Origin of the sequence: Streptomyces sp. NPDC007157 (assembly GCF_040634235.1) — a bacterium.
In the GTDB taxonomy this organism is placed as follows: Bacteria; Actinomycetota; Actinomycetes; order Streptomycetales; family Streptomycetaceae; genus Streptomyces.
In genome coordinates, this window is record NZ_JBEYFE010000022.1 from 1 (window position 1) to 56,661 (window position 56,661).

General features: G+C 71.1%; 52 protein-coding genes and 3 tRNA genes (1 of these 55 only partly in view). 33 read left to right on the forward strand and 22 right to left on the reverse strand.

Features of this window, described 5'->3' with window-relative positions; all coding sequences use genetic code 11:
- From ABZ642_RS32625 to ABZ642_RS32645, 5 genes are all read left to right on the forward strand, one after another.
- Positions 1–3,503, forward strand: a 3,503-nt coding sequence (locus tag ABZ642_RS32625; protein WP_360490411.1) for a polymorphic toxin type 28 domain-containing protein, incomplete at its 5' end; no start/stop codon positions are given.
- 23 nt (positions 3,504–3,526) lie between these two features.
- Positions 3,527–3,997, forward strand: coding sequence for a contact-dependent growth inhibition system immunity protein (locus tag ABZ642_RS32630; RefSeq protein WP_360490413.1), 471 nt, complete (start codon positions 3,527–3,529; stop codon positions 3,995–3,997).
- 14 nt (positions 3,998–4,011) lie between these two features.
- A complete protein-coding gene (locus tag ABZ642_RS32635; RefSeq protein ID WP_360490415.1) occupies positions 4,012–4,395 on the forward strand; it encodes a hypothetical protein in 384 nt (127 codons plus the stop codon).
- A gap of 100 nt (positions 4,396–4,495) precedes the next feature.
- On the forward strand, positions 4,496–4,999 hold the full coding sequence (locus tag ABZ642_RS32640; RefSeq protein ID WP_360490417.1) for an Imm50 family immunity protein: 504 nt from the start codon (positions 4,496–4,498) through the stop codon (positions 4,997–4,999).
- Positions 4,989–5,360 (forward strand): hypothetical protein, encoded by a 372-nt coding sequence (locus ABZ642_RS32645; protein WP_360490419.1) that lies wholly within the window; start codon positions 4,989–4,991, stop codon positions 5,358–5,360. Before ABZ642_RS32640 ends, ABZ642_RS32645 begins: the two co-directional genes overlap by 11 nt.
- Here ABZ642_RS32645 and ABZ642_RS32650 read toward each other — a convergent pair.
- Positions 5,357–6,775 carry an MFS transporter gene (locus ABZ642_RS32650; protein ID WP_360490421.1) on the reverse strand — a complete coding sequence of 473 codons (1,419 nt, stop codon included), beginning with the start codon at positions 6,773–6,775 and terminating at the stop codon, positions 5,357–5,359. The two genes, ABZ642_RS32645 and ABZ642_RS32650, sit on opposite strands and share 4 nt — an antisense overlap.
- Before the next feature lie 67 nt (positions 6,776–6,842).
- Between ABZ642_RS32650 and ABZ642_RS32655 the strand changes: the two genes are divergently transcribed.
- From ABZ642_RS32655 to ABZ642_RS32670, 4 genes are all read left to right on the forward strand, one after another.
- Entirely contained in the window at positions 6,843–7,370 is a 528-nt protein-coding gene (locus ABZ642_RS32655; RefSeq protein ID WP_360490423.1) for a helix-turn-helix domain-containing protein, read from the forward strand.
- Between the two features lie 32 nt (positions 7,371–7,402).
- The gene (locus tag ABZ642_RS32660; protein WP_360490425.1) at positions 7,403–7,723 is read left to right on the forward strand and encodes a DUF6412 domain-containing protein; all 321 of its coding nucleotides are present in this window, start codon (positions 7,403–7,405) and stop codon (positions 7,721–7,723) included.
- A gap of 101 nt (positions 7,724–7,824) precedes the next feature.
- Positions 7,825–8,529: a membrane protein insertase YidC gene (gene yidC, locus ABZ642_RS32665; protein WP_360490427.1), complete on the forward strand. Its 705-nt coding sequence runs from the start codon at positions 7,825–7,827 to the stop codon at positions 8,527–8,529.
- Between the two features lie 129 nt (positions 8,530–8,658).
- Entirely contained in the window at positions 8,659–9,516 is an 858-nt protein-coding gene (locus ABZ642_RS32670; RefSeq protein ID WP_360490429.1) for a fumarylacetoacetate hydrolase family protein, read from the forward strand.
- A gap of 94 nt (positions 9,517–9,610) precedes the next feature.
- On the opposite strand, the gene ABZ642_RS32675 is transcribed toward ABZ642_RS32670, so the two are convergent.
- Both ABZ642_RS32675 and ABZ642_RS32680 read right to left on the reverse strand, forming a co-directional pair.
- Positions 9,611–10,111: a heme-degrading domain-containing protein gene (locus ABZ642_RS32675; RefSeq protein WP_360490431.1), complete on the reverse strand. Its 501-nt coding sequence runs from the start codon at positions 10,109–10,111 to the stop codon at positions 9,611–9,613.
- Positions 10,111–11,181, reverse strand: a complete 1,071-nt coding sequence (locus ABZ642_RS32680) for a Gfo/Idh/MocA family oxidoreductase (protein ID WP_360490433.1) — start codon at positions 11,179–11,181, stop codon at positions 10,111–10,113. Before ABZ642_RS32680 ends, ABZ642_RS32675 begins: the two co-directional genes overlap by 1 nt.
- 48 nt (positions 11,182–11,229) lie before the next feature.
- On the opposite strand from ABZ642_RS32680, the gene ABZ642_RS32685 reads away from it, so the two are divergent.
- The 13 genes from ABZ642_RS32685 (at position 11,230) to ABZ642_RS32745 (ending at position 23,851) form a co-directional block, all read left to right on the forward strand.
- Complete coding sequence (locus ABZ642_RS32685) at positions 11,230–12,348, forward strand: ROK family transcriptional regulator (protein WP_360490435.1); 1,119 nt, start codon at positions 11,230–11,232, stop codon at positions 12,346–12,348.
- A gap of 310 nt (positions 12,349–12,658) precedes the next feature.
- Complete coding sequence (locus tag ABZ642_RS32690; RefSeq protein ID WP_360490437.1) at positions 12,659–13,615, forward strand: hypothetical protein; 957 nt, start codon at positions 12,659–12,661, stop codon at positions 13,613–13,615.
- A gap of 103 nt (positions 13,616–13,718) precedes the next feature.
- Positions 13,719–14,474 carry a GntR family transcriptional regulator gene (locus ABZ642_RS32695; protein WP_360490439.1) on the forward strand — a complete coding sequence of 252 codons (756 nt, stop codon included), beginning with the start codon at positions 13,719–13,721 and terminating at the stop codon, positions 14,472–14,474.
- A 141-nt stretch (positions 14,475–14,615) separates the two neighbouring features.
- Positions 14,616–15,740 (forward strand): TIGR03364 family FAD-dependent oxidoreductase, encoded by a 1,125-nt coding sequence (locus tag ABZ642_RS32700; protein WP_360490441.1) that lies wholly within the window; start codon positions 14,616–14,618, stop codon positions 15,738–15,740.
- 41 nt (positions 15,741–15,781) lie between these two features.
- Positions 15,782–16,456 (forward strand): phosphonatase-like hydrolase, encoded by a 675-nt coding sequence (locus ABZ642_RS32705; RefSeq protein ID WP_360490443.1) that lies wholly within the window; start codon positions 15,782–15,784, stop codon positions 16,454–16,456.
- Positions 16,453–17,505, forward strand: coding sequence for an ABC transporter ATP-binding protein (locus ABZ642_RS32710; protein WP_360490445.1), 1,053 nt, complete (start codon positions 16,453–16,455; stop codon positions 17,503–17,505). The genes ABZ642_RS32705 and ABZ642_RS32710 overlap by 4 nt, the downstream gene beginning before the upstream one ends.
- Positions 17,498–18,364: a 2-aminoethylphosphonate ABC transporter permease subunit gene (locus tag ABZ642_RS32715; RefSeq protein ID WP_360490447.1), complete on the forward strand. Its 867-nt coding sequence runs from the start codon at positions 17,498–17,500 to the stop codon at positions 18,362–18,364. Before ABZ642_RS32710 ends, ABZ642_RS32715 begins: the two co-directional genes overlap by 8 nt.
- Complete coding sequence (locus ABZ642_RS32720) at positions 18,351–19,148, forward strand: ABC transporter permease subunit (protein WP_360490449.1); 798 nt, start codon at positions 18,351–18,353, stop codon at positions 19,146–19,148. The genes ABZ642_RS32715 and ABZ642_RS32720 overlap by 14 nt, the downstream gene beginning before the upstream one ends.
- Positions 19,149–19,241: 93 nt before the next feature.
- Positions 19,242–20,297, forward strand: coding sequence for a 2-aminoethylphosphonate ABC transporter substrate-binding protein (locus ABZ642_RS32725; RefSeq protein WP_360490451.1), 1,056 nt, complete (start codon positions 19,242–19,244; stop codon positions 20,295–20,297).
- A 156-nt stretch (positions 20,298–20,453) separates the two neighbouring features.
- Positions 20,454–21,233, forward strand: a complete 780-nt coding sequence (locus tag ABZ642_RS32730) for an HAD-IIA family hydrolase (RefSeq protein ID WP_360490453.1) — start codon at positions 20,454–20,456, stop codon at positions 21,231–21,233.
- Positions 21,234–21,363: 130 nt separating this feature from the next.
- Positions 21,364–21,930, forward strand: a complete 567-nt coding sequence (locus ABZ642_RS32735) for a hypothetical protein (protein ID WP_360490455.1) — start codon at positions 21,364–21,366, stop codon at positions 21,928–21,930.
- Positions 21,931–21,945: 15 nt separating this feature from the next.
- Positions 21,946–22,617 (forward strand): class F sortase, encoded by a 672-nt coding sequence (locus ABZ642_RS32740; protein ID WP_360490457.1) that lies wholly within the window; start codon positions 21,946–21,948, stop codon positions 22,615–22,617.
- Between the two features lie 205 nt (positions 22,618–22,822).
- The gene (locus tag ABZ642_RS32745; protein WP_360490459.1) at positions 22,823–23,851 is read left to right on the forward strand and encodes a glycoside hydrolase family 6 protein; all 1,029 of its coding nucleotides are present in this window, start codon (positions 22,823–22,825) and stop codon (positions 23,849–23,851) included.
- Positions 23,852–23,931: 80 nt separating this feature from the next.
- On the opposite strand, the gene ABZ642_RS32750 is transcribed toward ABZ642_RS32745, so the two are convergent.
- The 3 genes from ABZ642_RS32750 to ABZ642_RS32760 all read right to left on the reverse strand — a co-directional run bounded on the left by ABZ642_RS32750 (position 23,932) and on the right by ABZ642_RS32760 (position 28,381).
- Entirely contained in the window at positions 23,932–25,869 is a 1,938-nt protein-coding gene (locus tag ABZ642_RS32750) for a kelch motif-containing protein (protein WP_360490461.1), read from the reverse strand.
- Complete coding sequence (locus tag ABZ642_RS32755) at positions 25,866–27,845, reverse strand: glycosyltransferase family 2 protein (RefSeq protein WP_360490463.1); 1,980 nt, start codon at positions 27,843–27,845, stop codon at positions 25,866–25,868. Before ABZ642_RS32755 ends, ABZ642_RS32750 begins: the two co-directional genes overlap by 4 nt.
- Before the next feature lie 462 nt (positions 27,846–28,307).
- Positions 28,308–28,381: transfer RNA gene (locus ABZ642_RS32760), tRNA-Lys, on the reverse strand.
- Positions 28,382–28,567: 186 nt separating this feature from the next.
- On the opposite strand from ABZ642_RS32760, the gene ABZ642_RS32765 reads away from it, so the two are divergent.
- From ABZ642_RS32765 to ABZ642_RS32785, 5 genes are all read left to right on the forward strand, one after another.
- Positions 28,568–29,869, forward strand: a complete 1,302-nt coding sequence (locus tag ABZ642_RS32765; protein ID WP_360490465.1) for a peptidoglycan-binding protein — start codon at positions 28,568–28,570, stop codon at positions 29,867–29,869.
- Between the two features lie 48 nt (positions 29,870–29,917).
- Positions 29,918–31,048 (forward strand): SPFH domain-containing protein, encoded by a 1,131-nt coding sequence (locus tag ABZ642_RS32770; protein WP_360490467.1) that lies wholly within the window; start codon positions 29,918–29,920, stop codon positions 31,046–31,048.
- 114 nt (positions 31,049–31,162) lie between these two features.
- On the forward strand, positions 31,163–31,768 hold the full coding sequence (locus ABZ642_RS32775) for a lytic polysaccharide monooxygenase (protein WP_360490469.1): 606 nt from the start codon (positions 31,163–31,165) through the stop codon (positions 31,766–31,768).
- Between the two features lie 129 nt (positions 31,769–31,897).
- Complete coding sequence (locus tag ABZ642_RS32780; RefSeq protein WP_360490472.1) at positions 31,898–32,395, forward strand: DUF3592 domain-containing protein; 498 nt, start codon at positions 31,898–31,900, stop codon at positions 32,393–32,395.
- Between the two features lie 131 nt (positions 32,396–32,526).
- Entirely contained in the window at positions 32,527–34,197 is a 1,671-nt protein-coding gene (locus tag ABZ642_RS32785) for a long-chain-fatty-acid--CoA ligase (protein ID WP_360490475.1), read from the forward strand.
- A 56-nt stretch (positions 34,198–34,253) separates the two neighbouring features.
- Here the strand turns inward: ABZ642_RS32785 and ABZ642_RS32790 are convergent.
- The 6 genes from ABZ642_RS32790 to ehuB all read right to left on the reverse strand — a co-directional run bounded on the left by ABZ642_RS32790 (position 34,254) and on the right by ehuB (position 38,524).
- Positions 34,254–34,327: transfer RNA gene (locus ABZ642_RS32790), tRNA-Lys, on the reverse strand.
- Between the two features lie 107 nt (positions 34,328–34,434).
- Positions 34,435–35,193: an IclR family transcriptional regulator C-terminal domain-containing protein gene (locus ABZ642_RS32795; RefSeq protein ID WP_360490478.1), complete on the reverse strand. Its 759-nt coding sequence runs from the start codon at positions 35,191–35,193 to the stop codon at positions 34,435–34,437.
- Between the two features lie 269 nt (positions 35,194–35,462).
- Entirely contained in the window at positions 35,463–36,245 is a 783-nt protein-coding gene (ehuA, locus tag ABZ642_RS32800) for an ectoine/hydroxyectoine ABC transporter ATP-binding protein EhuA (protein WP_360490481.1), read from the reverse strand.
- Positions 36,235–36,885 carry an ectoine/hydroxyectoine ABC transporter permease subunit EhuD gene (ehuD, locus tag ABZ642_RS32805; RefSeq protein WP_360490484.1) on the reverse strand — a complete coding sequence of 217 codons (651 nt, stop codon included), beginning with the start codon at positions 36,883–36,885 and terminating at the stop codon, positions 36,235–36,237. Before ehuD ends, ehuA begins: the two co-directional genes overlap by 11 nt.
- Positions 36,882–37,598: an ectoine/hydroxyectoine ABC transporter permease subunit EhuC gene (gene ehuC / locus ABZ642_RS32810; RefSeq protein WP_360490487.1), complete on the reverse strand. Its 717-nt coding sequence runs from the start codon at positions 37,596–37,598 to the stop codon at positions 36,882–36,884. Before ehuC ends, ehuD begins: the two co-directional genes overlap by 4 nt.
- Positions 37,595–38,524: an ectoine/hydroxyectoine ABC transporter substrate-binding protein EhuB gene (ehuB, locus tag ABZ642_RS32815; protein ID WP_360490490.1), complete on the reverse strand. Its 930-nt coding sequence runs from the start codon at positions 38,522–38,524 to the stop codon at positions 37,595–37,597. The genes ehuC and ehuB overlap by 4 nt, the downstream gene beginning before the upstream one ends.
- 47 nt (positions 38,525–38,571) lie before the next feature.
- Between ehuB and ABZ642_RS32820 the strand changes: the two genes are divergently transcribed.
- Positions 38,572–39,066 (forward strand): DUF3830 family protein, encoded by a 495-nt coding sequence (locus ABZ642_RS32820; RefSeq protein ID WP_360490493.1) that lies wholly within the window; start codon positions 38,572–38,574, stop codon positions 39,064–39,066.
- Positions 39,067–39,092: 26 nt separating this feature from the next.
- Here ABZ642_RS32820 and ABZ642_RS32825 read toward each other — a convergent pair whose 3' ends face one another.
- Together ABZ642_RS32825 and ABZ642_RS32830 are read right to left on the reverse strand one after the other, a co-directional pair.
- Positions 39,093–40,946: a glycosyl hydrolase family 28-related protein gene (locus tag ABZ642_RS32825; RefSeq protein WP_360490496.1), complete on the reverse strand. Its 1,854-nt coding sequence runs from the start codon at positions 40,944–40,946 to the stop codon at positions 39,093–39,095.
- 116 nt (positions 40,947–41,062) lie between these two features.
- Positions 41,063–42,073, reverse strand: a complete 1,011-nt coding sequence (locus ABZ642_RS32830) for a LacI family DNA-binding transcriptional regulator (RefSeq protein WP_360490499.1) — start codon at positions 42,071–42,073, stop codon at positions 41,063–41,065.
- A 199-nt stretch (positions 42,074–42,272) separates the two neighbouring features.
- Between ABZ642_RS32830 and ABZ642_RS32835 the strand changes: the two genes are divergently transcribed.
- On the forward strand, positions 42,273–44,231 hold the full coding sequence (locus tag ABZ642_RS32835; RefSeq protein ID WP_360490502.1) for a hypothetical protein: 1,959 nt from the start codon (positions 42,273–42,275) through the stop codon (positions 44,229–44,231).
- Between the two features lie 28 nt (positions 44,232–44,259).
- Here ABZ642_RS32835 and ABZ642_RS32840 read toward each other — a convergent pair whose 3' ends face one another.
- Together ABZ642_RS32840 and ABZ642_RS32845 are read right to left on the reverse strand one after the other, a co-directional pair.
- Positions 44,260–45,675, reverse strand: coding sequence for an amidase (locus tag ABZ642_RS32840; RefSeq protein WP_360490505.1), 1,416 nt, complete (start codon positions 45,673–45,675; stop codon positions 44,260–44,262).
- Positions 45,676–45,695: 20 nt separating this feature from the next.
- A complete protein-coding gene (locus ABZ642_RS32845; RefSeq protein WP_360490508.1) occupies positions 45,696–46,649 on the reverse strand; it encodes a D-2-hydroxyacid dehydrogenase in 954 nt (317 codons plus the stop codon).
- A gap of 135 nt (positions 46,650–46,784) precedes the next feature.
- Between ABZ642_RS32845 and ABZ642_RS32850 the strand changes: the two genes are divergently transcribed.
- From ABZ642_RS32850 to ABZ642_RS32860, 3 genes are all read left to right on the forward strand, one after another.
- Positions 46,785–47,582, forward strand: coding sequence for an aspartate/glutamate racemase family protein (locus ABZ642_RS32850; RefSeq protein ID WP_360490511.1), 798 nt, complete (start codon positions 46,785–46,787; stop codon positions 47,580–47,582).
- Entirely contained in the window at positions 47,579–48,310 is a 732-nt protein-coding gene (locus ABZ642_RS32855) for an aspartate/glutamate racemase family protein (protein WP_360490514.1), read from the forward strand. Before ABZ642_RS32850 ends, ABZ642_RS32855 begins: the two co-directional genes overlap by 4 nt.
- A gap of 397 nt (positions 48,311–48,707) precedes the next feature.
- Positions 48,708–49,805 carry an LLM class flavin-dependent oxidoreductase gene (locus ABZ642_RS32860; protein ID WP_360490517.1) on the forward strand — a complete coding sequence of 366 codons (1,098 nt, stop codon included), beginning with the start codon at positions 48,708–48,710 and terminating at the stop codon, positions 49,803–49,805.
- Here the strand turns inward: ABZ642_RS32860 and ABZ642_RS32865 are convergent.
- Positions 49,775–51,718: an EAL domain-containing protein gene (locus ABZ642_RS32865; protein ID WP_360490520.1), complete on the reverse strand. Its 1,944-nt coding sequence runs from the start codon at positions 51,716–51,718 to the stop codon at positions 49,775–49,777. The two genes, ABZ642_RS32860 and ABZ642_RS32865, sit on opposite strands and share 31 nt — an antisense overlap.
- A gap of 350 nt (positions 51,719–52,068) precedes the next feature.
- On the opposite strand from ABZ642_RS32865, the gene ABZ642_RS32870 reads away from it, so the two are divergent.
- Positions 52,069–53,283 carry a M6 family metalloprotease domain-containing protein gene (locus tag ABZ642_RS32870; RefSeq protein ID WP_360490839.1) on the forward strand — a complete coding sequence of 405 codons (1,215 nt, stop codon included), beginning with the start codon at positions 52,069–52,071 and terminating at the stop codon, positions 53,281–53,283.
- Between the two features lie 87 nt (positions 53,284–53,370).
- On the opposite strand, the gene ABZ642_RS32875 is transcribed toward ABZ642_RS32870, so the two are convergent.
- The 5 genes from ABZ642_RS32875 to ABZ642_RS32895 form a co-directional block, all read right to left on the reverse strand.
- Positions 53,371–53,444 (reverse strand) — tRNA-Lys (locus ABZ642_RS32875).
- The gene (locus tag ABZ642_RS32880; RefSeq protein ID WP_360490523.1) at positions 53,435–54,043 is read right to left on the reverse strand and encodes a bifunctional DNA primase/polymerase; all 609 of its coding nucleotides are present in this window, start codon (positions 54,041–54,043) and stop codon (positions 53,435–53,437) included. The genes ABZ642_RS32875 and ABZ642_RS32880 overlap by 10 nt, the downstream gene beginning before the upstream one ends.
- Before the next feature lie 139 nt (positions 54,044–54,182).
- Entirely contained in the window at positions 54,183–54,548 is a 366-nt protein-coding gene (locus ABZ642_RS32885; protein ID WP_360490526.1) for a hypothetical protein, read from the reverse strand.
- Between the two features lie 183 nt (positions 54,549–54,731).
- Positions 54,732–56,072, reverse strand: coding sequence for an AAA domain-containing protein (locus tag ABZ642_RS32890; protein WP_360490529.1), 1,341 nt, complete (start codon positions 56,070–56,072; stop codon positions 54,732–54,734).
- A protein-coding gene (locus ABZ642_RS32895) for a hypothetical protein (RefSeq protein ID WP_360490532.1) crosses the window boundary here: on the reverse strand, positions 56,069–56,661 show its end. 997 nt of this gene lie beyond the right edge of the window; 593 of the gene's 1,590 nt are visible here — the last part of the coding sequence; the start codon falls outside the window, past its right edge; its stop codon occupies positions 56,069–56,071. Before ABZ642_RS32895 ends, ABZ642_RS32890 begins: the two co-directional genes overlap by 4 nt.

Consider the following 56,661-nt stretch of genomic DNA (forward strand, 5'->3'; position numbering starts at 1 on the left):
ACATGGTCAAGACGTTCGTGCGGGACCCGATCGACGTGGCCACCGGGGACATGGCGCTGTCCCGCACCGACGTGTCCCTGCCGGGCGTGCTGCCGCTGCTCCTGGAGCGTACGCACGTCTCGTCGTACCGCTTCGGCGGCTGGTTCGGGCCCACCTGGGCCTCCACGCTCGACCAGCGCGTCCAGGCGGACGAGGAAGGCTTCGTGTACGCGGCGGCGGACGGCGCCCGCCTGTGCTTCCCGCCGCTGGACTCGGAGAACGCGGGCCCGGTGCACCCGCTGACGTCGGGCTCCCGGCTGACCCTGTCCTGGGACGAGGAGATCGACGGCGCGGTCCGTGTCACCGACCCGGACACCGGCCTGGTCCACGTCTTCCACTCACCGGTCGCCGCGGCCGACGACACCGCCGTCGACCTGCCCCTCCAGCACATCCTCGACCGCAACGGCAACCGCATCACCGTCGAGTACAAGGAAGCGGACATCCCCGGCGCCGTCGTGCACTCCGGCGGCTACCGCATCGCCCTCGACCACGACCCGGCCCGCTCCCGCATCACCGGATTGCGCCTTGTCGACCCCGTGCGACCGGACCGGCGCGGTACGACCCTGCTCGGCTTCGGATACGACGAGCACGGCCACCTGACCGAGGAGACCAACTCCTCGGGCCTGCCCATGCGGTACACCTACGACACCGAGGGCCGCGTCACCTCCTGGACCGACCGGAACGACACCACGTACTGGTACCGGTACGACGACCGGGGCCGGGTCATCGCCACCGGCGGCACCGGAGGCGCCCTCGCCTCCACCCTCGGCTACGACGAGGCCGCCCGTACCACCAGGGTCACCGACTCGCTCGGCCACACCCGCGTCTACGAACACAACGAGAACCTGCGGCTGGTGCGGGAGACCGACCCCCTCGGAGACAGCGTCCGTCAGGAGTGGGACGACCGGCTGCAGCTCAGGTTCTTCACCGACCAGACGGGGAGCAGCACGGAGCTGCGCTACGACAGCGCCGGCAATGTGATCAGGGTCGTCCGCGCCGACGGTACGGAGACGGCGGCCACGTACAACGCCCTGAGACTGGTCGAGACGGTGACAGACTCGGACGGTGTGATGTGGCGCAACGCCTACGACGAACGTGGGAACCGTGTGGCCGTCACGGAGCCGAACGGAGCGACGACTCGGTTCACTTACAACCGCTCGGGTCACCTGGCGTCGATCACCAATGCGCTGGGCCACACCACATCGGTTCGGAGCAACCCGGCGGGACTGCCGCTTCAGATCCGGGATCCCCTCGGCAACGTCACCTCCTACCAGCGTGACGCGTTCGGTCGCGCCGTCGCGATCACCGACCCCGCGAATGCGACGACCCACCTGGATTGGAGTGTCGAAGGACAGCCGGTGCGTCGGACCATGCCCGACGGCAGCGCGGAGTCCTGGGAGTACGACGGCGAGGACAACCTCACTGTCCACATCGGCCCCACCGGAGCGACCACCCGCTTCGAATACGGCGAGTTCGACCTGATGGCGGCGCGTGTCGATCCCGACGGGACGCGCTACGAGTACGCCTACGACACCGAGTTGCGCCTGACGCAGGTCACGAATCCCGCAGGTCGTACATGGCGCTACGTTTTCGATGCCGCAGGTCGCGTGATCTCCGAGACCGACTTCGACGGCCGTACGCTCAGTTATGCCCTCGATGCGGCCGGCCGGCTCGCCGCCCGGGGCGACGCGCTCGGTCAGGCGATCCGGTTGGATCGCGATGCGCTCGGCCAGGTCGTCCGCAAGGACATACGTGGTTTGATCACCACGTATTCCTACGATGCCGCCGGGCGACTCGTACAAGCCGTCGGCCCGGACTCCTCGGTCAGCCGGCACTTCGACGTCGGCGGCAACCTGACCGCCGAGACCGTCAACGGGCGTACCACGAAGTACACGTACGACGCGCTCGGTCGCCGAACGAGCCGGGTCACCCCCGCCGGCGCGGTGAGTGCCTTCGCGCACGATGCCGCGGACAACCTCGTCACCCTGGTCACCGCAGGCGGCACGGTCGGTTTCGAACACGATGCCGCCGGCCGGGAACGCGCCCGACGGGTCGGTGCGTCCATCACGGTGTCCACCAGCTACGACGAGATGGGCCGGCTCAGCCGGCAGGCCGTCACGGGCGCCGCCGGTCGGGTCGTCCAGGAACGAGGCTACAGCTACCGGGCGGACGGCTACCTCGAACAACTGGACGACCACCTCAATGGCAGCCGCCGAATGACGTTGGACGTCATGGGACGTGTCAACGCAGTCCGGGCGGAAGGATGGACCGAGCGGTACGCGTACGACGAGACCGGCAACCTGACCGTGGCGGAATGGCCGGACACGCATCCGGGCCACGAGGCCGCCGGACCACGGGCCTATGAGGGCGGGCGCATCACCCGCGCCGGCCGCGTCCGTTACGAACACGACGCTCAAGGCCGGATCGTCCTGCGCCAGAAGACGAGGCTGTCGCGGAAGCCGGACACGTGGCGCTACGCCTGGGACGCCGAGGACCGGCTCGTCGGCGTCGTCACACCGGACGGCACGCTCTGGCGCTACCTCTACGACGCTCTGGGCCGCCGTACTTCCAAGCAGAAGCTCGGGAGCGACGGCACGACGGTCGTGGAGCGGGTCGACTTCGCCTGGGACGGAAGCACGCTGTGCGAGCAGACCACCACTGTCGCCGGTTCGCCCCACCAGGTAACCCTCACCTGGGACCACGACGGCCTGCTCCCCCTCACCCAAAGCGAACGAACACGTCTCGCCGAAGCCCCTCAGCAAGAGATCGACGCACGCTTCTTCGCCATCGTCACCGACCTCGTCGGCTCGCCCACGGAACTGCTTGACGAGGACGGCGCCGTCGCCTGGCGCACACGATCCACTCTGTGGGGCAAGGCCGCGTGGACGGCGAACAGCACGGCTTACGTGCCGCTCAGGTTCCCGGGTCAGTACCACGACCCTGAAACCGACCTGCACTACAACTACCTCCGCTACTACGACCCCGAGAGCGCCCGCTACCTCACCCCCGACCCTCTCGGGTTGCTTCCGGCGCCGAACCCCAACACCTACGTCCACAATCCCCAGACATGGACCGACCCGTTGGGCCTTGCGCCCCAGTGTCGGGAACTGGGGTTGCGGGCGGAGACGATGGAAGCGCTGCGGAAACTGGAGAACATCAAGAAGGACCCACTCGGTGAGATCAATTCTCAGCCGAATCACAATCATTACAACGCCGCTCGCCTCGAAGCGCAGGGGCAGGTCGTGGCTCGGAAGGCGAACGGCACGCCCTTCAATCACATTCAGGAATTGAAGGAGGCGCGCAGCGGCCTTGACAATGTCAGGCTGGCTCTCGAAAGGGAGATCCGAAACCCGCCGGATTCCATCACCGATCGTGGTATGGAGGTTCTGCTGAAGAAGCGGAAGGAAACCATTGAGGAACTCGACCGACTGAACGGCTTCCTGCACTCCATAGGCCATCGGTGACGTCAGGACGAGCAGGACGTAGCGTGATCACCGTACGACGTAACAGCCCGGCCGCTCCGGTGGGCGTGCCACGAGAGGATCCGACCGTGCCCCAGCCCTTCGATCGCACCAAGTCTCTTGAGCAACTGGACGGCGAACGCTGGGGCGACCCGCCGACGGACACGACGTCACTGGTCAAGAACGTCTACGAGTGGCGACGGCGGCCTGTCGGAACTCTGGAGCCGCATGAGCTCGGCCGCTTGATCGGACAGGATGTGGGCCTGCCGTGGCTTCTTCCGCCGGCCGTGGAGATCCTCCGGGAGAGGGCGGCCGCGGGTGGCTTCATCGACGGTGACCTGCTGTACGCGGTGGTCACGAGGAACCCGGTCGTGTGGGCGGAACATCCTGAACTCGCCCGCGAACTCAAAGCGGCCGTGGCCATGATGACCGAGCTGTCGAGCTATGTGAAACCGGATGTGGAGAATTTCCTTGCCGCGCTCCCGGAAGGGATTTAGGCGAGCGGACGTTCATGCCCCGCACCACGCCTCCCCGCCCCCTGGACATCGAGGCCGAGTTCCCCGAGCTGGCCGGTCACCGGAAGACCGGCTACGACGCCGACTTCGCCGTGGCTCCCGGCTGGAAGGTGGGCGGCTTCGCCCGATGGGGTGTGACGGGTCCCCAGGAGCTGGTCTGTTCCTGCGGCAGTCCTATGGAGCTTCTCCTCGCCATCGGCTCGGCGGAGTGGGAAGGGGTGCGGGGCAGCTGGACGCCGCTCGGAGAGGCCACCTCGGCCGGTGCCGAAGGAGCCGCTGCCAGGACTCCCACGCGGGTGGTGGTCGGGCGAGGCGGCTCGCTCCTCGTCTTCGTCTGCTTGGGGGATCCCGCACACGGACACCGCGTCAGCCTTCAGTGAGGTGCGCCGGCAGGAGCGTCCAGGTGGGCGGACCGGGTGCCGGATCCTCGTATGCACGGCACAGATCGCTGTCCGGGATCTCCGAGAAGGGAGTGGCCTCGTGGCCCTCGATGACCACCTCGTGAACCCGCAGGCACTGCGGTCCCTCTACGGGGAGGGGCTCCCCGATGCGCTGGCCGGTGTACGGATCCGTTCCGTCAACCTCAACTGGCGTGGGCCGACCGTGCGGTTGCGGGTCGATCTGCCGGGGTTCCCGCGGACGCCGCCCGCGGAGTGGGGCGATGTGGACACCGTGCAGTGCCAGTTGGAGTTCCTCGCCGTGGAGCCGATCGCGGTGGCTGAGTGGGCGCCGCCGGTGCTCGGGGACGTGCGGATGGTTCCGGTCGGGGACGACGGTCTGCGGCGGATGCGGGTCGAGGTGCTGGGGCGAGGCGTGGATCTGCGGTTCGAGTGCTACGAGAGGGCGACCGTGCGGCACGTGAGTGCGTTCCGACGCGGGAGCGGCGGGGACGACGGCGGGCCTCATCGGTTCGTCGGCAAGGTCGACTCGCGGCTGCACACCTTCCTTCCCGCCACCGATGAGAGGACCTTCTATGAGCACTGACTGGAGGGAGGTCCTCGATGCCCACGACTGGTCCCTGTCCTACGTCCATCTCGACGAGCGCGAGGACTCGGTGACCCTCGGGTTCGAGCGGAGGGCGGGCGGCGAGGGGTTCGCGTTCCACGTGGTGTTCACGGGAGTCGAGGGTCCACGGGTCACCGGGTGGGGGGCCACGGAGGCCCAGGAGGTGCGGGTCTCCGCGGTGGCGGAGGGCGGGTACGACGTGCTGCTCGGGCGGGAGGAGTCCGGGATCCGGTTCCGTGCCGCCGGTGCCCGGCTCGGTGCCCGCCGTTCCGGTCCGGTGGGGTCCGACCGGGCGGGTGTCGACGCGGACGCCCGGGCCGTGTCGTACCGCCCTCTCTAGTGCTCCCGCTCCCGCAGCCCCAGCACCGCCCCCGCCGCGAGCAGCGCCAGCCCCGCCGACACCGCGAGGGCGGTGTTCGCGCCGTGGCCCGGGCCGCCGTCCGACGAGGTCACGATGGCGATCGTGAGGGCGACGCCGGCGCAGGAGCCGATGTAGCGGAAGGTCTGCTGGGCGCCGGAGCCCATGGCGGCACGGGCGATCGGGACCGATTCGACCGAGAGCAGGGGCAGGGCGGCGTTCAGGAGGCCGCTGCCGATGCCGCCCAGGGCCAGGCCCGGCAGCAGGCGTTGCCAGGAGCCCGAGTCGATGGCGCCGAGCATGGTCAGGACGCCGGCCGCGTGCAGGGTGAAGCCGACCGCCAGCTGCCGGCGGGGCGGGACGCGGCCGGCCAGACGCTTGGCCTGGAGCGCCACCGCGAAGGACAGGCCCGACCAGAGCAGGAACAGCCATGCCGTGTCCAGCGGGGTCAGGCCGAGCACCTGCTGGAAGAGGACCGGCAGGAAGCTGAAGAGGCCGATCACCGCGAAGCCCGTGAACAGGCCGCCGGCGGAGGAGGCCAGGAAGCTCGGGCGGCGCAGCAGGCTCAGGTCGATCATGGGGGTCGTGGTGCGGCGCTCCACCAGGACGAAGACGGCTATGAGGACCACCGCGGCCAGGAACAGCAGGCCCACCTCGGGCCGCAGCCAGCCGTCCCGGCCCAGGGTGAGCGCGGCCACCAGGGAGACCAGCGCCAGGCCGAAGGTGAGGGCGCCCAGGATGTCGGGGCGGCCGCCTCTCGGGGAGCGGGATTCGGTGAGCGCCCGTGGTGACAGGGCCGCCACCAGCAGCGTCGCCGCGGCCAGGACGGCGTAGGCCACCCGCCAGTTGGGCAGCACGGCTGCCAGCAGCGGGCCCGTCGCGATACCGCCGCTGACGAACGCGCCCCACACGCCCGTCGCGTGCAGTCGGCCGCGTGGGCTCGGGAAGGCGTGCACCAGCAGGCCGAGGCTGCTCGCCAGGATCGCCGCACTGGCCGCGCCCTGGGCGACACGGGCCAGCGTGAACAGCCAGGTGGAGTCGGTCAACGCGCCGAGGGCGGTGGTGACGCCGAGCGTCAGCGTGCCGAGCAGGAAGATCCGGCGGCGGCCGAAGTCGTCGGCGAGGCTGCCGGCCACCAGGAGGAGGGCGGCCAGGCCGAGCGGGGTGCCGTTGATCAGCCAGGCCTGGGCGGAGAGCGGGGTGTGCAGGTCGGCCGCGGTGTCGCGGAGGGTGACCACGGGCGCGGTGTACGTCATCAGGCTCACGGCGGTGGCCGCGCTGGTCAGGGCGAGGGTGGCACGGGCCCGGGGCGTCGTGTCGGGGTGGGGTGCCGCGGGCCTGTGCCGGGCACTCGGCGCTTCGACCCCAGTGAGGGTTCGTTCATTGAACTCAGCCATGGTGGTACCGTAGCACGGTAGGTTCGATGAATGAACCTATGCTCGAGGAGCTGACTAAGGTGGTCCCATGGCACTGGGCAAGGACTATGTGACGCAGGAGTGCTCGATCGCCCGCGCGCTGGAGGTCGTCGGCGAGCGCTGGACCCTGCTCGTCATCCGCGACGCGCTCTACGGCGTCCGGCGCTACAACGACTTCCTCGTCCACCTCGGCATCCCGCGCGCCGTCCTGTCGGCCCGCCTCAAGACGCTCACCGAGGAGGGCATCCTGGAGAAGCGCCGGTACCAGGAGTCGCCGCCCCGGGACGAGTACGTCATCACCGAGCGCGGGACCGAGCTGTGGCCGGCCCTGCGTGCCCTCGCCGTCTGGGGGCGCGAGCACCTCATGGACCGCCGGCTGCGCTACTTCCGGCACGTGGACTGCGGCACCGAACTCGGTTCGTACGGCGAATGTCCCGCGTGCGGAACCGTCGTGCCCGTCGCCGACGTTCTCATTACGCCGGGACCGGGACTCGACCCCGACCCGGCGGATCCGGTCAGCCGGGCGCTTCTGAAGCCCAAGAGGCTCCTGGAGCCGCTGGAAACCGATCATGTATAAACGGGAGTGACCACGGGGAGGGGGGAGCGGGCATGCGCGTGAACAGCCGTTGGATGCTCCCGTCCCGTCCTGCCGCCCTCCTGCTGCTCCTCCTGCTCGACCTGCTGCTGCTCGACTCCGGCAGCCTCTTCACCACCGTCGCGCTCGCCGCGACCGCCGCCGCCGGCTCGGCCCTCGCCGTCGCCGCCTTCCGCGCCGCGCGCTCCGCACCCGCCGTGCCGCCCACCCGGGTCCGCACGGCGATACGCGACCGGGCCCGGCGTACCGCCTTCCTGCCGCAACGCGACCCGGACGCCAAGGGCCGCAGCCGCCCCCGAGCCCCCGGGCACGCCCTCCGGGCGACCACCGCGTAGGACATCCGTCCGCACCCGGCCGGGGTGTCCTCGCGCGGGGTCGTCATGCCGTCCCACCTCTTCACCCACGGCACGACGAGACCCCCGGAGGGCTCCCACCCATGTCCGTTTTCGCTGCCCTGGTCGAGCAACTCGCCGACCTGCTCCAGCCGTTCTTCCATGCCTCCGCGGCCGCCGCCGCGATCGTCCTGTTCACCGCGCTCGTACGACTGCTCGTGCATCCCCTGTCCCGTGCCGCCGCCCGCGGTCAGCGTGCCCGGGCCGCGCTCCAGCCGAGAATCGCGGAGTTGAGGAAGAAGCACGGGAAGAACCAGGAGGCGCTGCAGAAGGCCGTGCTGGAGCTGCACGCGGAGGAAAAGGTGTCCCCGCTGTCCGGCTGCCTGCCCGGACTGCTGCAACTGCCCGCGTTCTTCCTCCTGTACCACCTCTTCTCCAACTCCACGATCGGCGGTCACGACAACGGTTTGCTGAACCACTCGTTGCTGGGTGCCCCGCTCGGCGGGCGGGGAGTCGACGTCCTCGGCAACGGGTTCGGGGCTGCCGGTCCGGTCTATCTGGGGCTGTTCGTCCTGGTCGCCGCCGTCGCCACCTTCACCTTCCTCCGCACCCGGCGGACGGCGGCGGGGGCGGTCCTGAATGGTGGGGAAGGCGAGCAACTGCCGGGTCTGGGCGCGGTCACCAAGGTCACGCCGTACCTGTCGTACCTCACGCTGTGCACCGTGGCCGTGGTGCCGCTGGCCGCCGCGCTGTACGTGGTGACCAGCACGACGTGGAGTGCCGTCGAGCGCGCCGTGCTGTATCGATGAGGGCGGGAGTACGGTCCAGTACGTGAACAGGGTATTGCCCGCTGCACCCGCATCTCGGAGGATCGACCAGTCCTCCGATGGCTGCACCCATCGGCCGGGCGCCCGCTATCAAGGGAGATGGTGACGACCATGAAGCTGCTGCGAGTCGGTACGGCGGGAGCGGAGCGGCCCGCTCTGCTCGACGCCGAGGGGGTCCTGCGGGACCTGTCGGGGATCGTCGACGACATCGACGGAGCCCTGCTCGCCGACGGGGCCGCCCTCGGGCGGGTCCGGGCCGCGGCCGACGCCGGCGAACTGCCCGCGCTCGACGCGAACGGGCTGCGGATCGGGCCCCCGCTGGCGCGGATCGGCAAGATCGTGTGCATCGGGCTCAACTACCACGACCACGCCCGCGAGACCGGGGCCGAGCCGCCGGCCGAGCCGGTGATCTTCTTCAAGGCCGCGGACACGGTCGTCGGGCCGAACGACACGGTGCTGGTCCCCCGCGGGTCCGTGAAGACCGACTGGGAGGTCGAACTCGCCGTCGTCATCGGGCGTACGGCCCGTTATCTGGCCGACGACGAGGACCCGCTGGCGTATGTCGCCGGGTACGCCGTCGCGCACGACGTGTCCGAGCGGGAGTTCCAGATCGAGCGGGGCGGGACCTGGGACAAGGGGAAGAACTGCGAGACGTTCAACCCGTTCGGGCCGTGGCTGGTCACGGCGGACGAGGTCGGGGATCCGCAGGAGCTGTCGCTGAAGCTGTGGGTCAACGGCGAGCTGAAGCAGGACGGGACCACCGGCGAGCAGATCTTCTCGGTCGCGGAAGTCGTGCGGTACGTCAGCCAGTTCATGGCGCTCTACCCCGGGGACGTCATCAACACGGGGACTCCGGCGGGGGTTGCGCTGGGGGCGCCCGAGCCGAAGCCGTTCCTGCGGGGCGGCGACGTGGTGGAGCTGGAGATCGCGGGGCTCGGTCGTCAGCGGCAGGAGTTCAAAGACGCGTAGGCGCTTCGCTGGGGGGCCGGGGAACTGCGCAGGTCGCTCGGCTGCGGGCCGGATGTGGCTGGTCGCGCAGTTCCCCGCGCCCCCTTCTTGTCGGCTACGCCTCCAAAAAGCGCTCCAGGGCCTCCACCACGAAGCGGTGGTCATGGAGTTGGGGCAGGCCGGAGACCGTCACCGAGCCGATCACGCCCACGTTCTCCACGGTGATCGGGAAGGAGCCGCCGTGGGCCGCGTACGCGTCGGGGTCCAGGCGGGAGGACTCCTCGAACGTCGTGCCCTTGGCCCGGAAGCGGGCTCCCACCAGGTAGGACGCGGAGCCGTAGCGTTCCACCACCCGGCGCTTGCGGGTGATCCAGGCGTCGTTGTCGGGGGTGGAGCCGGGCAGGGCCGCGTGGAAGAGCTGCTGGCCGGCGCGGTGGATGTCGATGGCCACCGGGGCCTGGCGCTCCCGTGCCATCTCCACCAGCAGGGAGCCGAGGGCCCACGCGTCGTCGTGGGTGAACTGCCGGAAGACCAGGAGGCGTTCCTGCTTCTCCAGCTCCTCCACCGACGGGGTGAGTTCGGGGGTGGACCGGGGGGTGATCTGCGGGTGGTGCATCAGAGGGTCACCGTCACCTTGTCTCGCGCCGAGCGGCGGGCTGCTTCCAGTACGTCCAGGGCGGCGGCCGCCTCCAGCGCGGTCACCGGGTTGGGGCCGTCGCCCCGCAGGGCCCCGGCCACGGCCGCGTAGTACGCGGGGTAGTCGCCGGGCAGCGTCGGCACGGCACGGCCGCCGTCGGTGACCGGGGACTCCCCGGCGCCGATCCTGCCGTACAGGGACTCCGGCTCGGCACCCCAGCCGGCACCCGGGCGCTCGCCCTCGCGCAGCGCAGCCTCCTGCGGGTCCAGGCCGTACTTGACGTAACCCGCCTTCGAGCCCAGCACCCGGAAACGCGGGCCGAGCTGGGCCGCCGTCGCCGAGGCGTAGAGGTGGGAGCGGACGCCGCTCGCGTGGGTGAGGGCGATGAAGGTGTCGTCGTCGGTCTCGGCGCCGGACCGGCGGACGACCGACTCGGCGTACACCTCGGTGGCCGGGCCGAAGAGGACCAGGGCCTGGTCGACGACATGGCTGCCGAGGTCGTAGAGGAGACCTCCGATCTCTGCCGGGTCGCCGGACTCGCGCCAGCCGCCCTTGGGCTGCGGGCGCCAGCGCTCGAAGCGGGACTCGAAGCGCCAGGGGTCGCCGAGTTCGCCTTCCGCCAGCAGCTTGCGCAGGGTCAGGAAGTCGTTGTCCCAGCGGCGGTTCTGGAAGACCGAGAGCAGCAGGCCGCGCTCCTCGGCGAGGGCGGCCAGCTCGCGCGCCTCGGCCGCGGTGCCGGCCACCGGCTTGTCGACCACGACCGGCAGGCCCGCCTTGAGCGCGGTCGTCGCCAGCGGGACGTGCGTCCTGTTCGGGGAGGCGATGACGACCAGGTCGAGGTCGTCCGGGCGGTCGAACAGCTCGTCGGGGGCGGCGACGGTCCGGACCTCGGGGAACTCGGCCTTCGCCTGCGCCTGCCGCTCGGGGTTCGAGGTGACCACCGTGTCCAGGGCGAGGCCCTCGGTGGCGGCGATCAGGGGGGCGTGGAAGACGGATCCGGCGAGGCCGTAGCCGATGAGGCCGACGCGGAGGGGAGTGGCAGCTGTCATGCCTCCCACTTTGGCAACGCTGTTGCCAAAGTGCAAGCGGCAGGGAGAATGAGTGGCGTGAACAGGACGAGGAGCGGACGCCCGGGCGCGGCCGGAGCGAATCTGCTCGCCGTGCGCAGTCACAACACCGCGCTGGTGCTGGACCTGCTGCGCACGGCGGGGGAGGACGGCATCAGCCGGCTCGAACTGGCCGAGCGCACCGGGCTCACCCCGCAGGCGGTCAGCAAGATCACCGCACGGCTGCGCGAGGAGGGCCTCGCGGCGCAGGCCGGGCGGCGCGCGTCCACCGGGGGCAAGCCGGCCACCGTGCTGCGCCTGGTGCCGGAGGCCGCGCACGCGGTGGGGCTGCAGCTCGACCGGGACGAGCTGCGTGCCGTCCTGGTCGACCTCGACGGCACGGTCGTCGGCGAACGGCAGGGGGCGCTGGACCTGGGCGCGGGTGCGGCGGCCGTGCTGGGCGCGGCCGCGGAGCTGGTCGGCGAACTGCGCGAGGAGGTGCCCGAGGAGGTCCTCGGGGTCGGCGTCGCGGCGCCCGGGCCGCTCGACCACATCCACGGGGTGCTGCACCGGGTCACCGGGTTCCCCGAGTGGGACGGCTTCCCGCTGCGGGACGCGCTCGCGGAGCGGCTCGGGGTGCCGGTCGTCGTCGACAAGGACAGCAACGCGGCCGCCCTCGGACTCGCCGTCGGCGGCGAGGGCGGCTCCTTCGCCTATCTGCACCTCGGTACGGGCCTCGGCGCCGGACTGGTGATCGGCGACAGCGTGCACCGGGGGGCGCGGACCGGGGCGGGGGAGTTCGGGCACCAGGTCATCCAGCTGGACGGGCCCGCGTGCCACTGCGGCAACCGGGGCTGCATCGAGGCGCTGTGCCTGGCCGCGGTGGGCCGCGCGGACCCGGACGAGGCGGCGCGGGTGCTGGGCGCCGGGGCCGCGAACCTGGCCGCGCTGCTCGACATCGACCTCGTGCTGCTCGGCGGCCGTACGGTCGCGGCCGCCCCGGAGACCTTCGTCCGCGGGGTCGCCGCCGTCCTCGACGCCCGCGCCCGCCGGGAGGGCAGCCTGGGGACGACCGTCCCCGTCCGGCTCGCCCCCGGAAGCGACCGGCGGGTCGCGGAGGGCGCGGCCCAACTGCTGCTCGCCCCACTGTTCGGCCGCGCGGACGGGTGACCGCGGGCGGTTGACCGCGGACGGCCGACTGCGGACGGCTTACGGCGGGCAGCGGACGGTTGACTGCGGGCGGCTTACGGCGGCCGGCGGATGGGTGACGGGCGGGTTCTCGGCGGCCGGCGGATGGGTGACCGCGGCCGGTTCACGGCGGGCCGTGGACGGGTGACCGCGGGCGGCTCACGGCGGGCAGCGGACGGTTGACCGTGGACGCCGGGTTGCTGTCGGCAGGGGGCTGATCGAGCGGAGTTGGTGTGCCCTCGCGGAGTGGCATCGGTCCGGTCCCGGTGGTGCCCGGCATGATCACATGATCATGCGACTGAGCACGTCCCTGTCCCTCTGCGTGGCCGCAGCCGCCGTTCTCGCCCCCGTGCCGTCGGCGACCGCCGCGCCCCTGTCGTCGTCGGGGACCACCGCCCCCGCCGACGACTCTTGCGCGGGCGCCGACGAGCAGGGCTTCCCCCTCGCCACCCGCATCCACGACGGCCCCTCGTCCTACGAGGCCGGCGGCGGTTACGGCACCTGGTACCTGGACCTCACCAACACCACCGGCCGCACCTGTACCGACATCCACCCGGTCGTCGTCCTCGTCGACGACAAACGGGCCCTCAAGCCGTCCCAGGCCGAGCTGGAGTTCTACGACGGCCCGCGCACCCGCCCGGTCCCACTGACGAAGACCGACGAGTCCGAGCTGGTCGGCGTGTTCGACGGGGACGGCTTCCCGGGGCTCACGGTGGCGCCCGGGGCGACCGTCTCGGTCAAGGTCAGACTCGCCGTCACCTCCGACGCCGGGCCGGACGCGGTCACGGCCAACGCGGCCGTGGTGCAACGGCGGGGGTCGGACGGCGACTGGGTGGGGGAGTCGAACGACTACCGCTTCGGCATCGGCGGCGAACCGCCGCCCGCGAGCGTCGCCCCCGCCGTGCCCTCCATCGGCGCGGAGGTCGGCCCGGGGATCTCCCCGGGGACCTCCGCGCAGGCCAGTCCGGACGCCAGCTCCGGCGCCAGCCCCGGCGGCAGGCCCGACGCCAGCCCCGGCAGCAGCCCCGATGTGAGCCCGGGGCCGACCCCTGGGGTCACCCCCGAGGGCACCTCCACCGCCTCCCCGGGCAGCGCCCTGCCCTTCGCCGCAGCGGCCGAGGAGGCCGGGGAACGGGCCCGCGAACTGGCCGGCACCGGTCTCGACCTGGCCCACGGGCTGCTCGCGGCCGCCGTCGCCCTGCTCGCTGTAGGAGGCACCGCGTTCCTGCTGGCCCGCAGGCGGCGCTGAGCGGTGGCCCACGCCCCCTGGCCCCCACGGCGCTCTGGCTCCCGCGCCCCTGGCCCCGCGCCCCCTGTCCGGCGATGAAAGCGCCGTCTGCGACGATCCCTCCGTGGACTACCCGAACGACCAGGCCCCCGGCGCCCCCGTCCGCTCCGGCATCCCGGAGCACGGCCGCATCCCGAAGTACTACGCGGTGAAGGCGCAGATCGACCGTCTCGTCGGCGATCTGGGGGAGGGCCATGTCATCCCCACCGAGCGCGATCTGTCGGAGGCGTACGGCGTCGCTCGCGAGACCGTACGGCAGGCGCTGCGCGAGCTGGTGCTGGAGGGCAAGCTGCGCCGGCAGGGGCGTGGCACGGTCGTCGCCGGACCCAAGCTGGAGCAGCCGCTCTCCCTCGCCAGCTACACCGAAGGGGTACGGCGGCAGGGGCGCACCCCCGGCCGTGGCCTGGTCACGCTCGACCGCTTCCCCTGCCCGGCCGCCCTCGCCGCCGAGACCGGCCTCGAACGCGGCGAGCCCGTCTGGCACCTGGAGCGCGTGCTGCTCGCCGACGACGAGCGGGTCGGCCTGGAGAGCACGTATGTCGCCGTGGCCCGGGTGCCGCTGCTCGACACCGACTTCGAGCCCGACTCCTCCTTCTACGGCTACCTGCACGAGAAGGGCATCGGCTTCGGGGACGCCGACGAGCGCATCGAGACCGTGCTGGCCACCCCGCGCGAGGCCCTCCTCATCGGCACCCCGCCGGCCCTGCCGATGCTGCTGATCCACCGGGTGTCGCGGGACACCGAGGGGCGGCCGCTGGAGCGGGTGCGGTCGCTGTACCGGGGGGACCGGTTCTCGTTCACCGCCCATCTGGGCGGCTGAGAAGTACCGATTCGCACCTCTTTCGACCCTCTCTGAATATCACGAAAAGATAACGGGTCTAGCCCAAACGTGATGACCAGTTCACGCTCTCGTTGTCAGCCGGTCCATTCCGGTTCCCGAGTCGCGAGGAGCGTTGCGGTCGTGAGAGTGACAGTCGTCGGAGCAGGCGTGGTGGGCACCATGCACGCCTGGCAGGCAGTGGAACGTGGCCACGAGGTCGTGCAGATCGAGCGCGAGGCCGAGGCCCGCGGCGCCTCGCTGCGCAACTTCGGGCAGATCTGGGTGAGTGGGCGCGCGGGCGGAGCGGAGCTCGAAACCGCGCTGCGGGCCCGGGAGCTGTGGGAGGAGATCGGCGGCCGGGTGCCCGCGCTCGGCTTCCGCGCCAACGGGTCGCTGACCCCGGTGCGCGGCGCGTACGAACTCGCCGTCGCCGAGGCCGCCGTGGCCCGCGCGGACGCGGCCGCCCGTGGCCACAAGCTGCTCACGGCCGCCGAGGCCCGCGCCCTGAACCCCGCCCTGCGCGGCGCCTTCGACGCCGCCCTGCACTGCGAGCGGGACGCGGCCGTCGAGCCGCGCACCGCCCAGCTCGCCCTCCGCGCCGAGCTGCTGAAGTCCCCGAACTACACCTTCCTGCCCGGCCGTGAGGTCCGCGAGGTGACCGGCCCCGGCACGGTCCGCGACGACCACGGCGACATCCACCACGCCGACGCCGTCGTCCTGTGCACCGGCGCCTGGCTCGGCGGCCTGGTCCGCGAACTGGCCGGCCCCGACCTGCCGGTGCGCCGGGTCCGCCTGCAGATGATGCAGACCGACCCGCTCGGCGAACCCCTCCCCACCTCGGTCGCCGACGCCGACAGCTTCCGCTACTACCCGGCCTACGCCTCGCCGGCCCTGGACGCCCTCAACGCCGGCCGGCCGCAGTCGGAGACCGCGGCCGTGCACCGGATGCAGCTGCTCATGGTGCAGCGCGCCGACGGCGGGCTGACCATCGGCGACACCCACGAGTACGAGCACCCCTTCGCCTTCGACACCGTCGAGGAGCCCTACGAGCACCTCACCGGCGTCGTCGAGTCCCTCCTCGGCCGGCCGCTGCCGCGCATCCGGCACCGCTGGGCCGGGGTGTACGCGCAGTGCACCGACACCACCCGGGTGGTGCACCGGCAGGAGGTGGCCGACGGGGTGTGGCTGGTCACCGGGCCCGGCGGGCGCGGTATGACCTGCTCGCCCGCGATAGCCGAGACAACCGCGAACGAACTGGGCTGGTGAGAGCGATGGCAGACATGGCAGACATGACAGAGAGGAACGACATGGCTGAGACGGCCGAGGACATCCGACTCGTCGTGCTCGACATGGCCGGTACGACCGTCGCGGACGGCGGGCTCGTCGAGCAGGCGTTCACGGCGGCCGCCCGCCATCTGGGCGCGGACCCCGACCGGATGATCGACTACGTCCGCGCCACCATGGGCGAGTCCAAGATCTCCGTCTTCCGGCACCTGTTCGGGGAGGAGGCCAGGGCCCAGGAGGCCAACCGGGCCTTCGAGGCGGCCTACGCCGAACTCGTCGACAGCGGCAGGGTGCACGCCCTGCCCGGTGCCCGCGAGACCATCGAGAAACTCCGGGGGGACGGCCGTACCGTCGTCCTCACCACCGGGTTCGCCCGCACCACCCAGGACGCGATCCTCGCCGCCCTCGGCTGGCAGGACCTGGTGCCGCTCACCCTCTGCCCCGCCGACGCCGGGGGCCGCGGGCGGCCGTACCCCGACATGGTCCTCACCGCGCTGCTGCGCACGGCCGCCGCCGACGACGTCCGTCAGGTCGCCGTCGTCGGCGACACCTCCTACGACATGCTCACCGGCGTCCGGGCCGGAGCGGGCCTGGTCGCCGGGGTGCTGACCGGGGCGCACGACGCGGACGCGCTGCGTGCGGCCGGGGCCACCCATGTGCTGGACTCGGTCGCGGGCCTGCCGGGCGTGCTCGCATGACCAGCGGTATCCGCTTCGACTCCGTCACGGTCGCCTACGACGGGAACGTCGTCCTCGACTCCCTCGACCTCACCGTCGCGCCCGGCGAGGTGATGGCCCTGCTCGGGCCGTCCGGCTCCGGCAAGACCACCGCGCTGCGGGCGGTCGCCGGGTTCGTACGGCCCGTCTCGGGGCGGGTGTTCCTCGGCGACCGTGACGTCACCGACCTGCCGCCGTACCGGCGGGGGATCGGGATGGTCGTCCAGCAGTACGCGCTGTTCCCGCACCTGCGGGTCGCCGACAACGTGGCCTTCGGACTCAAGGCCCGCAGGACGCCCAGGGGCGAGACCCGCGAACGGGTCGCCGAGGCACTGGAGATGACCGGGATGGCGGCGTACGCGCGCCGCTATCCGCGCGAGCTGTCCGGCGGGCAGCAGCAGCGGGTCGCCATCGCGCGGGCGCTGGCCATCCGGCCGGAGGTGCTGTTGCTGGACGAGCCGCTGTCCGCGCTCGACGCGCGGCTGCGGTCCGGGATGCTCGCGGAGTTGGCCCGACTGCACCGTGAGTTGCCGGACGTGTCCATCCTGTACGTCACTCATGACCAGGTCGAGGCGCTGACGCTGGCGGACCGGATCGCGGTGATGGACCGGGCGCGGCTGCGGGCGTGCGGGACGCCGGCAGAGCTCTATCGGGCGCCCGCCGACGAGTTCACGGCGTCCTTCGTGGGCGGGGCGAATCTGCTGCCGGTGACCGTGGGGGCGGGAGGCGTCGACTTCGCGGGGGCCGCGGTGAAGGTGGATACGGCGGGGGCCGTCTCCGGGGCCCGGGCCACGTTGTGTGTGCGGCCGCATCTGGTGGGGCTGGGGCAGGGGCCCAATCAGCTCTCGGGTGTCGTACGGGAGATCCAGTGGCGCGGTGCCACGCATCGGCTGTATGTCGAGGTGGGCGGGCATTCGGTGATGGCGGATCTGCGGGAGTTGAAGGATCCGCCGGGGTTCGGGGATGAAGTGGCGTTGCACTTCGCCTCGGAGGATGCCGTGTTGCTGCCTGCGGGGGTCGGCCGTGACTGAGGTCGTTTCCAGGCCGCGGGCCGGTGGGGGCTTGTCGCGCCCACGCGGCGGCAGCCGCAAATCGAGTACAGCCCCGCGCCCCTGGCGGGGCGCGCTGCTCCTGCCGCCTGTTGCACTGCTCGGCCTCTTCTTCCTCTATCCGCTCGCCCTCGTCGTCCAGCAGTCCGTGCACCCGGACACGGGCGGCACCTCCTTCCGGCCCTACGCCGACGTCTTCGCCTCCGAGTCGTTCCGCAACGCTCTGTGGACCACCGTCTGGATCGCCGTCTCCTCCACCGTCGGGTGCCTGGTCCTCGGCTTCGTGCTCGCCCTCGTCATCGCCTTCGTCCCCTTCCCCGGGGCCGGAGCCGTCGCCCGCTTCGTCGACGTCTACCTCTCCTTCCCCTCCTTCCTGATCACCCTCGCCCTGCTCTTCCTCTACGGCACGACCGGGATCATCGGGTCCTTCCAGTTCCTGACCACCCCCTGGGGGGTGCTGCTGGCCGAGGTCACCTATTTCACGCCGTTCGTGATGCGGCCGCTGCTCGCCGCGTTCTCGCAGCTCGACACCGCGCAGCTGGAGGCTGCGTCGAGCCTGGGGGCGCGGGCGCCCCGGATCGTGCGGCAGGTGATCCTCCCCGAGGCGCTGCCCGCGCTCGCGGCCGGCGGGAGCCTGGTGCTGGTGCTGTGCCTCAACGAGTTCGGGATCGTACTGTTCACCGGCGCCAAGGGGGTCACCACCCTCCCGATGCTCGTCTACAGCAAGGCGATCCTGGAGTCCGACTATCCGGGCGCCTGTGTCGTCGCCGTCGTCAACGTCCTGATCTCCACAGGTCTCTACGGCCTCTACCGGATGGTGAGCCGTCGTGCTGGTGCATAGCCGCAAGGCCAGGTGGGCGGTGTGGGCGGTGTTCCTCGTCCTGTTCCTGCCGCTCTTCGCCCTCCCGCTGCTCGTGGTCCTCGGCGCCTCCTTCGCCACTCACTGGTCCGGCGTCCTGCCCTCGGGGGCGACCGTCGGCAACTTCCGTTCCGCCACCGGCGGAGACGCCCTCCAGGCACTCACCACCAGCCTCGTCACCGCCGTCGTCGCGAGTCTGCTCGCGCTCGCCGTCGGCACCTGGGCCGCGCTCGCCGCCCACGAACTCGGCAGGCGCCGCAAGGCCCTGGTCGACGCCCTGTTCGTGCTGCCGGTCGCCGTGCCGTCGGTGGTGGTCGGGCTGGCGCTCCTGGTGGCCTTCTCCAAGCCGCCGATGCTGCTCAACGGCACCCGGTGGATCGTGATCCTCGCCCACACCGTGCTGGTGACCGCCTTCGCCCACCAGTCGGTGTCGGCCGCCGTCACCCGTCTCGACCCGGCGTACGAACAGGCCGCCGCCTCCCTGGGCGCCCGGCCCGCCCACGTGCTCCTGCGGGTCCGGCTGCCGCTCCTCCTGCCCTCCCTCACCGCCGCCGCCGGACTCTGCTTCGCCCTCTCCATGGGTGAGCTGAGCGCCACGATGATGCTCTATCCGCCCGACTGGACCCCGCTTCCCGTCCTGATCTACTCGGCCACCGACCGCGGCGCCCTGTTCGTCGGCTCCGCCCTCGCGGTGGTCCTCATGGCGGCGACCCTGATCGCCCTGTTCGCGGTCTCCCGCATCCGCAACCGCGCTTCGTACCGCTGATCACAGATCACTGATCAGCAATCACGGCTCACTGATCACGGCTCACTGATCGCTGATCCAGAACCCTTACCGACGCAAGGAGTTGGCCTCGCCATGCCCAGAAACCCGCTCAAGATCGCCGTAGCCGTCTCCCTCCTGGCCACCCCGCTGCTCTCCGCCTGCGGCGGCTCCTCGGCCGCCGCCGACGAGAAGGTCGTCACCGTCTACAGCGCCGACGGCCTCAAGGGCGAGAACAACGACGGCTGGTACGACAGGGTCTTCGCCGACTTCCAGAAGCAGACCGGTATCAAGGTCAAGTACGTCGAGGGCGGCTCCGGCGAGGTGGTGCAGCGCGCCCTGCGGGAGAAGAGCAACACGCAGGCCGACGTCCTGGTCACCCTCCCGCCCTTCGTCCAGCAGGCCGACCGCAAGGGCCTGCTGCAGAAGTACGAGCCGAAGGACTCCGAGCTGGTCGGCGGTGCCGACAAGGCCGCCGACGGCACCTGGACCTCCGTCGTCGACAACTACTTCGGGTTCGTCTACAACAAGAAGGAGCTGAAGCAGGCCCCGACCACCTGGGAGGAACTGCTCGACGGCAGGTACAAGAACAGGCTCCAGTACTCCACGCCCGGTGTCGCCGGTGACGGAACCGCCGTACTGATCAAGGCCGTCCACGACTTCGGCGGCGAACAGCAGGCGCTGGACTACCTGAAGAAGCTCCAGGCCAACAACGTCGGCCCGTCCGCCTCCACCGGCAAGCTCGCCCCCAAGGTGGACAAGGGCGAACTGCTGGTCGCCAACGGCGACGTCCAGATGAACCACGCCCAGTCCAAGACCATGCCCGACCTCGGCATCTGGTTCCCAGCCGCCCAGGGCGGCAAGCCCACCACGTTCGCGCTGCCCTACGCGGCCGGGCTGCTCACGGGCGCCCCGCACACCGAGAACGGCAGGAAACTCCTCGACTTCATGCTCGCGCGCAAGCAGCAGCAGGAGGTCAGCTCGATCGGCGGGGGCTTCAGCGCCCGTACCGACGTCAAGGCCGTGGACGCCAACGCCATCGCGCTGACCAAGCTGATGGACGGCGTCGACATCTTCGCGCCGGACTGGAACGACATCGACAAGAACCTCACGTCGTACGTCGAGGCCTGGAAGTCCGTCACCGGCAGCTGAGCCTTTCGGCCCGAGGCGACCGACGGGGTCGCGTTCACGCAGTCCTGACTAGGCTGGGGGCGTCGGTACGCCGTGGTTCCGGCGCCCGCGGTTCCCGCATGACCGCATGACCGCATGACCCCATGTACGCCATCCGCACGCCAGGAGACGCACCCCATGGCAGACCGCAAGCCCATCGAGTCATGGCTCACCGACATGGACGGGGTCCTCATCCACGAGGGCGTCCCGATCCCCGGAGCGGACGCCTTCCTGAAGAAGCTGCGGGACTCCGAGAGGCCCTTCCTGGTCCTCACCAACAACTCCATCTACACCGCCCGTGACCTGCACGCACGGCTGCGCCGGATGGGCCTGGACGTGCCGGTGGAGAACATCTGGACCTCGGCCCTGGCCACCGCCCAGTTCCTGGACGACCAGCGGCCCGGCGGCAGCGCCTACGTCATCGGCGAGGCCGGCCTGACCACCGCGCTGCACGACATCGGGTACATCCTCACCGACCACGAACCCGACTTCGTGATCCTCGGCGAGACCCGCACCTACTCCTTCGAGGCGCTCACCAAGGCCGTGCGCCTGATCAACGATGGCGCCCGGTTCATCGCCACCAACCCCGACAACGTCGGCCCGTCCGTCGAGGGCGACCTGCCCGCCACCGGCTCGGTCGCCGCGCTGATCACCGCCGCGACCGGCAAGGAGCCGTACTTCGTCGGCAAGCCCAACCCGCTGATGATGCGGGCCGGGCTCAACGCGATCGGCGCCCACTCGGAGACCTCCGCGATGATCGGCGACCGGATGGACACCGACGTCCTCGCGGGTCTGGAGGCCGGGATGCGCACCTTCCTGGTGCTGTCCGGCGTCACCCAGCCGGACGACGTCGACCGCTACCCGTTCCGGCCCTCCGAGGTCGTGGACTCGATCGCGGACCTCGTCGACCGGATCTGAATCGCGGCCCGAGCCCCGTCCGACGGGTCGGGCACCAAACCTGATCTCACTCGTACGGAGCAACAAGGCGCCCCCCGAGGATGCGGAGGTGCCCGGTGCGGGGGAGCCTCCAGATATCTGGAGGTTCACGATGGGCTCACTTCGCCTCACTCTCTGTACCGGACTCCTGGCCTGCGCAGCCGGCCTCTCCCCGGCGGCCGCCCATGCGGCGGACGGCCGGGGAGTCACCGTGACCCCGGCCTCCCCGGCCCCGGGCTCCGTCGTGGCGCTGCGGGTGAGCGGCTGCTCCGGTACGACCGGCACCGCCTCCTCGGCGGCCTTCGTCTCGGACGCCGGCCTCGGCGGCTACGACGGCACCCTGGCCGGCCAGAGCCAGGTCCGCTCCACCATCGGCGCCGGCACCTACGACGTGAAGGTCACCTGCGCCGGCGCCGTCGTCAGCGGCACCGTCACCGTCGTAGGGCAGTCGTCCCTCGCGCAGTCCCAGACCGGGCAGCCGGACGGGTCCGGCGTGCTGCCCGCCACACCGGTCGCGCCCGTGCACGCGGGCGGCGGCGGCACCGCCCCGCTCGCCTCGGTCGACCCCCGCTCGACCGGTCCCGACACCGCCCAGGCGGTCACCGGTCTCGTTCTCGCCGGGTTCGCCGCGGCCGCCGTCGGGATGCTGGGCGCCCGGCGGAGCCACGGCCCACGCTGAGGAGACAGCACGACGATGCCCGACGACGACACCGAACGACCCGCCGGCACCGGGCGGCTGCTGACCGGCGTGGCCTGGGCGATCCTGCTGCTCGGGCTGTGGCTGTGGGGCCGCGGGGTGACCGAGGTGCCCGATGGCATATCCGGCCCCACCACGGGTGACGTGGCTGCCGTAGGCCGCCCGGTCGGCGCCGAACTCCCGCCCGCCGCCAAGCCGTTGGACTCGGCCCCGCCCGAGCGCATCGACATCCCGGACCTGGGCGTGCAGGCCCCCGTGGTCGCCCGCGGCCTCGACGGCAAGGGCGGGATCGACCCACCGCCCTTCGACCAGCCCGGCGTGGTCGGCTGGTACGGCTCCGGCACCGAACCGGGCGCCGCCGGCACCGCGCTCCTGGTCGGGCACGTCGACACCGAGACCCGGCCCGCGGTCTTCTACAAGATCAGCGCCCTGCGCCCCGGCGAGACGATCCGCGTGGTCCGCGCCGACGGCACGGTCGCCGAGTTCACCATCGACGACGTACGGGTGCTGCCCCGCGACCACTTCGACGCCCAACAGGCCTACGGCGCCCGCGAGTCGGGCCGCGCCGAACTCCGGCTGATCACCTGCGGCGGCACCTTCGACCGGACCACCCACAGCTACACGGCGAACGTGGTCGTCTCGGCGTACCTCACCGGGACCGCCGTGTAGCAGCCGCACCGGACGCACCTGGGCCGCCCGCAAGCGACTCCGGAGGGGAACCCGCGCCCGGGCCCAGGTTCGCGCCCGCCGAGCCTCCTCCTCATCCGCCGCCCCGGGCTGTAACAGCTCACCGACAAGGCCGGGCGATCTCGTGGCGAGTGCGGTGGGTATGTCACGATTGGGGCCTGGCCAAGTGCACCCAGGGGGGAATTGGATGTACGACAGCAGGGGGGCCCGGCCGCCGGCCTGGACATGGGCGCTGGGAGCGGTGCTGCTGCTCGCCGGCTGCTCCTCGGGCGGGGGCGGCGACGACCGGCCGGACGCCGCGGATCCGGGCGCGGCGATCACCCAACAGCCCAAGGCGGCGGACCCGTTCTGGGTGAACCCCGACTCCAACGCGGCCCGCCAGGTGAAGGCCTACGCGAAGGCCGGCAAGGACACCGACGCCGGGCAGATCCGCAAGATGGCGCAGCAGCCGACCGGTGAGTGGATCGGCCCGGAGAACCCGGAGCAGGAGGCACGCGGTTTCACCGAGGCCGCGCAGAAGTCCGACCGCACGGCCCTGCTGGTCCTCTACAACATCCCGCACCGCGACTGCGGCCAGTACAGCCAGGGCGGCGCGGCCGACGGCGACGCGTACCGGGCGTGGATCGACGGGGTCGCCCGGGGTATCCAGGACCGCCCCGCGACCGTCGTCCTCGAACCGGACGCCGTACTGCACCTCGTCGACGGCTGCACCCAGGCCCAGTTCGCCGAGGAACGCTACGACCTGCTGCGCTCCGCGATCACCAAGCTCAAGTCCCTCAAGAACACGAAGGTCTACCTGGACGCCGGGAACGCCGGCTGGGGCCACCCCGACCAGATCTACCAGCCCCTCCGACAGGCGGGCATCACGGAGGCGGACGGCTTCGCGGTCAACGTCTCCAACTTCTACTCCACCCAGGACTCCATCGCCTACGGCAAGCAGCTCTCGGAGAAGGTGGGCGGCAAACACTTCGTCATCGACACCAGCAGAAACGGCAACGGCCCGTACACGGGCGGGAATCCGGAAGAGCGGTGGTGCAACCCGCCGGGCCGCGCCTTGGGGGAAACGCCGACCACGAAGACGGCAGACCCCCTGGCGGACGCCTACCTGTGGGTAAAACGCCCAGGCGAATCGGACGGCACCTGCAAGGGAGGCCCCCAGGCGGGCAATTGGTGGCCGACCTACGCTCTGAAACTCGCCCAGGGGTCGGACACTTAGGGGCGCGGGGAACCGCGCGACAAGCCACAGCGCTCCCGCAGCCAAAGGCAGAACATGCGGGAGCGCCACGGCACCGAGAGCTAAGGCACCTTCACCCACCGCGCCTCACTCGGCGTCCCCTGATCGTCGTCAACGAACACCATGTACCACCCCGACGGCACGAGGTTCCGATTCCTCGGTACCGTCACCGTGATCCGGTTCCCGGACGTCGTGAAGTCCAGCGCGACGGAGCGCTGGTCCACATCGGTCACATGCGTGGTCGCACTCGGCCGGATCAGCCGCACCTTCTTGATGGTCGAGGCGTGCCGGGAGGTGAACGTCCCCGATCCGCCCCGGGCGATGGTCCCCGGCCCCGCGCTCAGCGACGGCCGTGAGTCCCGGTAGAGATACGGCGGTGTGTAGATCTCGATCCGCTGCTCGAAGACTCCCGGCTTGGTGTCGGCCTTGTCCGCGAACAGCGGGTTGGATCCGAAGAACATGACCCGGCCGTCGGGCAGCAGGATCGACCCGGAGTGGTAGTCCCGCCCCACCAGCGGATCGGCCACCCGCTTGAAGGAGTTCGTGGCGGTGTCGTAGATCCGCGCCTGTCGGATGTCGGAGTCGCCGCGCCCCCGGTAGTCCTCGGAGCCGCCCGACACCAGCACGGAGTCGTCCGGCAGTACCGAGATCTGCGGATACCGCGTCCCCTTCTCCAGCGTGGGCCCGTCCACGAACTTCGGGTCGGTGCCCTTCAGGTCGATCAGCCGCGTCCGGTTCGTGGACAGCTCGGACTCGCCGACCCCGCCGCCGCCGACGACCATGTACTTCTCGTCCTGCGCCGGAGGCAGCAGCACGGTCCCGGAGGTCTCCAGCATGTTCGGATCGCTGAGCCCGGCCAGTTTCGTGAACCGGTTGGTGTCCACGTCCCAGATCCCGGGGTCGCGCCCGACGTCGTCCGGCCCGTACCCGGCGTTGGAGCCGGAGTAGAAGAGCTTGCCGTTCTGCAGCAGGAACAGCGCGGGATAGGTCGGGAACTGGCGCTTGTACTTGGTGTACGTCCATTTCTTGGTCGCCGGGTCGAAGACCTCGTTCTTGCCCGGCACCAGCTGCCCGATGTCGTCGAGCCCGGAGACGCTGAGGACCTTGCCGTCCGACAGCGTGGTGAGCGTCGGATACCAGCGGGCCTCGTTCATCGGGTCGACCTTGATGTACTTCTCGGCGACCGGATCGAATTCGTAGGCGTTCTTGATGCCCTCGAAGTCCCGCTTGTCCATGCCGAGTTTGTTGGCGATGCCGTAGGTGTTGCGGGCGTCGGCGCCGGTCAGTCCCTCGATGCTGTAGTTGTCCTGGGTGCCGGTCTCGTACCGGGTGCCCTCCTTCGGTGCCTCGACGACGACCCGCGCGTAACCGGGGTTGTTCCGCAGGAACCGGCCGGTCTTCTTGTCGAAGACCTTGGTCGCGCGCGGGATCAGCACCGAGTCGTCGGAGAGGAACGTCCTGCCGTTCCCCTTGCCGGTGAACCGGGTGCCCTGGGGCAGGGTCATCGGCTTGTCGGGGTTCTCGTTGTAGAGGATCATGACGCCGCCGGCCTTCTTGACGTCGCCCTTGAGCTTCTCGTACTGCTTGGTGCCGCCGGCGATCAGGATGTCGCCGTTGGCGAGCTGGGTGTGGCCGGTGCAGAACAGGTCGGCCGGGGTGGGCACCTTCTTGATCGTGCCCTTGACCGGGTCCCAGATCCGGCTGTCGTAGATCTTCGCGTCGAAGTTGTCCTGGTTGTTGCCCGAGCCCGCGACCAGCAGCACCTTTCCGGTGTGCAGGAGTACCGCGTGGATGGTGTCCTGGCGGTACTCCTTCGGGAACTCGATGACGTCCCAGTGGCCGTTCTCGGCCTTGTACTCCGGTCTGTTGATCTTGTACTGGTGGTATTCCTCGGTCCCGAAGCGGTACACCCACGGCCCGTTCATCCCGGCCAGGGCGAGCACCACCGCCGTACCGATCGCGAGACGACGAGCCCGGCGGCCGCCGGCACGGTCGGTCATTCCTTACGTCCCCCCAGCCCGCCGAGCGCGATCCGCATGGTCTCCTCCGGGTTCCCGCCGCCGCCCGCGGGTGCCCAGGTGGGCCGCTGCTGCGGGGCGTGCGCCGCGCGCGGGTACCCGGGCGGCACCGCGTCCTCCGGCTCGGCGGCGACCGCGGGTGTCCTGCCCTCCTTGCGCAGCGTGTACTGCCAGGCGAAGATCGGGGCCGCCGTGATGAGCAGCGCCAGCGTCGCCCAGGTGAGCATCGCCGGGTGCGCGTGGCCGCCGACGAAACCGGCGGCGAGCGAGCCGCCGAAGACCAGCATGAAGAACCAGTGGATCCGGAACGTGCCGAACAGCGTGTCCGGGCTGGCCGACTCGCCCTTGGGCGTGACCACGAACTTGCTCTTGCGGCGCAGCACGGCGTCCATCAGCGAGCGGGCGTAGATCGGCGCGGACAGCGCCGACATCACCATGCCGGCCACCCCGCCGGAGCCCTCCGGCTCGTGCGGGGAGACGTTGTGCCGCCGGTTCCAGATGTACAGGCCGATCTGGAGCGCGGAGGCGTTGCCGTAGAGCATCAGCCACACGGTGGGGTCGATGTTCACACCCGAGGCGCCCAGACCCAGGAACAGCGCGCAGCTCAGGGCCGCGAGGATCCAGTTGAGGGCCGACATCGGGTAGAAGATGATCATCATCGTGTAGTTGAAGAGCTTGCCCGGGGACAGCGTGAACAGGCCCTTCCAGTACTGCTTGAGGATCGTCTCGTAGGTCCCCCGGGACCAGCGCAGCTGCTGGGTGAAGAAGTCGGTCCAGGCGTTCGGGCCCTCGCCGACCGCGAGCACGTCCGGGGTGTACACCGAGCGCCACTTCTTCCCCGTCGCCGGGTTCCTGGTGCGGTGGATCTCGAAGCCGGTGGCCATGTCCTCGGTGATCGAGTCGTACAGGCCGCCGATCTGCTGGAGCGCCCTGATCCGTACGGCGTTGGAGGTGCCGACGAACATGGGCGCGCCGTAGCGGTTGCCGGCGCGCTGGATCAGGGCGTGGAAGAGGAACTGCTGGGACTCGGCGGCCTTGGTGACGAACGTGTCGTAGTTGCCGTACACCTGTGGGCCGATGACGAAGCCGACGTCCGGGTCGCGGAAGTAGCCCAGCATCCGCTCCAGGTAGTTGGGCAGCGGGACGTGGTCGGTGTCGACGGAGGCGAAGAAGTCGTACTCGTCGCCGTGCGCCTCCAGCCAGGCGTTGTAGTTGCCGTGCTTGGTCTTCGCCCGGTGTGGGCCCTTGGGCCGGTTCCACTTCTCGACGCCCTTGCGGGTGAAGTGGTGCACGCCCAGGCGCGCGCAGACCTGCTTCACCTCCGGATCGTCGCCCTCGTCGAGCAGCCAGATGTGCAGCAGCCCCCGGTGGCGCAGCCGGACCGCCGCCTCCAGCGTCCGGGTGACCATGTCCAGCGGTTCCTTGCCGGGCACGAACGTGGTGATGAACGCGACCCGGGTGCCGGTCTCCGGGACCACCGGGACCGGGTCGCGGGCCACCAGGGTGGCGTGTGCGTTGGACAGCACGTTCATGCAGCGGAAGAACTCGATCAGGCCGATCGACACCAGCATCACGATGTCGAGGGCCGGCAGGAAGTCGTAGGCCGGGTAGTCGCGCTGGGTCCAGTGCTCGGGCTGCAGCAGCCAGGTGAGCAGGACCAGCGAGAGCAGCGGGGCGGCGCCCAGCATCAGGGCGGCGCGCAGGCGGTGCGGTTCCTGGGAGAGCAGGGAGCGGTACTGCACTTTGTACGGTGTGCTCGGATCGGGCTGGGTGAGGGGGCCGGCGAGCCTGCTGTAGTGCTCGTAGTCGTATCTGGGCAGTGTCTTCTTGATCCGGCGCAGGGCGCCGGTGGTGGATCGGTGTGCGGGTACGCGGAGCTGTGTGGTCTGTGACGGATCGTATGGCTGTGACGGGTCGTGTTCCTGTTCCTGCCGGGCGCCCGTCGGCGTCGACGTCATGAGTCATCCCCCCACACGCGCAGATCAGCGCGTGTCTGTCGGTCCCACCGCCCGGTCGGATCCCCCTCGATCAGGCCGGGCGCGTCAATGGCGGGGCACAGTCGTTCCACGGATATGGACACGGACCGTGACCATCCGGTTGCATGATGCCCCCCTCGGCATCGATTCATGACCGGGGCCCCTCAACCCCGCAGATCTGGCAACCGGTTACCTACCCCCCAAGTGCCGCGAATCATCGGCACTTTGGACATCCAGGGTTCTACGGTGCCGAGCATGATCGCAAGAGCGAAACAAGGTGTTTACCGATCATAGGTGTTCATTGCGGAACCTGTGGTGATTGTGTGGATCGACCGTGTCGGTAGTTGACATAACGGTGCACATGGTTCCGAAGCGGCCTGGTGCGGCCGGTGGGGTGTACGCCAGAAGGCCCCCCGCTACTGCGGAGGGCCTTCTGTGTGTCTGTGCGCCGCCAGGGACTCGAACCCCGGACCCGCTGATTAAGAGTCAGCTGCTCTAACCAACTGAGCTAGCGGCGCCTGCTGACAGCGAGAACTCTACCCGACGGAGGGCGGTGCTCCCGACCGGCGGCCACCGGGGGGACCCCCGTCCGCCCCCTGCCGTACATCATTCGGACCGTCAGCATGCGCACCGGGGTGACAGTTGGGAAACTGATCAATGTGTACAGTCCCGGACATATCAACACGAAGTGTGAGGGGAATCGCATGCCGGCCCCGGTATTCGAGGAATTCGACCCCGCGAACGACTGCGAATGCCCCGGATGCGTTCACTGGCGGCGGGTCGGCCCGTACCCGCTGCCCGGGCGTTTCGGCGGACACCCGGCCGCCCGGGGCGTCCTGGTCGTGGCCGCCGCCGCGTCCGCCGCCCTCGCCGCGAGCACCCCGACGGCCGCCGCCCACAGCACCCCGCCGGCCCCCCACCGGCCCACCGCCCCCGCGGACGGCGAGCCCGACACCCCGCAGGGCGCCAAGTCCCCCCTGCACGGCCCCGGCGGCAAGCCCGCCCACGGCCCCGTCACCACGCCCCCCGTCACCCGCACCGAGATCATCAACCGGGCCAAGACCTGGGTCACCGCCCAGGTGCCGTACAGCATGTCCCTCTACTGGACGGACGGATACCGGCAGGACTGCTCCGGCTATGTCTCGATGGCCTGGAAGCTGACCGGGAACGAGTGGACGGGCAGCCTCGACCAGTTCGCCACGAAGATCACCAAGGCGGAGCTCCAGCCCGGCGACATCCTGCTCTTCCACAACCCGGACAACCCCGAGAAGGGCTCCCACGTCGTGATCTTCGGCGGCTGGACGGACTACACGCACACCGCTTACACGGCGTACGAGCAGACACCCCCGCACGCCCGCCGCCAGTCCACCCCCTACGCCTACTGGAGCAACTCCGCCAAATACGTCCCCTACCGCTACAAGGGCCTGATCGCGGACCCGGGCACGGCCGGCGCCGAGGCCGGGAAGACGGCGGTGCCGTTCCCCGGCGCGGCCTACTTCGGTCCGGGCGCCGACAACAAGTACGTCACCCTGCTCGGCCGGCTGCTCACCGCCCGGGGCGCCGGCGCCCACTACACCAAGGGCCCGGGTCCGGTCTGGGGCACCGCGGACCAGCAGGCCACCCGGGCCTTCCAGCTCGCCCAGGGCTGGACCGGCGCCGCCGCCGACGGCCTGCCCGGCCCGGGCACCTGGGAACTCCTCGCCACCGGCAAGGGCAAGGACATCAGGCCCGCCGCCACGGCCACGCCCGTCCCCGCCTCGCACGGGGTCCCGGGCTACCCCGGCAAGAACTACTTCCGGCCGGGCGCCGCCAACGACTACGTCACCCGGCTCGGCCGGCGGCTGATCGAGAAGGGCTTCGGCCGTTTCTACACCGAGGGTCCGGGTCCGGCCTGGGGCGAGGCCGACCGCAGGGCCGTCGAGGCGTTCCAGCGCACCCAGGGCTGGCGCGGCGGCGCGGCCGACGGCTACCCGGGGCCGGAGACCTGGCGCCGCCTGTTCCTTTAACGACCCGACGATCACGTGACGCATCTGGCGCGGAGGCTGGAGGCAGGCATGAGTACGACGACCGCACACACCCCTGAATCGGACGACCCCCTGGACGGCGGACCGCCCACCCGGCCCGTCCCCCGGCTGATCCAGAACGAGGCCACCACCGAGATCCCGGTCCACCTGCTGTTCCGCGACGACCCCGACCCGGTCTCGGTCCCGCTGAAGCCCGCCGTGGTCGGCCGCCGGCAGGGCACCGGCGAACAGCCCCGGCTGCGCCGCCCGGCCCCGGCCAAGCCCCGGCCGGTCGCCGCCGTCGACCCCGAACTGGTGGAACGCCCCGCCCGGGTGCTGCCCGGCGCGGCCGGGGTGGCCGCCGGGCTGGCCGGAACGGCCGGGAGCCTCGCCACTTCCTGGTGGGCCGGAGTGCTGCCCCCGCTCGCGGTGCACGCGCTGCGCCTTCCGGCGTACGCGGGCGCGGGACTCGGCCCGGCGCAGTGGGCCGCGTACGCCGGAGCCGGCGCGCTCGGCCTGTTCGGCTTCGCCGGTCTCGCCCGCGGGGCGACCGGACGGGCCTGGGTGCTCGGCCTGTTCGGCCGCTACCGGGGGACGGTACGGCGCACCGGCCTGCTCTGGGTCAACCCGCTGCTGCTGCGCCGCCGCGTCGACGTCCGGCTGCGGCACTGGCGCAGCGAGGAGATGCCGGCGGCGGACGGCAACGGGGTCGCGCTGCGGGTCGTCGTCCTGGTGGTGTGGCGGGTGCGGGACACCGCGCGGGCGGTGCTCGGCCTCGACGACCACGAGACGTACCTGCGGGAGTGCGTGGAGGCGGCGCTGGCCCGGGTGCCGGTGGAGGTGCCGGGCCGGACGCGGGGTTCGGTGGAGATGGCCGCCGACGCGCTGACCCGGCTGGTGGCGAAGGACGCGGGCGGGATCGGCCTGGAGGTGTTCTCCGTGCAGCCGGTCCGGGTGGAGTACGCCCCGGAGGTCGCCGCGGCCATGCACCGGCGCCGGATCGCCGCGCTCGACGCCCAGCAGCGGTCCGGGATGCTCGCCTCCGTCGTGGACTCCGTCGAGGACACGGTGACCCGGCTGACCATGCGCGGCCTGGTCGAACTCGACGACTACGAGCGCAAGGTGCTGGTGCGGGACCTGACGGTGGCGTTCTGCTCGGGACGCTCCGACTCCGCACCCTGACGCGCGGGGATGGGTCGTTGATATGGACACGGTCAACTGATGGCAATAATCTGGGACTTGGTCTAGACCTGCACGGCTCACAGAACCTCCCCCACGTTCTCCAGGAGCGGCAGCATGCGTAAACGGACCAAGATCTCGGCCGTCGTGCTCGGTGTGGCGACCGCCGGAGCCTTCGCGCTCTCCACCGGCGGTGCCAGCGGGCACGGCTACACCGACCTCCCCATCAGCAGGCAGAAGCTCTGCGCCAACGGCACCGTGACCAACTGCGGTGACATCCAGTACGAGCCGCAGAGCGTCGAGGGCCCGAAGGGCTTCCCGGCGGCCGGCCCGGCCGACGGCCAGCTCTGCAACGGCGGGCTGAGCAGGTTCGCCCAGCTCAGCTCGCCCAAGACCCCCGCGGGCGGGGCCTGGCCGACGACCAAGGTGACGGGCGGTCAGTCGTACACCTTCCGCTGGCAGTTCACCGCGATGCACGCCACGACCGACTTCAAGTACTACGTCACCAAGCCGGGCTGGAACCAGAACCACGCCCTCGCCCGTTCGGACCTCAACACCACTCCGTTCCTCACCGTCCCCTACAACGGCCAGCGCCCGCCGGCCACCCTCAGTCACAGCGGCACCCTGCCGACGGGGCTGAGCGGTCACCACGTGATCCTGGCGGTCTGGACGATCGCCGACACGAGCAACGCGTTCTACGCCTGCTCCGACGTCACGTTCTGACCGGCGTCGTTCGACGACTGGGTAACATCCGGCTGATCTGAGCTTCGCTTGAGGACCCGCCGCAGTTCGCGGGGGTAGGTTCCCGCCACGCCGGTCGGTCGGACCGGTGTTCGCAACCGGGGGACTGCCATGGGCCTGCTGCAAGCGTTCTTCTACATCATTCCCGGCGTCTTCGTCGTCGTCGGGGTGTACGGGATGATCAGAACACTGAAGCGGTCACGTCAGATCAGCCGGGCGTGGCGTCACGGCCGTACGGCCGAGGCGCGCTGCCTGCGGTCGTACGCGACGACCAGCGGCGGCAGCGGGGACACGTCCGTGACGACCACGCTGCATCACGTGTTCGAGTTCACCACGGCCGAGGGGCGGACCGTCCGCATCGACGAGCCGAACGGGCCGTCGACCGTCGTCGAGGGTGACTTCGTGACGGTGTACTACCTGCCGGAGATTCCGGAGAAGGCGACGGCACAGCCGCCCGCGCAGGGGAAGCTGGCCGCGGGGACCGGGTGCCTGGTGGTGTTCTTCCTGGTCTTCATCGGGTTCGCGGTGGCCTTCATGATCGGGGCGCACTTCGCCTTCTCGGACGGGGGGACGGGGCCGGAGCCGGGGACGGTGGACTGGACTCCGTGAGTGCCGGCGGGGCCGTGGACCTCCGCGGGCCGGTGGGGCTCGTCGCGCCCACGCGGCGGTAGCCGCACATCGGCACAGCCCCGCGCCCCCAGGGTATCGATCTGACGGAGTGTCAACTAATCTGCCTCTTCATGGCCTTCGAAGGGCGCACGATCGCCGAAGCAGTCGCCGCCCGGTGGGGTGACCACCGGCCGGGGCTGTGGTTCGAGGAACAGGTGCTGACGCATCACGAGGTGGCCGGCGGTGCCGCCGCCCGCGCGGCCCTGCTGCGGGATCTGCTGCCGCCCGGTGCCGTGCCCCATGTGGGTGTGCTGCTCGACAACACCCCGGAGTTCCCGCTCTGGCTGGGGGCCGCCGCGCTCGCCGGGGCGGCTGTCGCCGGGGTCAATCCGACCCGGCGCGGGGCCGAGCTCGCACGGGACATCCGGCACACCGAGTGCCCGGTGCTGGTCACCGAGCGGGCCCATCTGCCGCTGCTCGCCGGGCTCGAACTGCCCGGCGTGCGCCTCCTGGTCACCGACGATCCGGCGTACGGCGCACTTCTCGCGCCCTATGTCGGCGCCTTCCCGGACGCCTCGCGGGCCGCCCCCGGCGACCGGATCCTGCTCTACTTCACCTCCGGTTCCACCGGCGCCCCCAAGGCCGCCCTCTGCTCCCAGGGCAGGCTCGCGGCGGCCGGGCGGTCGCTCGCCGGGCAGTTCGGGGTGGGGCCCGACGACGTGCACTACGTCTGCATGCCGATGTTCCACGGCAACGCCGTGATCGCCGACTGGGCACCCGCGCTGACGGCGGCCGCCGGGGTGGCGTTACGGCGGCGGTTCTCGGCGTCGGGATTCCTGGCCGACGTACGGCGCTACCGGGCGACCTACTTCACCTATGTCGGCCGTGCGGTGCAGTACATCCTCGCCACCGAGCCACACGCCCACGACCGGGACAATCCGCTGCGGCTCGGCTTCGGAACGGAGGCCGGGGCGGTGGACGCGGCCGCCTTCGAGGAGCGGTTCGGGGTGCGGCTGGTCGAGGGGTACGGGTCCTCGGAGGGCGGGGCCGCGATCCAGTGGTCGCCGGGGACGCCCCGCGGGGCGGTGGGGCGGGCGGCGCCCGGTCTCGTCGTACTCGACCAGGAGACGGGGGCGCAGTGCCCGGCCGCGGTCTTCGACTCGGGGGGCCGGCTGCTCAACGGGGAGCAGGCGATAGGGGAGCTGGTCAACCGGGCGCCGAACCCCTTCGAGGGGTACTGGCGCAACCCGGAGGCGGAGGCCGAGCGGCGCCGGGGAGGCTGGTACTGGACCGGGGATCTCTTCTACCGGGACGCGGACGGTTATCTGTACTTCGCGGGGCGTACCGACGACCGGATCCGGGTGGACGGGGAGAACCTGGCCGCCGCGATGATCGAGAACATCGTGGCGCGGTACGAGGGCGCGGACGCCGTCGCCGTGTACGGGGTGCCGGACCCGGTGACCGGGGACCAGGTGATGGCGACCGTCGCCGGGCGGTTCGAGCCGTTGGACTTCGCCGAGTTCCTGCTGGCCCAGCCCGACCTGGGGACGAAGATGGCACCCCGGTTCGTGCGGGTGGTGGAGCGGATGCCGGTGACGGCGACCAACAAGATCCAGCGGGCCGCGCTGCGGCGGGAGGGGGTGCGGTGTGCCGACCCGGTGTGGTGGCGGCCGCCGGGCGAGCAGACCTACCGCCGACTGACCGCCGAGGACGCCGAAGGGCCCCTCGTCTCCACGAGGGGCCCTTCGGCGGAGGGCGTGGACGGCGGAGCGCCCACCGCGCGCGGCGCGGCCGCGCAATAACAGAGAGGGCGAGCACCATCCGCGTTCTCCGCGGACAAGGCTCGCCCTCTTCGTTGTGCGCCGCCAGGGACTCGAACCCCGGACCCGCTGATTAAGAGTCAGCTGCTCTAACCAACTGAGCTAGCGGCGCATGACTCTCGCCGAACCGTCCGATCTGTGTCTCGCGGCTGGCGACGAAGAAAATACTACCTGGTCCGCGGGGGTGCTTCCGACCAGCCTCGGAGGGAAGCCGCCGGCTCAGATGGCGAGGGAGAGCAGCACCGGGGCCGCGCTGCGGTTCAGGGCGTCGGCGGCCTGCCGGAGCCGGTGGGCGTGCTCGACCGGCAGGGACAGGGCCAGGCAGCCCACCGACGAGCCGGCGGTGATCGGCACCGCCGCGCACACCGTGCCGATCGCGTACTCCTGGAGATCCAGGACCGGCACGGTCGGCGGCTGTGCCGCCAGCCGGGAGAGCAGCAGCTTGTCGCTGGTGATGGTGCGCGAGGTGAGGCGCGCCATCTTGTGCCGGGAGAGATGGTCGCGGCGGCCGTTGTGGTCGAGCTGGGTGAGCAGGCTCTTGCCGATCGCGGTGGCGTGCGCGGAGGAGCGGAAGTCCACCCACTCGTTGACCGCGGGGGTGCCGGGGCCGGCCGCGTACGGGCCGATCCGCACCTCGCCGTCGACGTACCGGCTGAGGTAGACCGCCGCGCCGACCGAGTCGCGCAGCCGGTCGAGGGTCCGCTGGAGCTGCTCGTCGAGGGCGCGCTCCCGGTCGTGCGCGGAGCCGAGGCGGCGCAGGGTCTCACCGGTGACATAGGCACCGTCGGCGATCTGCTCCACATAGCCCTCGCGGCGCAGCATGCGCAGCAGCGCGGTCAGCCGCTCGGACTCGAGGCCGGTCCGGCGGGCCAGCTCGGTGTCGGTGACGCCGTCGGCTTGCTCCGCCACCGTCTCCAGGACGCGCAGCGCGTCCTGGGCGGAGTGGTACGGGGCGGTCGGCTCGTGCTTCAGCGCCACGGTGAATCCCCCTGCGCTCGCTCGGCGATGCTGCTTCGACAGCACTGCTTGGGCCGTGATCCGGACAGCGGATCCTCTCCACGATAACGGGCGGCAGGTCGAAACGGAGGGGGTGTCGGCGAGATTCCGGCCCTCCCAGCTGCGGCGGAGACCCGATGGCATATGTCAGCGGAATGAGCTGACCGCCGGACCTCGGGTGATCGAGCGTTCACTTCCTGTAATCATGGTGCCGCGCCGGGAATCTTTTACGACGGTTTGCGCGGAGACGCTTACAGCACCGCGCTGAGGAATTCCCGGGTCCGCTCGTGCTCGGGTTCGCTGAAGATCCGCTCCGGCGGGCCCGCCTCGATGATCCGGCCCGCGTCGAACATCAGGACCTGGTCGGAGATGTCCCGGGCGAAGTTCATCTCGTGGGTCACGCAGAGCATGGTGATGTCGGTGGTGCGGGCGATGTCTCTGAGCAGGTCGAGGGCGCCCGCGACCAGCTCGGGGTCGAGCGCCGAGGTCACCTCGTCCAGGAGCAGCACCTTCGGCCGCATGGCCAGCGCCCGCGCGATCGCCACCCGCTGCTGCTGGCCGCCGGAGAGCTGGGTCGGCCGGGCGTCGCACTTGTCGGCGAGGCCCACCAGGTCGAGCAGCTCCCGGGCGCGTGCCTCCGCCTCGTCCTTCGACAGGCCGAGCACGGTCACCGGGGCCTCGGTGAGGTTGCGCAGCACGGTCATGTTCGGGAACAGGTTGAACTGCTGGAACACCATCCCGATCTGCTTGCGGACCTCCCGCAGCTCCTTCTCCGACGCCGGGAAGAGCCGCTGCCCGCCGACGGTGATGGTGCCCGCGTCCGGCTTGGTCAGGGTCATCAGCAGCCGCAGGATCGTGGTCTTGCCGGAGCCGGAGGGCCCGATCAGGGTGACGTGCCGGCCGGCCTGCACGCTGAGGTCAAGGCCGTCGAGGACGGTGTTGTCCCCGAACCGCTTGGTCACCCCCTCGATGCGGATCAGCTCGGTGGACGTCGTATCGGCGGTACTCGGCTGCTTGCTGGTCTCAACGGACAAGGCGACGCTCCAGGGTGCGCAGAAGAAGGGAGGCGAGGTAGGAGATGACGATGAAGGCGACGCCGATCACCGTCACCGGCTCGGTGAACTGGAAGTGCTGCTGGGAGAAGAGCCGCGCCTGCCCGAGCATCTCCAGCACGGTGATCGACATCAGGATCGGCGTGTCCTTGAGCATCGAGATCACGTAGTTGCCGAGCGGCGGCACGACCCGGCGCAGCGCCTGCGGCAGGATCACCACCGTCCAGGTCCGCCGCGCCGGCAGGTTCAGGGCCGTCGCCGCTTCCCACTGGCCGACCGGCACGGCTTCGATACCGGCCCGGTAGACCTGCATGGTGTACGTCGAGTAGTGCAGGCCGATCGCGAAGACACCGGTGGTCAGCGCGGAGGACGTCAGGCCCCACTCGGGCAGCACGTAGAACAGGAAGAACAGCTGCACCAGCAGCGGGGTGTTGCGGACGAACTCGGTCACCACGCCCACCGGCCAGCGCACCCACCTGGTCGGGGTCCGCATCAGCAGCGTCCACACCAGCCCCAGCGAGAACGAGATCAGCGAGCCGAGGACCAGCGCCTCCAGGGTGACCCGCAGGCCGTCCCAGAAGTGCGGCATGAACTCGCTGACGGCACTCCAGTCCCACTTCACGCGACACCACCGACCCCGGTCGTCTGCGCACGCTTGGCCTCACGTGCCGTCTGTTCGTTGCCCGGGTCCTTGCCGATCCCGGCCTTCAGCCGCTTCTCCAGGCCGCGCATCAGCCGGGTGATGACGAACGCGATCACGAAGTAGATCAGCAGCAGGTACGTGTAGATGTGCGCGCTCTCCTGCAGCGCCAGTCGCACCAGGTTCCCGCTGAACGCCAGGTCGCCCATGCCGGTGATCGACACCAGCGCGGTGCCCTTGAGCAGTTCGACCAGCAGGTTGCAGAAGGAGGGGATCATCTCCGGCACCGCCTGCGGCAGCAGGATCAGCCGCAGCCGCTGCCAGGGCGTGAAGCTGAGCGCGATCCCGCCCTCCTTCTGCGCCGGGTCGACCGCGTTCAGCGCCCCGCGCACGATCTCCGAGCCGTACGCGCCGTAGGTCAGGCCGAGCGCGAGGGTGCCCGCCCACAGCGGCACCAGCTGCCAGCCGAAGGCGACCGGCAGCACGAAGAACACCCAGAAGATCATCACCAGCGCCGAGGTGCCACGGAACACCTCGGTGTAGAAGCCGGCGAGGAACCGCACGAACCAGTGCCGGCTCGTCCGCGCCACGCCCACCACGAAGGCCACCGCGGTCATCAGCAACCCGCTCAGCACGAGCAGCTGGACGGTGGTCCAGACGCCCTTCAGTACGAGGTCCCACAGTCCCGAGGTCATCCGCTCTTGCCTCCCCCGCACAGCTCCTTGGCCGTCAGGTCGGTCATCTCGGCCGCGGTGAAGCCGAACGGCCGCAGGATCCGGGACAGTTCGCCGCTCTTCCTGAGCTTGTGCAGCTCCACGTTGAAGGCGTCCCGCAGCTTCGTCTCGGCCGACCGGAACGCGAAGGCGCCCCCGTCCACGTGCGGCTTGCCGCCGACCAGCGGCGCGAAGGGCTTGGTGGCCTCGGTCTTGGCGGACTTCTTGACCACCTCGCGGACGGTGACCGCGGTCCCGGCGAAGACGTCCACGCGCCCGGCCTCCACGGCGTTCAGCCCGGCGACCTGGTCCGGCACGATCAGGATGTCGCTCTCCTTGTACCCCGCCTCGACCGCGTACTGGATCTCCGCGTACCCGGTCCCGGTGGCGAACTTCGCCTTCTTGGCGACGATGTCCTTGTAGTCGTGCAGCCCCTTGGGGTTCCCCTTGCGCACGACGAACGAGTCGAGCATCTGGTAGTCGGGATCGGCGAAGATCACCTGCTCGCAGCGCTCGGGGTTGACGTACATCCCGGCGGCCACGACGTCGAACTGCTGCGAGTTCAGCCCCGGGATCAGCGAACCGAACTCGGTCGGCACCGGCTGCACCTTGTCGACCCCGAGCCGCTTGAAGATCGCCTTCGCCAGCTCCGGTGCCTCACCGGTGAGATGGCCGTCCTTGTCGATGTATCCGAAGGGGATCTCACCGGCTATTCCGAGCCGTACGACACCCTGGGCGCGCAGCCGTTGCAGCAGGTCACCGCCGTCGGTGCCGGCCGCGGTGGCCACGCGGGTGCAGCCGGCGGCGGCGAGTGCGCCGATGGCGGCGGCACCCGCGAGCACCGCACGCCGAGTTTGTCTGGATTCGTACCCAGATGTGTCTGTCTCGTTCCCAAGTGGTGGAGCCATGGCGGCGCGGCTACCCGAGGCCAATCGACTTATGCATCATGGAAGGCATGGCCGATCGATTCATCGAAGTCTCGCTGGTCACCCGCGGGGTCCGGGCCACGGCCCGGCTGCTGGACGACCGGGCCCCGGTGACCTGTGCCGGCGTGTGGGACGCCTTGCCACTCGCCGGCGACGTCTACCACGCCAAGTACGCCCGCAACGAGATCTACGCTCTTTTCCCGCCATTCGCGGCGACCGAACCGCCCCTGGAAAACCCGACCGTCACCCCCATCCCCGGCGACCTCTGCTACTTCTCCTTCGCCGGCGCGGAGTTGGGCACGAAGGCCTACGGCTACGACCGCGAGGTACGCCCCGGCACCACGGTCGTCGACCTGGCCCTCTTCTACGAACGCAACAACCTGCTGCTCAACGGCGATGTGGGCTGGGTGCCGGGGATCGTGTGGGGCGAGGTGGTGGCGGGCCTGCCGGACCTGGCCGAGGCCTGCAACGACCTGTGGCGGACGGGAGCGGCGGGGGAGACCCTGGCCTTCCGCAGGGCCTAGCCGCCGCCCCTCCCGGCCGCCGTGCTTCAGTCGGCGACCACGGACGTGTTGAGGCCCTCGGCGTAGTGGTTGTGCGCGATCCGGATGCCCGAACTGCCGTGGAAGACGAACAGCGGTGAGGTGTACGGCGGCTGGTCCGCCTTGTCCAGCCGCCGGACCGTGTTGCCGGTGAAGGCGAACCCGCCGACGCTCTTGGCGTTGACCACCGTCACGTCACCGATGTCGAACGAGTTGTGCTCGACCGAGATGTTGTGATGCACCGGATTCGCCGGGTCGACGACCTGGTTGGTCGGCTCCACGAAGATGACCGGGCCAGTGGGCCGCGTGAACGAGTTGTCGCGGATCGTCAGGTCGGAGACCGGCCCGGACTCGTACCACTGGTAGGCGTCGGCGGAGACGTAGATGCTGGCCATCGACATCGCGTCGAAGCGGTTGCCGGTGATCAGGACGGGCTTGCGGGTGGTGACCAGCACCCCGCGGGTCGGCACGTTGCGGAAGACGTTGCCGGAGATGAGGACCGACGGGGTGGCCGTGATGTTCTCGACCACCGTGCCGCCGATCTCGACCCCGGCGGGGACCGGCCGGTCGAAGGTGACGGTCATCGTGGTCAGCGACTTGGTGTGGTCCGTCCCGCTGGGCCCGTCGACCGCGGTGACCTTCGCGTGCGCCGGTGAAAGCTGGGTCATCGTCCGCTTGGTGGTGAACTCGACCTCGTCACCCGGGGCGAACTGCGGGAACCCGGCGGTCTGCGGGTGCTCGTAGGCGAGGGTGAGGGTGTTCGGCCCGGGTTGCCCGACGACTTCGAGATAGGTGCCGTGGATGTTGATCGGGTCGTCGTGCGGGCCGTCGAAGACACTCCGGGTGATCGAGACCTTGCCCTTGACGCCCGACATCTGCACGAAGTCCGCGAACGAGGCCGTCGAGCGGCCGGACTTCGGGTCGGGGGCGAAGTTCACCCTGTCGATCGAGATGTTCTCGCTGAACTGCCCCACCACACCGAAGGACTGCAGGTAGTAGGCGTTCATCGAGCGCATCGTGACGTTCTTCGACTCCCAGATGAAGGCGCCCGGCTCGGTCCGCTCGATGAGGCGCATCTGGTAGACGAGCCCGGCATCCGTCGGCTGTGACGAGCTGTTGTAGTCGATCCGGATCCGGCGACCGCCCAGGTCGGTGACGGCGGCCACATCGTTGAACAACGGGTTGTCCGCGCGCCAGGTCTTCTGCGCCTCGGGGTCGTGGATCTGGGTGTACTGGAGTCCGTCGACCCCCGACCAGTACGGCTGCCCGGTGGCCGGGCTCTTCTCGCCGAGCCAGGTGATGTGCGTGCCGTTCACCTCGTACGGGCTGCCGGCCGGGATCTTCAGGACGCGGTAGGCGTGCCCGTCGGTGACACCGGTGGTGGCGACGGTCGCGTCGATGACCTCGGGGGCCGCGTAGTCGAACGAGAAGTTCTGGAACGTCACATCGGTCGAGCGGATCGACGCGAACGCCGTCTGGAGGCCGTGGTATTCGAGCTTGGCCCCGCCGCCGTCGACGGTGACGTCGTGCATGTCCTCGATCAGCAGCCCGATCTTCTTGTCCCGGTAACGCTGGTCGGCGCCCACGGTGTTGGACACGTACAGCTCACGTGTCTCGGCCCGCTCGGGATAGAGCTGGTAGGTGCCCTTCGAGAAGACGATCCTGACCGGCCGGTCGAGGCTCCTGGCGTGCCGCAGCGCCGCGGTGACCGCGGGCGCCGAGTCCGTCCGGCCGGTGGGGTCGGCGCCGTAGTCGTCCACGTCGACCACCACCGGTGCCGCCTTCGGCGCCGCGGCGACAGGACCGGCCGCCCCGCCGCCGAGCAGCGCGAGCGCCACCCCGAGAAACGCGAACCGAGACATGGGCATAGTCCCTCCGGAGCATGCATGAGCGATGAAATACCCGATGAATAGCGGGAGTTACCGCCGATGATCCGGCCGGATCTCCGTGCAGAGTCTGCATAGATCCGATGTCTAGGTCAATGGTCCCGACGAACAGCTGCCACCGCCGCCGTGCTCGCACGGATCACCAGCTCGGGGTCGAAGAGGAGCTCGCCGACGGGGACCTCGCGGTTGCCCACCAGGGCGAGGACGCTGCGGGCCACCTCCGCGGCCAGGCGGTCGGCCGGCTGGCGGACCGTGGTGAGCGGAGGGTCGACGAAGTCCATGATCATGGCGCCGTCGTAGCCGACGACCGACACGTCGCCCGGGACGTCGTACCCCTGGCGCCGCGCGCCGCGGATCGCGCCCAGGGCCATGTAGTCGCTGGCGGCGACGATGGCCGTGGCGCCCCGGCCGAGCAGCGAGATCGCGGCGGACTGGCCGCCCTCGACGGTGTAGGACTGCCGGACCACCCACTGCTCCGGATCCTCGACCCCGCGCTTGACGAGCGAGGAGACGAAGCCGCTGACCCGGCGGTCCGCCGGGCGGTTGCCGACCGGGCCCGACGCCATGCCGATCCGGCGGTGACCGAGGCGGTGCAGATGGTCCACGGCGAGTTCGGCGGCCAGCAGGTCGTCGGTGGAGAAGACCGGCACGTCGCCCACGCCCTCGAACTCGCCGTTGACCCCGACGAACGGGATCATGCGGGAGCGCAGCAGTTCGTACGCGGCCGGGTCCGCGCCCTCGATCGTGTTGCTGGCCGACAGGAAGACCACCGCGGCGACACCCCGGTCGGCGAGGGAGGTCACGAAGTCCAGCTCCTGCACCCCGCCGGGGAAGCACGGGCACAGGACGGTCTTCAGGCCGTGCGGGGCGAGCGTGGACTCGATCCGTTCGCAGACGTCGGCGAAGAACGGGTTGGAGACGAACTCGGTGACGACCGCGATCAGCTGGCCCCGGGTCTGCCGCTCGTACCCGAGGTCGGCCATCGCCCGCTCGACCGCCTCGCGGGTCTTGCGCGCCACGCCCTGACGCCGGTTGATGACCCGGCTGACGGTGGCCTCGCTCACCTGCGCCCGCTCCGCGACCTCGGTGATGCCCACCTTCATAACGGTCCCGCCCTACCTCGCTTGCACGAATGAGATGAAAACTTTCAGCGCATCATGCCATGGGAAACAGCAGGAAGTCTGCGGGTCTTGCAGGTTTCTTCCGCATGACCATTGAAGCGCTTCTCCGGGCCCTGTTAGCTTGCGGCCACCGCTCGGCCGCCCCACCCGCCCGACCGCAGTGATCGAGACCGGAGACCCGATGAAGCCCTCAAGGCTCATGCTGCTCACCGCCGTTGCCCTGCTCGCACCGATGGCCCCCGCCGTGTCGGCCGAGGCGGCACCGGGCCCCCGCCCCCAACTCGCCATCCCCGACCCTGGCTTCGAGAACGGCGGCACGGGCTGGACCTTCGGACCGGGCACGGGGGTCGGCACCGGCAACCGGCACGGCGGCACCCACTTCCTCTACCTCGACGCCGGTGCCGGCAAGAGCGCCCGACTCACCCTCGTGGCACCCAGGAACGGCAGCTACGACTTCTCCGCCTGGGTCGGCAGCGCCGGCACCGGCGGCACGTACACGGTCCGGCGCAACGGCGAGACCGTCGGCACGGTCGACCTGCCGCAGCACGCCGGCTACGCCCGCTACACCATCAGCCGCGTCGACCTGAGGACCGGCGACCGGCTGGAGATCGCCTTCGGCTCCGGCAGCTCCTGGGTCAACGCGGACGACCTGATGATCTCTCCCGCCGCACCGGCCGACCCGAAGGTCACCTCGTCCGACCCCGAGGTCGCCGAGATGTTCGCCTGGGCCCAGAAGAAGGCCAACAGCTGGGTTCAACTGCCTGGCACGACAGGCCCGGTCAACGTCGACGAGAACCAGACCGGCGGCACCGGCACCGCGTCGTACGAGCCCACCTACTGGGCCGGATACGCCAACCGCAGCGCCTACTACTCCCGCGACATGACCCACCAGCTCGCCGGCGCCCACCTCATCGGCCTCGACGCCGAGAACGAGACGATGCTCCGCTCCTACGCGGCGTCGGCCACCGCCGAGCACAAGTACTTCCCGGTGTGGTCCCTCAACTTCGACGCCAAGACCTACCTGAGCATCGACTACAAGAGCCCGGACAACTTCGTGCGCGAGGTGCCGGCCACCTTCGAACTCGTCGAGAAGGCGGCCCAGGCCTACCTCTGGACCGGCGACCGCAGATACGTCGACGACCCGGTGCTGTGGGACTTCTACCGGCACGCCACCGAGCAGTTCATCGACCTGCACAACTCCGCCAAGGACAACGGCAAGGTGAAGGTCGCCGAGGGCACGGGCCAGGGCATCTTCCAGGGCGCTGCCAGCTACAACGAGCAGGACGGCGACGGCCTCGCCGAGGCCGGGGACGGCATCGCCTCCGAGTACCAGGCGTATCTGGCGATGGCGGTCCTCGCCCGCGGCAAGGGCGACACCGCGCTGGCCAGGACCTACGACAAGCGTGCCGCCGACCTGAAGACGTACTTCAACGACGACTGGAGCGGTACCGGCAGCGGCGCCGACATGGTCCGCGCCTACACCCTGTCCGGCACCCCGGTCACCGGCTGGGGCAAGGAGAACAGCGTCTTCATGCCGATGAAGCAGATCATCGACCCCGGCCCGCGCAACGACGCCTACCTCGACTACATCGAGCAGCAGGAGCTGGGGCCGGAGGGGTCGCCCAACATCGAGTCGACGACCTACCTGCCCGACATGTTCTTCAAGAACAACCGCAACGACACCGCCTGGCAGTGGATGCGGAAGATCTACGGCGAGCGGGAGACCCAGCACGTCAACTCCAGCCAGGGCCCTGACGGTGACTACCCCGAGGTGTCGTTCACCCTGGTCAGCCAGACCGTTCAGGGCCTGATGGGCATCACCCCGGACGCCCCGGACCACAAGGTGACCACGCAGTCGCGGCTGCCGTCCGGCATGAAGTGGCTCCAGGCGGCGGACGTACCCATCGGCACGGGCACCGTCACCGTGCGGCACGACGGCGCGACGAAGACCACGCTCACGAACAACGCGCGCACCGGCGCCTACCAGTGGGAGGCCCGCTTCCCCGGCGTGCACACGAAGATCGAGGTCGACGGCGTCCCCCAGCGGGTCCGCACCAAGAAGGTCGACGGCGTGACGTACACGTACGCGACACCGACGGTACGGGCCGGACGGACCGCGGTGGTGCAGGTGACCGGCTGAGGCGCGGGCCGCTCCCTGGCGCGCTCCGTCAGACCACGACGGCGCCGCCCGGCGGCACCGCGGCCGCGCCCGCCTCGTACAGCGCGTGGGCCGCCCGCAGCACCAGATCGTCCCGATGGCGGGCGGCCACGAACTGCAGCCCCACCGGCAGCCCGTCCCCGTCCACCCCCACGGGTACGGTCGCGGCCGGCTGCTGGGTCAGGTTGAAGGGGTACGTGAACGGCGTCCACCCCGTCCAGCGCCGGAACCCGGAGTTCTCCGGCACCTCCGCCCCCGCCTCGAACGCGGTGATCGGCAGGGTCGGTGTGACCAGGAGGTCGTACCGCTCGTGGAAGAGGCCCATCCGGCGGCCCAGGTCCATCCGGACGTCCACCGCCGCCAGATACTCCAGGGCGCTCAGCCGGGCCCCCTGCCCGCAGATCTCCCGCAGCCCCGGGTCCAGCAGCTCCCGCTGCCCGGGGGCGAGACGCTGGGTCACCCGGGCCGCCCCCGCGAACCACAGGGCGTGGAACGCCTCCACCGGGTCGCTGAAGTCCGGGTCGGTCTCCTCGACGTACGCGCCCAGTTCGGCCAGCCGCGCCACCGCCCGCCGTACCGCCGCCGCGACCCCGGGACCGACCGCCACCTGTCCGCCCAGCGTCGGTGAGAACGCCACCCGCAGTCCGCGCACGCCTTTGAAGAGGCCCGCCGTGAAGGAACCCGGGGCGGGACCCAGCGCCGACCAGTCCCGGGCGTCCGGTGCGCCGATCACGTCCAGCAGCAGGGCCGCGTCGGCCGCGTCCCGGGTCATCGGGCCCACGTGCGACAGCGTGCCGAAGGCGCTCGCCGGGTAGAGCGGGACGCGGCCGTACGTCGGCTTCAGGGCGAAGACTCCGCAGAAGGCCGCCGGGATGCGCACGCTGCCGCCGCCGTCCGTGCCCAGCGACAGGGGCCCGGCGCCCAGGGCGACGGCCGCCGCGCTGCCCCCGCTCGAACCGCCGGCGGTGCGGGAGGGGTCGTACGGGTTGCGGGTGATGCCGGAGAGCGGGGAGTCGGTCACGCCCTTCCAGCCGTACTCGGGGGTGGTGGTCTTGCCGATGAACACCGCGCCGTGTTCGCGGAGCCGGGCGACCGAGGGCGCGTCCTCGTCCCAACTCCCGTTCGTCGCGATCGTCCTGGAGCCGCGCAGGGTCGGATGGCCGCGCATCAGCAAGATGTCCTTGACCGTCACCGGGACGCCGTCGACCAGTCCCCTCGGTTCGCCCCGCCGCCACCGCTCCGCCGACTCGGCCGCCTGCGCCAGGGCGTCCTCCTCGGTGAGGCGGACGAAGGCGTTGACCTCCGGCTGGATCCGGGCCGCCCGTTCCAGGGCCGCCCGGGTGGCCTCCACCGGGCCGAACTCCCCCGAGCGGTAGCCGTCGAGGAGTTGCCGGGCGGTGAGGTCGGTGAGGTCGGTGAGCTGCATGAGGGGCACCCTCCCGGGAGTCAGTGACCGGGCACGTAACCGCGTTTCTTGTCGACCACGTTCAGCAGGGACCTGCCCGCCGCCCACCGCTCGTACAACTCCACGAACTGACTGCCCAGTTCGTCCCGCCAGCCGACCGTGTCCCCGCTCATGTGCGGCGAGACGATGAGACCCGGCACGTCCCACAGCGGGCTGTCGGCGGGCAGCGGCTCGGTGGTGAGGACGTCCAGGGCCGCGGCCGCGATCCAGCGCCGGGTCAACGCCCGCACCAGCGCGTCCTCGTCGACCAGTTGGCCGCGGCCGACGTTGATGAAGCAGGCCGAGGGCTGCATCACGCCGAAGCGGTGCGCGTCGAACATGCCGTACGTCTGCTCGGTCAGCGGCGCGGCCGCGATCACCCAGTCCGCGCGGGACATCAGCCGGTCCAGGTCGCCGGGGCCGTGGATGCCGGTACGCGGGACACGGCCGACCAGCGCGGTGGTGATGTCGAGCGCCTTGAGGGTGCGGACGATCGCCCGGCCGATCGGGCCGGAGCCCACCACGCACGCGCGGGTGCCGCCGACCCGGCGCGCCTCGCGGTGCCGCCAGGTCCGCTCCCGCTGGAGGCCGAGGGTCTGGGGGAGGTCCTTGGCGATCGCGAGGACCAACGCGGCCACGTACTCGGCGATGGGCCGGTCGAAGACCCCGCGCGCGTTGGTGACGACCGTGTCGGACGCGGCCAGTTCGGGGCACATCAGATGGTCGACGCCCGCGCTGGCGGTGTGCACCCACCGAGGCCGCGGCCCCGTGCCCGGCCAGGCCTCGCGGACGGCGTGCGAGGCGAAGTCCCAGACGAGCAGGACGTCCGCCTCGGGCAGCCGGGCCGCCAGGCCCGCCGCGTCCGTGTGCACGATCCGTGCGTGGCCGGTGAGCCGGCCGAGCCGCGGGGGCGGGTCGGCGTCCAGGATCAGCACGGTGGGCGGGGCCTGCGTCATCGCGGGGACGGCTCCCTACGTCTGGCATGCGCGGATTGACCACGCTCGCACCCGAACCTACCTTCGTCAACACGGACGTACCCGCCGACCGTTGCCCCTCCTCTGCTGATTCTGACCTGAGGCCGGTGACTTCCCATGGACGTCTCCTTTCTGGGCGGACCTCGCCCCCAGCGCGGTGTCGGCGTCGTGGCGCCCTTCGACTTCGCACTCGATCGTGAACTGTGGCGCTGGGTGCCCGACGACGTGTCCCTGCACCTGACCAGGACCCCGTTCGTGCCCGTCGAGGTCAGCCTCGACCTCGCCCGGCTGGTCAGCGAGCACGAGACGCTCGGCGACGCGGTGCGCGCGCTGACCGCCGTCGCACCCGAGGTGATCGCCTACGCCTGCACCTCCGGCAGCTTCGTCGGCGGTATCGCCGGGGAGCGCGCGATGTGCGAGGCGATGACCCGGTCCGGTGCGGTGCCCGCGCTCACCACCTCCGGTGCGCTGCTCGACGCGCTGACCGAGCTGGGCGTACGGCGGCTCGCGCTGGTCACGCCCTACACGGTCTCGGTGACGCGGGTGCTCGAGGAGTACGTGGCGGAGGCGGGCGTCCAGGTCGCCGGCTGTGCCTTCATGGGGCTGACCCGGCACATCTGGCAGGTGCCCTACCGGGACGTGGTCGCCATGGCCCGCCAGGCGGTACGGCCCGGGGCCGCCGACGCCCTGTTCATCTCCTGCACCAACCTGCCCACCTACGACGTCATCCCCCAGCTGGAGGCCGAGCTGCGCGTGCCCGTCCTGTCGGCCAACCAGGTCACGATGTGGGCGGCGCTGCGCAGGCTGGGTACCCGAGCCGTTGGGCCCTATCAGACGCTGATCGGTCATCCGGACGGATCGGCGCCACGGGAGTGGCCCGTACTGCCGGAAGAACAGCAGGAAGGGTGGACATGACAGCGCTCGGAATCCTCTATCCGGGGCACTCCGCGGAGGACGACTACCCGCGCGTCGAGCAGCTCCTCGGCAGCGACATCCGGGTGGACGTCGTCCACACCGACATCGGCGAGGACGCGCACCGGGTGGACGCGTTGCGGGAGATGGGATCCGCGCGGCGGCTGGCCGCCGGGGTGGACGAACTGCGGCTCGCGGGCGCGGACGCGGTGGTGTGGGCGTGCACCAGCGGAAGCTTCGTGTACGGCTGGGAGGGCGCCCACCAGCAGATCCGCGACCTCGCCCAGGCGGCCGGGCTGCCGGCGTCGTCCACGTCCTTCGCGTTCGTGCACGCGGCGCGGGAGCTCGGGGTACGACGGGTGGCGGTCGGGGCGACCTATCCGGACGACGTGGCCCAGCTCTTCGCGGACTTCCTGCGGGCCGGGGGCCTGGAGGTCACCGGGGTCCGCTCGTCGGGGATCGTCACGGCGGCGGAGGTGGGGACGTGGGGGGAGGAGGAGGTGCTCACGCTGGCGCGGACCGCGGACGCCTCCGGCGCGGAGGCGGTACTCCTTCCGGACACGGCGCTCCATACGGTGGCCCATCTTCCGCTTCTGGAGAAGGCGCTGTCCAAGCCGGTGCTCACGGCGAACCAGGTGACCGTGTGGGAGGGCCTGCGGCTGGCCGACCGCCGGGTGAACGAGCCGGCGCTGGGCACCCTGTTCACCCGCCAACCGATCGTGCAGGCCTGACGGGCCCCCGTACCAGGGGGCTCCGCCCCCTGGACCCCCGAAACCCACCGCCCACCCACCACCCGACTCGGTCGCTACAGAGGGAGCCGTCCGGGGTGGAGGTGGGGGCGGTGGGTTCGGTCGGTGTGAGGGGGCCGTCCGGGGGGTGGGGGGCGGTTCGGTCGGTGTGAGGGGGCCGTCCCGGGGTGAGGGTGTCGGTTCGGGCGGTGTGAGGGGGCCGTCCCGGGGTGAGGGTGTCGGTTCGGTCGGTGTGAGGGGGCCGTCGCGGGGTGAGGGTGTCGGTTCGGGCGGTATGTCGGGGGCGGGGAGCGTGTCGTCGGTGTGGGGAATAACCGGAGCCATCCTCCTGTTATCGCCGTTCAGTACAGCTCACGGTCGTATACAGGAGGCTCTCACCGTGTCGGCAGACGAGATCCGGGGCATCACGCACGGGACGGCCCCCGTCCCCCTCTCCGTACTTGACCTGGTGACCGTCGGCACCGGCAGTACCGCCACCGACGCCCTGCGCACCAGCGTGCAGCTCGCGCGGCTCACCGAGGCCCGCGGCTTCCAGCGGTTCTGGGTCGCCGAGCACCACTCCATGCCGGGTGTGGCCTCCTCCTCGCCCGCCGTGATCCTCGCCCACCTCGCCGCCCACACGGAGCGCATCCGGCTGGGTTCGGGCGGTGTCATGCTGCCCAACCACGCGCCGCTCGTCATCGCGGAGCAGTTCGGCACGCTGGAGGCGATGGCCCCGGGGCGGGTCGACCTGGGTCTCGGCCGGGCGCCGGGCACGGACGGGGCCACCGCGGCCGCCCTCCGCCGCACCCAGACCCTCAACGAGGGCGCCGACGACTTCCCCCAGCAGCTCGCCGAGCTCACCCGGTTCCTGGACGACGACTTCCCGGACGGGCACCCGTACCGCCGGATCCACGCCATCCCGGGCCCCGTCCAGAGCACCAGCCCCGGCGGTGTGCAGTCCCCGCACCGGCCGGTGGTCTGGCTGCTCGGCTCCTCCGGCTTCAGCGCCCGGCTCGCCGGCATGCTCGGGCTGCCGTTCGCCTTCGCGCACCACTTCTCCGCGCAGAACACCATCCCGGCCCTGGACCTCTACCGCGAGTCCTTCACCCCGTCCGCCGTCCTCGACGAGCCGTACGCCCTCATCGGCGTCTCCGCGCTCGCCGTGGACGAGGAGCGCGAGGCCCGGCGCCAGGTGCGGGCCGGCGCGGTGAACATGCTGCGGCTGCGCACCGGACGGCCCGGTCTCTTCCCCGACCCGGACGACGTCGAGAAGCACGAGTTCTCCCCGATGGAGGAGGAGTTCGTGCACTCCTGGACCGCCAACATCGTGCACGGCACCGCCGACGAGGTGCGCGCCGGTCTCGACGACCTGCAGAAGCGCACCGGCGCCGACGAGCTGATGCTCACCACGCACGCCCACCGCGGCGAGCTGCGCCTGCGCTCCTACGAACTGATCGCCGACGCCTACGGTTTGCCGACCGGGGTGTCCGCGTAGGTCCGGGTGCCCAGCAGCTCGGAGATACGATCCGGCGTCACCGGCCGGGAGTACAGCCACCCCTGGCCGGTGTCGCAGCCGATGTGCCGCAGCCGGGACGCCTGCGCCGAGGTCTCGACGCATTCGGCGGTGACGGTGAGGCCGAGCCGGTGGGCCAGCTGGATCATCGCCTCCACCACGACCTCGTCGGCGGGGTTCGGACGGTCGCCCGGGTCGTCGTACTGGAAGCCCCGGACGAAGGAACCGTCCAGCTTGAGCACCGACACCGGGAGCCGGCTGAGGTAGGCGAGGTTGGAGTAGCCGGTGCCGAAGTCGTCGATGGCGATACGGACGCCCATGTCGCTGAGGGCCTGAAGGGCCTGCAGCGGGCGGCCGGCCGAGCCCATCACCGCCGACTCCGTCAGCTCCAGCTGGAGCAGATGCGGCGCCAGGCCGGTCTCGGCGAGGGTCTCCGCCACGTCCGCCACCAGGTCGGAGTCCCAGACCTGACGCACGGCCACGTTCACGCTCACGAAGATCGGCGGCTCGCCGGGGTGGTCCAGCTGCCACCGGCGGGCCTGTCGGCAGGCGGTGGTCAGGGCCCAGCGGCCGAGCGGGACGATCGAGCCGTCCTCCTCCGCCAATCCGATGAACCGATTCGGCGTTAGTGTGCCGAACTGCGGGTGGTTCCAGCGGACCAGGGCTTCGACCCCGCTCAGCCGTCCGTCCTCCATGCCCACCAGCGGCTGGTACTCGAGCACGAACTCGCCGCGCTCGATGGCCGGGCGGAGGGTGGAGGAGAGCGCCTGACGGGTGACCAGGTGGGCGTTGCGCTCCGGGTCGAAGAGCGTCCAGCGGGACTTGCCGTCGGCCTTCGCCCAGTAGAGGGTCGTGTCGGCGGCCTGCATCAGGCCGGTGGCCGTCGTGCCCGCCGCATGGCGCTCCACCACCCCGATCGAGGCCGACAGCGAGAGCCGCTGGCCGGCCAGGTCGAACGGCGCCTGAAGGGCTGCCAGCGCCGACTCGGCCAGATCGGCCAGCTGCTCGGTGCCCGTCGAGTCCTCGACCAGCAGGGCGAACTCGTCACCGCCGAGCCGGGCCACCAGCGGCACCCCGGCCCGGGCGAAGCCGGCGTCGTCGGCGATCCGGGTCAGCCGTTCGGCGACGGCGGCCAGCAGCCGGTCGCCCACCCGGTGGCCGAGGGTGTCGTTGACCGCCTTGAAACCGTCAAGGTCCAGGTAGCACAGGCCGATTCGGCCGGTACCGCTCTGCTCGTACGACTCCGCCTCCAGCGCGGCCGAGAGCCGCTCGAAGAACAACGTTCGGTTGGGCAGCCGGGTCACCGGGTCGTGCATCTGCAAGTGCCGCAGCCGGGCCTGGAGTTCGCGGCGGGCACTGATGTCGGAGACCGACATCAGCACGCCCGGGGTGTCCTTCGCCAGCGGGGAGACGGTGACCTGGACCCAGAGCGAGTGCCCGTCGGGGTGCTTGAGCCGACGGGTGCAGCGCAGCTTGGCCTGCCGGCCGCGCAGTACCTCGCGATAGGCGTGCCAGGTGCGGGCGTCGGAGGCCAGGTCCACCAGATCCGCGGCGATCCGCCCGGTCAGGCCGGCCGGGTCGGCGCCGATCAGGGTGCCGAACGCCGCGTTGGCGGTGCTGACCAGGCCTTCGCGGTCGACGACGGCCATGGGCAGCGCGGCGGCCGTGAAGGCGTGCTCGTATGTCGTCGGATCCGGCGTCGCGCCTGTCGGCCGTGTCGGCCCTGACAGCCGTGTCGGCCCTGACGTCTTTGTCGTCTCTGTCGCCTGTGGTGTCTCGCCTGTCTTCGGGTCGGTCGTCTCGTTGTACGACTTCCGACAGATGTTGTCACTCTCTGTGACGGCGGACCGGTCGAGGTCTGCCGCGGGCGTCGGCCCTTCGGACGTTCCGCTCACCGCTCGCTCCCGCAGTGCACTCGATCTCTGTCCGTGCAGGAAAGTGTGCCGATCATAGAGGCTGGCCCGAGGGCCTTCCAGCCACTGTCCAGTGTCCACGATGAAGCACCGGTTCTGACAGATCGTTTCTGCCCGCACCTGGACGGGTTCTTGAGTCGTCTGGCCACTTGTGACGTTCCGTGAGTTTCCCGGGGTGTCGGCCGTTCGGGTTCCTCACCCTTCTGGTGCAGATAAACGGGTCATAAGACGACAAACTCGCACAGGCTGGGTGACGGTGTCCCGCGAACCGTCCCGGAGGTCCTTCCGTGCCGCGTCTCCTGCTGCGCAGCACCGCCGCCGTGTTCACCACGATGTCGGCGCTCGTCGCAACGACGATCCTGACCGGACCGTCGGCCGCCGAGCCGTTCTCCACGGCCCCCTGTGCCCTGCACCGCACCGACGCGCACCACTCCGAGGGCGTCGACACCTGGAACGCCGACTACAGCCGCCCCACCCAACCGCTCTCGGCCGTGATGGTCTTCCTCTCCTTCCCGGACGCGCCCCCGCGCACCACCCCCGCGGAGCTGGTCGCCGACCACTTCCCGGCCACCAGCCGCTACTACGAGCAGGCCTCCTACGGGAAGTTCACCATCCGGCCACACCCGCTGACGCACTGGCTGCGGATGCCCAGGCCCTCGGTCGCCTACGGCATGAAGCGCGACTGGAGCCTGGTGCTGCGGGCCGCCTACCTGCGGGACGCGTTCGCGGCGGCCGATCCCGAGGTCGACTTCTCGCGCTACGACGTCGTGTACTTCGTGGCCGACCCGGACGCGCCCGGCGTCGACTCCGACGCCACGAAGGTGGTCAACCTGGACGTCCCGGTGCACGTCGACGGCACGGACGTCCGCCGGGTCGTCACCGTCTTCGAGAAGCATCCGCCGGACCGGCTGGTTCTCGCCCATGAGACCGGGCATGTCTTCGACCTCCCCGACCTCTACCACCGCCCGGTGGACGGCAAGGGCGACTGGGACACCTATGTCGGCGACTGGGATCTGATGGGCAGCCAGTTCGGGCTGGCCCCGGACCTCTTCGCCTGGCACAAGTGGAAACTCGGATGGCTGGATCCGCGCCAGGTGGTGTGCGTACGGGGGGCCACGCCGACCCGGCTGACCCTGGAGCCGCTGTCCGCCGGACCCGGGGTGCCGGCGCAGGGCGCCGCGGGCGCGCCGGCCTTCGGGCTCGGCGACGGCACCAAACTGGCGGTGGTGCGCACCGGGCCCGACACCGTGCTGGCCTTCGAGGCGCGAGGGGCGTCCGGCAACGACAGCGCGGCCTGCCGGGAGGGCATCCTCGTCTACCGGGTCCGCGACGAGACGGCCTCCGGCGGCGGCCCGATCGAGGTGATCGACGCCCATCCGCGCACGGAGGCCTGCTGGGAGAACTCCGTCTACCCGCCGCTGGCCGACGCCCCGGTCGCCCTCGGCGAGAGCTTCACCGTCCCGAGGGACGGCGTGCGGGTCGAGGTGGAGGGGCGGACGGCGTCCGGCGCGTGGAATGTGAAGATCACGCCGAAGGAGCTGGACTGACACACGGGCGACGGGGCCGGAAGGGTGACAGGTTCGAAAACACGAAAGGCCAAGCTCACAGGAGCTTGGCCTTTCGCCTACTTCGCGTGCGCCGCCAGGGACTCGAACCCCGGACCCGCTGATTAAGAGTCAGCTGCTCTAACCAACTGAGCTAGCGGCGCCTGCTGACGTCGTAGACCTTAGCATCCTGATCGGCGGGAGGAAAAATCGATATCCGCACGGCCGAGCGGGCGGCCCGTACCGCGGCCCAGAGCAGGATTTCCGGTCCGGGGAGCCAGGGGTGCCGGGTGTCCGGGGCGACCAGCCAGCGTGTGCCGGCCGGGGCGGCGGACCGGTCGCCGTGCAGCGCCGGGACGGTCACCGCGTCGCCGGTGCCGTGGCACAGCAGCGGCGGTACGGCCTGGCCGCGGCCGCCCCACTCCTCCCAGCCCAGCAGCGACGGCAGCCGGGCGGCGGTGCCGGGGGCGGCGAACAGGAGCATCCGGCCCCGGAACATCGCGACCGGCCCGGAGCCCGGCCCCTCGTCCCACAGCCGGTCCAGCATGCGGCGGCCGAACACCGCCGGGGTGTTCACCACGTCGAACACCGAGCCGCAGGGCAGTACGACCGGGGCGTCCGGCCGCTCCTCCCAGAAGGCGAGCGTGCTCCGCGGATACGTTCCTGCGGAGGCGAGCCAGGCGGCTCCGTCGGGGGTGACCCCGGCGGCGTCGGAGCGGTCGCCGGGGCCGTGGAGGGGCGTCTCGTACGGTGTGCTGCTCATAGGGAATTGATACCCATCGTGAGACTGTGCTCGCCGTGAGTTGCGGAAAACCGGGACGGGGCGGACCGGAGGGGGTATCTTGCCCGCCTGGCACCCGCCTGGCATATGCCGCGTGCGGTGCCTCGCTCCGCGTGGACCGCTAGAGGGGCTCTGCCGGCTCCGCGTCCTCGCTGCCCTTCAGCAGGTCCCGGCCGAACTCGACCATCTTCTTCGCGTAGTCCTCGGTCCACTCGGCCCGCGCGGCGATGTCGGCCGGGGTCAGACGGTCGAAGCGGCGCGGGTCGGCGAGCTGGGCGGCGGCCATGGCCTGGAACTCCACCGCCCGGTCGGTGGCCACGCGGAACGCCTGGGTCAGCTCGGTCGCGCGCGCCAGCAGCGCTCCGGGGTCGTCCATCGACTCCAGGCCGAAGAAGTGCTCCGGGTCGGCGACCGCTGCGACCGGCTCGAAGAGCAGGTGCGCGGGGCGTAGCCGCGGTTCGTTCCGACGCGGCGTGGGCTCCGCCATGTCTGGTCCTCCTCGTACGGTTCGGTGCCTACGGCTCGATGGCCACCGTCCATTCTCTCGCGCCCGCGCAAGCCCACCCCAAGGCCGCCGGCTGACTCTCCGCTCAGCCGGGTGGGCGAAACCGCCCGGCGCCGGACCGTCCGGCGGGCGGGGTGGTGGGCGGGGTGGTGGGCGGCACCTTTGTCAGGGGCGCCAGGTCACTCGGTGTTCGGCGAGGTGGGCCAGGACCGCGTGGTTGGCCTCCCAGCCGTCCGGGAACTTCACGAGTGTTCCCAGCTGGACCGGTTCTGTCGACGGGTAGTCGTCCAGGAGGTCGGTCACGCCGGCGCGGCAGATCACGATGCAGGCCTGGCGGTGCCGGGAGGCGAGGACGCACAGGCGGCCCGTCTCCAGGTGGAAGGCGGTGGCGTCGGGGCGGCCGGAGAGCGGGTGGAGGACGACCGTCACGTCGTACTCGCGGCCCTGGAGGCGATTCGCGGTGTCGACGGTGATGTCCGTCACGCCCAGCTCCGCCAGGGCCGCGCGGACCGCCGCCGCCTGGTCCCGGTGGGCCGTGCCGACGGCGATCCGGTCGGCGGTGAGGGGCGACGGATCGGGCGAGCGTTCGGAGAGTGCCGCTCCGCCCCGGTCGAGGAGTCGTCGTACCACCGTCGCCACCGCCCGGACCGCCTCCGGGTCGGTGCGTGGGGTGTGCCGGGCGGGCAACTCCAGCAGGCCCCAGCCGGACTCCGCCGCCTCGTCGATCACCCGGTCGGGCCCGGAGCCGTCGGAGGCGACGGCGAAGGCCAGCCGGCGGTCGCCGTGGTCGGTGCCGCTGCGGAACGGGGTGTACGGGTAGAACGCGCCGGAGACGAGCGGGGCGGCGGAGGCGGGGAGGCGCCAGGAGACCGGGAGGCGATGCTGCGGGAGGCCCGGGTTGTGGGCGAGGAGGGTGGAGACGGCCGAGGCCGAGGGGTCGTACGACAGGCCGGCCCACTGCTCGCTGCCCACCGTCGCGAACGGGTCCAGCTGGCCGGGGTCGCCCACGAACAGCGCCCGTTCGAACAGCCCGGCCACGGCGAGCAGCGAGTCCGAGCGCATCTGGTACGCCTCGTCGACGATCGCGTGCCGCCAGGGCTCGTCCACCGCGACATGCGCCCACTTCGCGGCGGTGGACAGCACCACCGGCGCCTCCCTGAGGTCGGCCGCCTTCGCCGACTTGCGGACGTTCGGCAGGTCGTCCAGCGCCTTGTCGTACGGGTCGGCGTCACTGCTGTGCAGCCGGCCGACGGGCAGCTCCGGGTTCTTCTCGGCGAGCCTGAGGACCAGGTCGTCGACCTGCGCGTTCGTCTGCGCCACCACCATCAGGGGGCGGCCCGCGGCGGCGAGTTCGAGGGCCGCGCGGACCACCAGCGTGGACTTGCCGGCGCCCGGCGGGGAGTCCACGACCACGCCCCGGTCGGTGCCGTGCAGGGTGTCGTGGAGGATCGCGTCGGTGGCGCGGGTGGCGGCCGCACCCGGGTCGAGATCGACGTCGGCGGTCACAGCACGTCCTCCTCGGTCACCGTATCGGCCGCCTCCGAGGCGGCCTCGCCCGGCGGGCCGCCGTGGGTCCACGGGGTCGCCTCCGGGTCGGGCAGCTTCGCCCCGCCGCGCTGCTCGTGTTCGAACAGGGTGAAGGTGAGCAGGTCGCCCTTCTCCGGGACCGACCCGACCTCCGGCTCCTTGCCCCGGCCCATCTTGTCCAGGACCCGGAGCACCAGGACCCCCTCGGCCTCGTACCCGACGAACTCCATGGACTGCGGCTTGCCGCCCAGCGAGCGGTACGCCTTCGCGCGCTCCCCGAGATGCGGCCGGTCCTCCGTGCGCAGGGTCACCAGCGGGCGCGGGCTGGGCCGCTTGCCCTCGCTGTACGCCATGACGACATCGAGGACCTCGCCCGCGAACGCCTCCCCGGTCAGCCGCCGCCCCGCCATCACCAGCGGGTCGTCCAGCGCCTCCTGGGCGTCCAGCCGGGCCTGTTCGCGCTCGCGGGTGGCCAGCTTGTTGGCGGCGGTGACCGCGTCGTCGCGGCGCGGCTGCGGGGGCTCGCCGGCCAGCACCCGGTCCCGGTGGCCGGTGAACGACCAGCGGT

Coding starts and splice junctions, on each gene's coding strand:
- ABZ642_RS32635 (WP_360490415.1), top strand. CDS start 4,012: ATGCCCCGCACCACGCCTCCCCGCCCCCTGGACATCGAGGCCGAGTTC.
- ABZ642_RS32645 (WP_360490419.1), top strand. CDS start 4,989: ATGAGCACTGACTGGAGGGAGGTCCTCGATGCCCACGACTGGTCCCTG.
- ABZ642_RS32650 (WP_360490421.1), bottom strand. CDS start 6,775: ATGGCTGAGTTCAATGAACGAACCCTCACTGGGGTCGAAGCGCCGAGT.
- ABZ642_RS32655 (WP_360490423.1), top strand. CDS start 6,843: ATGGCACTGGGCAAGGACTATGTGACGCAGGAGTGCTCGATCGCCCGC.
- ABZ642_RS32660 (WP_360490425.1), top strand. CDS start 7,403: ATGCGCGTGAACAGCCGTTGGATGCTCCCGTCCCGTCCTGCCGCCCTC.
- yidC (WP_360490427.1), top strand. CDS start 7,825: ATGTCCGTTTTCGCTGCCCTGGTCGAGCAACTCGCCGACCTGCTCCAG.
- ABZ642_RS32670 (WP_360490429.1), top strand. CDS start 8,659: ATGAAGCTGCTGCGAGTCGGTACGGCGGGAGCGGAGCGGCCCGCTCTG.
- ABZ642_RS32675 (WP_360490431.1), bottom strand. CDS start 10,111: ATGCACCACCCGCAGATCACCCCCCGGTCCACCCCCGAACTCACCCCG.
- ABZ642_RS32680 (WP_360490433.1), bottom strand. CDS start 11,181: ATGACAGCTGCCACTCCCCTCCGCGTCGGCCTCATCGGCTACGGCCTC.
- ABZ642_RS32685 (WP_360490435.1), top strand. CDS start 11,230: ATGAGTGGCGTGAACAGGACGAGGAGCGGACGCCCGGGCGCGGCCGGA.
- ABZ642_RS32690 (WP_360490437.1), top strand. CDS start 12,659: ATGCGACTGAGCACGTCCCTGTCCCTCTGCGTGGCCGCAGCCGCCGTT.
- ABZ642_RS32705 (WP_360490443.1), top strand. CDS start 15,782: ATGGCTGAGACGGCCGAGGACATCCGACTCGTCGTGCTCGACATGGCC.
- ABZ642_RS32710 (WP_360490445.1), top strand. CDS start 16,453: ATGACCAGCGGTATCCGCTTCGACTCCGTCACGGTCGCCTACGACGGG.
- ABZ642_RS32725 (WP_360490451.1), top strand. CDS start 19,242: ATGCCCAGAAACCCGCTCAAGATCGCCGTAGCCGTCTCCCTCCTGGCC.
- ABZ642_RS32730 (WP_360490453.1), top strand. CDS start 20,454: ATGGCAGACCGCAAGCCCATCGAGTCATGGCTCACCGACATGGACGGG.
- ABZ642_RS32735 (WP_360490455.1), top strand. CDS start 21,364: ATGGGCTCACTTCGCCTCACTCTCTGTACCGGACTCCTGGCCTGCGCA.
- ABZ642_RS32740 (WP_360490457.1), top strand. CDS start 21,946: ATGCCCGACGACGACACCGAACGACCCGCCGGCACCGGGCGGCTGCTG.
- ABZ642_RS32745 (WP_360490459.1), top strand. CDS start 22,823: ATGTACGACAGCAGGGGGGCCCGGCCGCCGGCCTGGACATGGGCGCTG.
- ABZ642_RS32750 (WP_360490461.1), bottom strand. CDS start 25,869: ATGACCGACCGTGCCGGCGGCCGCCGGGCTCGTCGTCTCGCGATCGGT.
- ABZ642_RS32755 (WP_360490463.1), bottom strand. CDS start 27,845: ATGACGTCGACGCCGACGGGCGCCCGGCAGGAACAGGAACACGACCCG.
- ABZ642_RS32765 (WP_360490465.1), top strand. CDS start 28,568: ATGCCGGCCCCGGTATTCGAGGAATTCGACCCCGCGAACGACTGCGAA.
- ABZ642_RS32770 (WP_360490467.1), top strand. CDS start 29,918: ATGAGTACGACGACCGCACACACCCCTGAATCGGACGACCCCCTGGAC.
- ABZ642_RS32775 (WP_360490469.1), top strand. CDS start 31,163: ATGCGTAAACGGACCAAGATCTCGGCCGTCGTGCTCGGTGTGGCGACC.
- ABZ642_RS32780 (WP_360490472.1), top strand. CDS start 31,898: ATGGGCCTGCTGCAAGCGTTCTTCTACATCATTCCCGGCGTCTTCGTC.
- ABZ642_RS32785 (WP_360490475.1), top strand. CDS start 32,527: ATGGCCTTCGAAGGGCGCACGATCGCCGAAGCAGTCGCCGCCCGGTGG.
- ehuC (WP_360490487.1), bottom strand. CDS start 37,598: ATGACCTCGGGACTGTGGGACCTCGTACTGAAGGGCGTCTGGACCACC.
- ehuB (WP_360490490.1), bottom strand. CDS start 38,524: ATGGCTCCACCACTTGGGAACGAGACAGACACATCTGGGTACGAATCC.
- ABZ642_RS32820 (WP_360490493.1), top strand. CDS start 38,572: ATGGCCGATCGATTCATCGAAGTCTCGCTGGTCACCCGCGGGGTCCGG.
- ABZ642_RS32825 (WP_360490496.1), bottom strand. CDS start 40,946: ATGTCTCGGTTCGCGTTTCTCGGGGTGGCGCTCGCGCTGCTCGGCGGC.
- ABZ642_RS32830 (WP_360490499.1), bottom strand. CDS start 42,073: ATGAAGGTGGGCATCACCGAGGTCGCGGAGCGGGCGCAGGTGAGCGAG.
- ABZ642_RS32835 (WP_360490502.1), top strand. CDS start 42,273: ATGAAGCCCTCAAGGCTCATGCTGCTCACCGCCGTTGCCCTGCTCGCA.
- ABZ642_RS32840 (WP_360490505.1), bottom strand. CDS start 45,675: ATGCAGCTCACCGACCTCACCGACCTCACCGCCCGGCAACTCCTCGAC.
- ABZ642_RS32845 (WP_360490508.1), bottom strand. CDS start 46,649: ATGACGCAGGCCCCGCCCACCGTGCTGATCCTGGACGCCGACCCGCCC.
- ABZ642_RS32850 (WP_360490511.1), top strand. CDS start 46,785: ATGGACGTCTCCTTTCTGGGCGGACCTCGCCCCCAGCGCGGTGTCGGC.
- ABZ642_RS32855 (WP_360490514.1), top strand. CDS start 47,579: ATGACAGCGCTCGGAATCCTCTATCCGGGGCACTCCGCGGAGGACGAC.
- ABZ642_RS32870 (WP_360490839.1), top strand. CDS start 52,069: ATGTCGGCGCTCGTCGCAACGACGATCCTGACCGGACCGTCGGCCGCC.
- ABZ642_RS32880 (WP_360490523.1), bottom strand. CDS start 54,043: ATGAGCAGCACACCGTACGAGACGCCCCTCCACGGCCCCGGCGACCGC.
- ABZ642_RS32885 (WP_360490526.1), bottom strand. CDS start 54,548: ATGGCGGAGCCCACGCCGCGTCGGAACGAACCGCGGCTACGCCCCGCG.